A 55857-nucleotide genomic window follows, 5' to 3' on the forward strand; every position below is an offset into this window, starting at 1 on the left:
TGGCGAAATCGCGCCGCCTCGGCGAATGACGGCGGCCCGGTTGTCTCTGCGCGTTTCGTGGTCGCGACTTACGTCGCTCCTACAGGAAGAGATTCGCAGCGACGCGCTGCTGCGGCAGCTCCTGGGTAGGAGCGGCGCAAGCCGCGACCGCGAACCATCCGTCGCCGCGCACCGGCATGACCCGCCCGCCTCTGCCCCGGCCCCCATGACTTCTCTACCGCGCGCCGTGCCGCGCCGCGCACTAGACTGCAACCCTCCCCGCCACCGCCAGGACTGCCGCATGTCTTCCGTGACCTCGCCCAAACAGATCGCCGCGTCGCTGACCGAGTTCTGGTCGCCGCGCGTGGTCGCCGAAGTCGACGACGCCTATATCAAGGTCGCCCGCGTGCAGGGGCAGTTGGCCTGGCACAGCCACGCCGATGAGGACGAACTGTTCCTGGTGCTCAAGGGCCGGCTGGTGATCGAGCTGGAGGACCGCAAGGTCGAACTCGGCGAGGGCGAGATGTTCGTCGTGCCCAAAGGCGTGCGCCACAACCCGATCGCCGACGAGGAATGCCATCTGATGTTGATCGAGCGCAAGACCACCCTGCACACCGGCGACGTGGTCACCGACAAGACCCGTTCGCTCGACGAGCAACTGCGTCCGCTATGAGCGTCATCGGTCCGGCATGATCCCTCGTCCACCGGGCGCACAAAAGAAAAGAGCGCGTCCCGTGGAACGCGCTCTTTGGTGCGGAGATGGCCTGTCCTCTGCATGGCGCTATCCGGCGCCCTCCCCCCGAACCGACCTCTTGTCTTTCCGAAGTCCTTATCGGCGTGCGGCCATAATCCGAAGTCCACGCTACGGTTGCCAGAGAGCGCGACCGGAAATTACGCTACTTTCGGTAGCGCCCGCGATTGCTTAGCGGCCTAAGTCGCTGTAATAAATAGACCTGCCGACACGGCACGACAGCACAAACGCACGGGCTGGGGCGTCTATCGTTCACCCGGTGACTATTGGTAGCTGAACCCGCGATCCCGGCCGCAAACCCGACAGGAACTGTCACATGACGCCGCAACAGCGCATCCGTCTCGCCCGCCGGCACGCCGGGCTCTCGCAAGCCGCCCTCGGCGCCGCGGTCGGGGTGCAACGCAGCGCGGTCGGCCACTGGGAATCGGCGCAGAGCAAATTCCCGAGCGTCGCCCACCTGCGCGAGCTGGCCCTGGTGACCGGGGTGCAGTTCGAATGGCTGGCGACCGGGCGCGGCAAGATGAGCCTGTCGCTGGACACGGCGATGGATTCGGTCGCCGCCGCCGAGGCCTTGTTGATCGACGACCCGCTGGAACTGCGGTTGATCCAGGCGTTTCGCGAGGCGCCCACGCGCGCCAAGGCGCCTTTGGTCGAGGTGGTCGAGCAAATGGCCGAGCTGCGCACCGGCCGCCCGGCGCGTTCGGTCGCCGGCGGCGGCAAGCGCAGCGCAACTTGAGAAACCCGTCGCAGGTACGGGCGCGAACCGTGACGCAACACAGCAGGCGATGTCACAAACCACGACTAGACTCGACCGGATGCGCCCGGGGAGGGCGCATCGACCGCGGCGTTCCGCATGCGCGCGTCGTCAATACATAAGGAGCCGTTCGATGCCGATGTCCGTTCGTGGCCGATCCACCGCCCTGCACCGCCCTCACCCCGCACGCCCCGCCCTGCCGCGCCGCGCCGCGTGCCTGGCCCTGACGATCTGCGCCCTGTTGCCCTCGCTGGCCTCGGCCGCCGTCTTCATCAACGAATTCCACTACGACGATGCGACCTCCGCCGGCGACGTCGGCGAGCGCATCGAGATCGTCGCGACCGCCGGCGAAACGCTGAGCAACTACCGCGTCTATCTGTACAACGGCAGCTCGCCCTCGTCGGCGGTGACCTACGACAACGACCTCGTGCCGGCCGGCAATGTCGTCACCTGCGGCGGCAGCGTGCGCATCGCGACCCTGAGCTACCCGACCAACGGCCTGCAGAACGGCTCCAACGACGGCTTCGCGCTGGTCGACGGCAGCGGCAACGTAGTCCAGTTCCTGAGCTACGAAGGCCAGATCACCGCCAGCGGCGGCCCCGCCTCGGGCCGCACCAGCACCAACCTGCCGGTGTCGGAATCCGGCTCGACCGCGGCCGGCACCTCGCTGCAGTTGTCGGGCAGCGGCAGCGCGTATTCGCAGTTCGCCTGGCAGAACTCGGCGACCCAGACCTTCGGCGCCTGCAACAACGGCCAGAGCTTCACCACCTCGACGCCGAACACGCCGCCGAGCGTGACCTCGACCACGCCGAGCAACGGCGCGAGCGGTTTCCCCGCCGCCGGCGACCTGGTCGCCAACTTCAGCGAAGCGGTGACTCTGGCCAGCGGCGCGCTGACCCTGCAGTGCGCGACCTCGGGCGCGGTCGCCCTGACCTACCCGTCCAGCGGCACCGCGATCACCGCCTCCACCGGCACCGCGCTGCACGCCGGCGAAAGCTGCACCTTCACCGTCGTCGCCAGCCAGGTCAGCGACGCCGGCGGCGCGCACCCGGCCGCCAACACGGTGGCCAACTTCACCGTCGCCAGCGGCGGCGGTGGCGGCACCGGCTACTACGCCCACGTCAACACCAGCAGCGCCAGCCAGTTGCGTTGCTCGCTGCACCAAACCATCAAGGGCCACACGGTCTATCCGTACAGCGGCGGCACCACCAACACCTGGACGATCCTGGAGATCGCCGACGAAGATCCCAACAACGCCGGCCGCATCCTCGACGCCTACAAGAACCGCAGCTTCGTCAAGGTCACCGATCGCGCGGGCAGCGGCACCGGGGTGAAGTACAACCGCGAACACACCTGGCCGAACTCGCTCGGCTTCGGCTCGGCCACCGGCAACCTCGGCCTGCCGTACGCGCCCTACACCGACACCCACATGCTGTACCTGACCGATGCCGGCTACAACGCCGACCGCGGCAACAAGCCCTTCGCCGACTGCTCGCTGTCGAGCGGCTGCGGCGAGCGCGTCACCGAGGTCAATAACGGCAGCGGCGGCGGCAGCGGCGTCTACCCGGGCAACTCCAACTGGTACAAGACGCCCGACGGCAACGCCGGTTCGTTCCAGGTCTGGGGCAAGCGCAAGGGCGACATCGCGCGCGCCGTGCTGTACATGGCGATCCGTTACGAAGGCGGCACCGACCCGAACAACGGCCAGAGCGAACCGGACCTGGAACTGACCGACGACCGCAGCAAGATCGTCATCACTTCGTCCTCGCCGGCCTACATGGGCTTGCTGACCACGTTGCTGTCGTGGCATCAGGCCGATCCGCCGGATGCCGCCGAGCTGGCGCGCAACGAAGTGATCTTCAGCTTCCAGGGCAACCGCAACCCCTTCATCGATCACCCGGAGTGGGCGACGGCTTCGTTGTTCAACTCGGCCAAGCCGGCGAGCTGCCAGCTGATTCCCTGATCGCCAGGGAACGCGCAACGACGAACGCCCGCGGATGCGGGCGTTCGTTTTTTACGCTGGAACCGCGACGCTTGCGCAACCATCTGCCGTCGTCCCCGCGCAGGCGGCAGTGAATGGCCGCGCTTGCGGGCCACTGGCTCGTGCATCCATCAACGCCGGGCCTGGAGCGCCTGGCCGAGTGCCGGAGCCCCCCGAACGTTCCGGCATGAAAGCCCGGTGGATCTCCGCCTGCGCGGAGACGACGAGCAAAAGCATCTCAATCGAACACCACCACCGGCTTGCCGAGCTCGCGCGCGCCGGCCATCGAGGCGATCGCCGCGACGCCGTCGTCGAAACCGTAGCGCGTACCGACCACCGGCTCGATGCGATGGCGTTCGAGCTCGGCGAGAAAGGCCTCGAAGTCGCGCCGGCTGCCGACGCTGATGCCGTGAATGTTGAGCTGGCGCGCCATGATCGGCCCGATCAGGTTCCCCTCGACCTGCATGCCGTGCAGGAAACCGATCACCGCGATGTGGGCGTTGTCGGCGGCGGCCTGCAGCAGGTCGAGGAATTGCGGGCCGCCGACCACGTCGACGATGCCGTCGACGCCGCGGCCGTCGGTGAGTTCGCGCACCGCCGCGGCCAGGCCGGGGCGCTGCCGGTAATCGATCACCGCGCGCGCACCGAGCGCACGCAAGCGTTCGGCCTTGCCGGCATCGCCGGTGGTCGCGATCACCTCGAGGCCGCGCGCGACCGCGAGCTGCAGGGCCATCAAGGACACGCTGCCGGTGCCTTGCACGAGCACGCTGGCGCCGGGCCGCAGGTCCATGCGTTGCAACGCGCTCCAGGCGGTGAGGCCGGACACCGGCAGGGTCGAGGCCGCCGCATCGCCGAGGAACGCCGGCGCGGGCAGGATCGCGCTGGCCGGCAGCACGAGCTGGCGCGCCAGCCAGCCATCGAGCGGGCCGCCGAGCTTGCTGAGGTGGTTGGCCGACCGGAACGGCCCGTCGATCCAGGCGGTGGTGTAGTGGCCGAGCACGCGGTCGCCGGGCGCGTAGCCCTCGACCCCGTCGCCGACCGCCTCGATCCGGCCGACGCCGTCGGACAGCGGCACGAACGGCCGCGGCAGTTCCGGCTGATAGCGGCCGGTGGCGAGGGCGTAGTCGCGGTAGTTGACCGAGGCCGCGGCGACCCGGATCCGCACCTGGCCGCGGCCGGGCTGGGGCTCGGGCAGGTCGACGCGACGCAGGCTGTCGAGGCTGTGGCCCTGGAGTAGATAGGCATCCATGGTGGTGCTCCGCTGGCGGTCCGGAGACCGGCTGGGTGGGGAATGCTCAGACTATTGTTGAGCCGTTCGCTGATATAGGATCAAGATGGCAACTCATCATTGAGGATGACTCAACAATGATCGGCGGGCTGTATTCCGAACTCGAGGCCTTCGAGGCCATCCTCCAGCACGGCAGCTTCACCGCCGCGGCGAAGCAGTTGCAGGTCACCCCGGGCGCGATCACCCGCCGCCTCAACACCCTGGAGGCGCGGCTCGGCGCCAAGTTGCTCAACCGTTCGACCCGGCGGCTGAGCCTGACCGAGTCCGGCCGCCACTACTACGCCGAGGTCGCGCCGGCGCTGGCGCAGATCCTCGCCGCCGGCGAGCGCGTGCACGACCTGTCGGCGCAACCGCGCGGCGAACTGCGGGTGTCGTTACCGATGAATTTCGGCCGGCTGTACGTGATGCCGCACCTCGAGGCCTTCCTGCAGCGCTGGCCCGGCATCGACCTGGACCTGCAGTTCGACGACCGCTTCGTCGACCTGATCGGCGCCGGCTTCGACGCCGCGATCCGGATCGGCGCGCTCAGCGATTCGCGCCTGGTCGCGCGCCGCATCGCGCAGACGCGACGGATCCTGGTGGCCTCGCCCGGCTACCTCGCACGGCGCGGCGCACCGCGTACGCCCGCCGAGCTGATCGAGCACGACTGCCTGCACTACACCTTGTTCCGCGACACCCCGACCTGGGAATTCCACCGCGACCGCGAACCGCTGCGGGTGCCGGTGCAGGGCCGTTTGAAAGCGAACTACGGCGTGCCGCTGGTCGATGCCGCCGTGCACGGCCGCGGCATCCTGCAGACCGCCACCTTCGCCGTCGCCGGGGAGCTCGCCAGCGGACGCCTGGTCGAAGTGATGCCGGACTGGAGCCTGCTGCCGATCGGCATCTACGCGGTGTACCCGAGCCGCGACTACCGCCCACGCAAGGTCGAGGCCTTCATCGACTTCCTCGAAGCGACCATCGGCGAACCGGCGGTGTGGGATCGGGTGATCGCCGGGCAAGGCTGAGAGCGATGCAGTCCTCGCTTCGACGCAGAGCCAATCCGGCCCGTTGAGGTTCCGCCTCGACACCGGGCCACGCCGGGCGCTCGCCCCCTTCGCCCAACGGGGCGATGGTTCATCGTCGCTTGCACTTGCCGACCCAGGCCGCAGCAAGAGCGGCAGGAACCGGTACTCGCCCGCTCCCTCTCCACAGCCATAAAGCCCCCACTGCAACGGCGGCGACCGGACTTGCTCTCAGCTCCGCCAAAGGAACCAACCGCCTCCGCCCCACTCCAAGCCCGGTCCCTCATTCCGCTTTCGCGCCGTTTGCTGAAAGCTTGCCCGTCGCTCCCACCGCCCGCCGATGACTCCGCCGCCTCCTGCCGCTACCGTCCCCCGCTCCTGGCGCCGCGCGCTGTCGATGCTCGCCAGCCTGGCGATCCTCGCGCTGGCCCTGCATGCGCTCGCCGGGGAGTTCAGCGGGCAGGGCTACCGTTCGATCCGGCACGCCTTCGCCCAGTTGGAGGACCGCCGCATCGTCCTGGCCTTCCTGCTCGGCCTCGCCAGCTATGCCTGCCTGGTCGGGTTCGACGCGATCGGCCTGCGCGGCAACGCGAGCAAGGTCAAACCGCTGCGTCTGGTCGTCACCGCTTTCCTCGCCAACGCGGTCGGGCACTCGCTCGGTTTCGCCGCGCTGACCGGCGGCGCGGTGCGTCTGCGCGGCTACGGCGCGGCCGGGCTGTCGCTGGCCGACATCGGCCAGGTCGTGTTGATGAGCACGCTCGGCTTCGTGTTCGGCGCCTGGGTGTTGCTGGCCTGCGCCTTGTTGTTCGAACCGGCGCCGACGGCCTTGCTGCTGCCGCTCGGCGAAACGACGATCCGCGCGATCGGCGCGGCGATCGCGCTCGGCTTCGTCGGCCTGTGGTTCGCGGTCGGGCGCGACGGCCGCACCCTGCGCTGGCGCGGCCACGCGCTGTGGCTGCCGGATCGCCGCACCGTGCTCGCGGTGACCGCCCTGAGCGTGGTCGAACTGGCCCTGGCCGGCAGCGCGTTGTACGTCCTGCTGGCGCCGATCGCCGGCACCGACTTCATCGGCTTCGTCGGCCTGTACCTGGTCGCGACGGTCGCCGGATTGTTGTCGAGCGTGCCCGCCGGCATCGGCGTGTTCGAGTGGAGCCTGCTCAAGCTGCTGCCGGGCGTGGCGCCGGCGACTCTCCTCGCCGCGGCGCTGGCTTATCGCATCACCTACTACGCCCTGCCCCTGGCCCTGGCGACGCTGATCGGCATGGTCGGCGCCGTGCGCGGGCCGGTCGCGGCGCGCGCCGGCGCTCTGCGCACCGCCTGGCTCGCGATCCGGCCGTGGCTGCCGCAGGTGATCGCGCTCGCCGCGTTCGTGCTCGGCGCCGCCCTGATCCTCGACGGCACCTTGCCGAAACCGCGCCATCGCCTGGTCGGTGCGCCGCTGCCCTTGATCGAGACCTCGCAATTGCTCGCCAGCCTCGGCGGGGTCGGCCTGTTGCTGATCGGCCAGGGCCTGCAGCGCCGCAGCCATGCCGCGTGGGCGCTGGCGCTGGCGGTGTGCGTCGTGCTGCCCTTGCCGGCCTGGCTGCGCGGCGGCCACCTCAGCCTGGCCTTGGCGCCGCCGCTGGTGGCGGTCGCGCTGTGGGCGGCGCGGCGCGAGTTCTATCGCGAAGGCGCGCTGCTCGACGAAGCCTGGTCGTGGCGTTGGCTGCGCAATCTCGGCCTGGTGTTGATCGCCGCGGTCTGGCTGTTGTTCTTCGCCTACAGCCACGTCGAGTACCGCAACGAGCTGTGGTGGGAATTCCTGGTGTCGAGCAACGCGCCGCGCGCCTTGCGGGCGATGCTGCTGGTCAGCGTCACCGTCATCGCCTTCGGCCTGGCGCGCCTGCTGCACGCGGCGCGCGCGCCGTTGCCGGCGGCGGGCGAAGCCGAACTCGCGGCGATCCGGCCGATCCTCGCCGTGGCCGACGACAGCCAGGCGCATCTGGCCCTGACCGGCGACAAGGCGCTGCTGCTCGATCCGCAACAGCGCGGCTTCGCGATGATGCAACGCTACGGCGGCTCGTTGATCGCGATGGGCGACCCGGTCGGCCCGCCCGAGGTGGCGCGTGCGCTGATCTGGCGTTTCCGCGAGGAGGCCGACCGGCTCGGCATGCGGCCGGTGTTCTACCAGGTCGGCGAACAGCATTGGCAGACCTATCTCGACCTCGGCCTGAGCCTGGTCAAGCTCGGCGAGGAAGCGCTGGTGCCGCTGGCCGATTTCAGCCTGCAGGGGCCGGCTCGCGCCGAATTGCGCCAGGCCTGGAACCGCGGCAAGCGCGCCGGGCTGAGTTTCCGCATCGCCCCGGCCGAGGACGTCGCGGCCCTGCTGCCCTTGCTCGCGGAGATTTCCGAGGACTGGCTGGAGCACAAATCCGGCGAGGAGAAAGGCTTCTCGCTCGGCCATTTCGATGCCGAGTATCTGCAGCGCCTGCCGGTCGCCCTGGTGGAGCTGGACGGCCGCATCGTCGCCTTCGCCAATCTGTGGAACGCCACCAACGGCCGCGAGTTGTCGGTCGACCTGATGCGCCACAGCGAGGCCGCGCCGAAGGGCACGATGGATTTCCTGTTCGCCGAGTTGTTGGGCTGGGGGCGCGATCATGGCTACGAACGCTTTTCGCTCGGCATGGCGCCTTTGTCCGGGCTGCCGCAGCATCGGCTGGCCGGGCGCTGGAACCGCTTCGCCAACCTGGTCGCGCGCCACGGCGAGCGTTTCTATGGCTTCGTCGGCCTGCGCCGCTTCAAGGCCAAGTACGACCCGGTCTGGCGCACCCGTTACCTCGCCGCGCCCGGTGGCATGCACCTGCCGGCGGCCTTGATCGACGTGACCCGTTTGATCTCGCTCGACCCGCGCCGCCACGACGAGAGCGAGCATCGCATCGCGCGCTTCCCGACCCGCGCGCCCGAGGCTCAGGAACCCGGCGCGATACCGGCCGCCGACAACACCCGCGCGGCGACACCGTCGTAGTCGCCGTCGAGGTGGTGATCGCCCGGCAGTTTCCCGACCCGCGCGGCGGCGGCCGGCAATCTCGGACACAGCGCGTCATCGTCGTCGGCGCCGTACAGACACAGCGTGCGCGCCGCCGGCATGCGCGCGATCTCCGGCGCGATCGGCAGGCCGCGGCCGCTGCTGCCGATCCAGTTGCTCAGATGGAACTCGTACTCGGCTTTTTCGCCGACCGAAATCAGGGTGGTCAGCGCGACCGCCTCGCGGGTCGGCGACGGCAAGCGGTTGTACGCCGCCGGCAACACGTCGGCCCCTTGCGAGAAACCGATCAACAGCACCCGCGGTCGCCGCCAGTGCGCGCGGTAGTAGCCGACGATGCGGTCGAGGTCGGCGGCGAAGCCCTGCGGCGTGCGCGGGCTCCAGAAGTAGCGCAGCGAATCGACGCCGACCACCGGCACCCCGGCTTTCGCCAGGCGTTCGGCCAGGCTCTGGTCGAAGCCGGCCCAGCCGCCGTCGCCGGAGACGAAGATCGCGAAGCTGTCGCGATGGACGCTGCCGCTCGCGGCGATCTCGGTCAGCGGCAAGCCCTTCAGATCGGCCGGCGGCGGCGGCGCGCTGACATGGCCTTGCGCACCGAGGCTGATCAAGGCCGCGCGCAGGCCCGGCGTGGCATCGCCGCGGGCATCGCGGGCGAAACGACGCGCCTGCGGAATCGCGGCGACGAACGCATCGCTCGCGGCTTCCGGGCACTGCGCGCCGCGGTCGTCCCGGCGCGCGGCGGCGACCAGCCAGGGCACGGACAGCGCCGAGGGCTGCAGCTGCGCCGAGCGGCCGTTGCGCGCCGGCGCCAGCTTCAAGGCCTGGGACGGGCACACGGCGCGCGCCAGGGCCAGGCGCGGGCAGAAATCGACCGCGACCGCGCCAGCGAACACGGCCGCGTCGCCCTGGGCGGCGATCGCATAGGCCAGGGCGGCGCCCTCGCCGTCGCCGAGCAACAGCGGCAGGCGGTAGGTCGGCAGACGGTAATAGGCCTGGACGAAGCGCGAGAAATTTTCGACGTCGCCGGAGGAGAACGCGCAGGCGCCGCCGTCCCGGCGCAGGTCGCGTTCGAGCGCGGCGACCTCGACCGTCGCGACCATCGCACCGTCGGCGACCAGGGCGGCGATGCGCGCCTTGCGTTGCGCGGCGTCGAGGCCGTCGGCGAACCACAGCACGAAGCGGCGCGCCTCGCCGGCCGGCAAGCGCACCGGGATGTTCTGGAAGCGGCCGTGGGACACGCTGCGCGCAAGCCCGGGCTCGGGCGCGGCTGCCGGTGGCGCGGCCACCGCAGCGCAGTACGGCGCTGCGATCAGCAGCAGGAACAAGGCCCATCGGGCACGGATCGTTAAGGGCACGCGCTGCACCTCCTGGGATGCCTGGGCTTATACCATCGGGGTTGGATGGGGTTAGGTGCGTCCGCCGCAAGAGCAAATCCCTGCCCCTCTTCAATGGGAAGTGCGCCTGCAGGCGCCGACGGCGCTGGCCGAGGCGGCTCGGCGAGGTCTTCGGCTGTGCCTGGAGACGATTCAGACAGCAGCGCTTTCTGTGACGGAGCCCGAGGTACCGTGCCGTCCGGTCCGGTCCGGTCCGGCCCGGCCCCGATCCGGCCCGAACCAGCAGGTCCGGGTTAGGCCGCTCCCCGCGGCGGCCTTACACTTGGCCGGATGCCCCTCACCGACTCCATTCCGCTACCGAGGCTGGTGCTCAGCACCTGCCCCGACGAGACCACCGCCGACGCCATCGCGCTGGCCCTGGTCGAGGAACGGCTCGCCGCCTGCGTGAGCCGTTGGCCGGGGGTGCGCTCGACTTATCGCTGGCAAGGCCGCATCGAACATGCGACCGAGGTCCAGTTGCTGATCAAGACCACCCCCGCCCTGGCCTCCGCGGTGCTCCAGCGGATCGCCGAGCTGCATCCATATGAACTGCCGGAGGCGTTGGTGGTCGAAGTCGGCGACGGCCTCGACCCGTACCTGCGCTGGGTGGCCGAACAGACCCGAGACCGATGACCGACGACCTGCTTTCCGGCCGGCGCCCGCGCGCCGGCGCCGCCCTCGCCTACACCATCGCCTGCCTGGCCGCGCTGTTCGCCGCGCCGGCGCTCGCGGTCGACGAAAAAGACCTGCTGCCGGTCGACGAGGCCTTCGTGCTCGCGGCCGAGGCCGGCGGCGCCGACCGCATCGCGGTGTCGTGGAAGGTCGCGCCGGGCTATTACCTGTACAAGCACCGCATCTCGGTCAAGAGCGACGCCGGCTTCGCCGCGCAGGCGCTGCAGTTGCCGAAGGGCAAGGCTTACAAGGACGAGTTCTTCGGCGACGTCGAGACCTACCGCGACCGCGTCGTCGCCACCCTGCCCGGCCAGGCCAAGGCCGGCAGCACCCGGCTTACCGTCAAATACCAGGGCTGCGCCGACGCAGGCATCTGCTATCCGCCGCAGACCCGCACCGTCAACGTCGCGCTGGCCGCGCCCGCCGCGGCGGTGGATCCGGCTCCCGCGGCCGCGCCGCTGGTGTCGTTCGGCCCGCGCGGCGGCGCCAATCCCTTGCTCGGCAGCAGCCCGCTCGGTGCGCCTACGGCCGCGAACGCCGGCACCGATGCCTTGCCGTTGCCGCCCGAGCAGGCCTTCGGTTTCGAGGCCATCGTCAGCGACGGCGACACCCTGTTGCTGCGCTTCACCCCGGCGCGCGGCTATTACCTGTACCGCGACAAGACCTCGCTGAAGACCGACCGGGCCGCGATCGCCGCCGGCAAGCCGCGGTGGCCGCGCGGCACCGCGCACCGCGACGAGCACTTCGGCGACGTCACCGTGTTCTTCGACCAGATCGACGTGCCGCTGCCGCTGCTGCGCCAGCAGGCCGACGCCGCCACGCTGACTCTCACCGCGAACTTCCAGGGCTGCCAGACCGACGGCATCTGCTATCCGCCGATGACTCGCAAAGTCACCCTCGAGCTGCCTCGCGGAACCCTGGCGAGCGCGCTCGTCGAACCGAGCGCAAGCACCGCGGCGGCCGCCGACACTGTCGCGCCCGGCGCAGCGCCGGCCAGCGCCGCCGCATCGGCGCAAGCGAACGCCACGGGCATCGCCGCGGCCGCCGCCACCCCCGCTTCCGGCCTGGCCGCCACCGACCCGACGCCCGCGACCGGCGCGGCCAGCCTCGCCCCCGGCGACGATGCGCCTGCGCCCGCAACGAATCCCTCGGACGCGACCGCGCCGCAGGCCGAAGACAGCCTGCTCGCCGCCTCGCTCAAGGGCGCGAACCGCTACTGGGCGCTGCTGACCTTCTTCGGCTTCGGCCTGCTGCTCGCGTTCACGCCCTGCGTGTTGCCGATGGTGCCGATCCTGTCGGGCCTGATCGTCGGCCAGGGTCCGGGCTTGAGCGCGCGCCGCGCGTTCTCGCTGTCGTTGGTCTACGTGTTGGCGAGCGCGGTGGTGTTCACCCTCGCCGGCATCGTCGCCGGCCTGGCCGGCGCCAATCTGCAGATCGCCTTCCAGACGCCGTGGGTGATCGTGCTGTTCGCGCTGCTGTTCGTGGTGCTGTCGCTGTCGAGCTTCGGCCTGTACGAACTGCAGCTGCCGCATGCGCTGCGCAGCCGCCTCAGCGAAGCCAGCAATCGCCAGCGCAGCGGCTCCTGGCTCGGCGTCGCGAGCATGGGCGCCTTGTCGGCGCTGATCGTCGGCCCCTGCGTCGCGCCGCCACTCGCCGCCGCCGTGCTCTACATCGGCCAGACCCGCGACCCGGTGTTCGGCGGCGCGGCCTTGTTCGCGCTCGCCATGGGCATGGGCGCGCCGCTGATCGCGTTCGGCGTCGCCGCCGGCAAGGGCCTGCCGACCACCGGCCCGTGGATGGTCGCGGTGCAGCGCGCCTTCGGCCTGATCTTCATCGGCATGGCGGTGTGGATGCTGTCGCGCATCCTGCCCGGCCCGGTCACCCTGGCGCTGTGGGGCGCGCTGTCGCTCGGCGCGGCGGTGATGGCCGCGTTGTCGGTCGGCGGCAAGACGGTCGGCCAGGGCCCGCGTACTTTCGCCTGGCTGGCGACGCTGCTGCTCGGCCTGGCCGGCGCCTCCCAGGTGGTCGGCGCCCTCGCCGGCAGCGACGACCCGCTGCAGCCGCTCGCCGGCCTGCGCGGCGATCATGCCGCGCAAAGCACCGAGCTGCCGTTCCGCAAGATCAAGTCCGGCGCCGACCTCGACCGCGAGATCGCCGCTGCGCAGGCCGCCGGCCAGCCGCTGATGCTCGATTTCTATGCCGACTGGTGCGTGGCCTGCAAGGAGATGGAGAAGTACACCTTCCCCGAGCCGCAGGTGCACGAGGCGCTGAAGGGCTTCGTCCTGCTCAAGGTCGACGTGACCGCGAACGACGAGATCGACCAGGCGCTGATGAAGCGGCTGCAGATCATCGGCCCGCCGGCGACCCTGTACTTCGTCGCCGGCGCCGAACGCCGCGAGCTGCGCCTGTTCGGCTTCGAAAAAGCGCCGGCCTTCGCCGACCGCGCGCAACGCGCGCGCGCCGCGAACCGCTGAGGCCGCGGCGATGGCGATCTCCCCGACGGTCAAACTCGTGGCCCTGGCGCTCGGCGCGGGCGCGCTCGGCCTGCTCGCCGGGCAACTGCTCGGCGGGGACGGCTGGCTGATGCGCACCGACCTCGGCCAGCGCGTCCTGCAGGAACGCATGACCCGCAGCGCGCCCAAGCCGCCGGCCGACCTCGCGGTGGCGAGCCTGGGCCAGGCGATGCCGGCGCTGACCCTGCCCGGCCTCGACGGCCGGCCCTCGCAGCTGCCGCAGGCCTATGCCGGGCGACCGATCCTGATCAATCTGTGGGCCAGCTGGTGCGGGCCCTGCATCAAGGAAATGCCCGAACTGAACCGCTACGCCAAGGCCCAGGGCGGTCACGGCACGCAGGTGGTCGGCATCGCCCTCGACAACGCCGAGGACGTCGCCGCGTTCCTGCAGCGGGTGCCGGTGGATTACCCGATCCTGCTCGACGCGCCGGGCCCGCGCGACGCCGGGGTCCGCCTCGGCAACCTCAAGGGCGTGCTGCCGTATACGGTGCTGATCGGCGCCGACGGCAAGCTGGTCAAGCAACGCATCGGCCCGTTCGAGGACGGCGAGATCGAGGGCTGGGTCGACTGAGCCCGGTCCGGCTCGAAGAGGCGGCGGTAACGCCACGCCACCCGGCGGCGGCAACCTCGACGAAAACCCGCCGATCGTCGGCCAGCCGCCCCGCCGCGCGTGGCCGGCGACTGCCGATTCCGCTTACCGGTTACCGGCTTGGCCGCGCGGGATCGTGCTCGAATGGGCGGCGCGGACCCCTGCGGATCTCTCGGTCCTTTGGCGAAATCGCCGCCCTGCCGGCAAATGCGCCGAACCGGTCACGAAAACACGGCGACGCCGGCCAACGTGCCGGCATTCTAGAGTCGCCACTCAAACAACCGCTTAAATCGCGGCAACTTCGCCGATTTGGCGGGCAACTTCTGGACAGCAGCCCGGGCTTCACGCAAACTGCCGCCCTTTGAAGGCAACCGTCCGGTCCCGATGGCCAAGCTCCTGGTCCTGCACGGCCCCAACCTCAATCTGCTCGGCACGCGCGAGCCGGAGGTCTACGGCCGCACCACCCTGGCCGAGATCGACGCCGGGCTGCGCGACCGCGCCCAGGCCGCCGGACACGTGCTGGACAGCCTGCAGTCGAACGCCGAGCACGTCCTGGTCGACCGCGTCCAGGCGGCGCGGACCGACGGCACGGCGACGATCCTGATCAATCCGGCCGCCTTCACCCATACCAGCGTCGCCCTGCGCGACGCCCTGGCCGCGGTGGCGATCCCGTTCATCGAGATCCACCTGTCCAACCCGCACACCCGCGAGCCGTTCCGCCGCCACAGCTATTTCAGCGACCACGCCGTCGGCGTGGTCTGCGGCTTCGGCGCAGACAGCTACCGCTATGCGCTCGACGCCGCCATCAAGCGACTGGCGACCTGACACCCACCCAGCCCGGGCCGCGTTCGCGCGGGCCGCAACGACGATCCAACCAGAGGCCCGCTCCATGGACCTGCGCAAAATCAAGAAACTGATCGACCTGCTCGAGGAATCCAACCTCGCCGAGATCGAGATCAAGGAAGGCGAAGAATCCGTCCGCCTGGCCCGCACCCCGAAGGGCGGCTATGCCTACGCGCCGCCGCAGATGCAGGCCGCGCCCTACGCCGAGCAGCGCCCGGCCCCGGCCATGCCGATGCACTCGCCGACCGAAGCGGCCACCGGCGGCAGCGCCAAGCCCGGCAGCGACCTGCCCGACGGCCACGTCGTGCGCGCACCGATGGTCGGCACCTTCTACGCCTCGCCGGCGCCGGACAAGCCGTCCTTCGTCGCCGTCGGCCAGGCGGTCAAGGCCGGCGACACCCTCGGCATCATCGAGGCGATGAAGATGTTCAACCCGATCGAAGCCGACGTTTCCGGCACCGTGCTCAAGGTGATGGCCGAGAGCGGCCAGCCGATCGAGTTCGATCAGCCTTTGTTCGTCATTGGTTGACATGCGCGGGACTCGGGATTCGGGACACGGGACTCGGCCGCATCGCTGCGTCGGCGCCGCTTTCGCGGTCGATGCCGAAGCGATGGCGCCGGGCCCCCTTCGCGATCCGGCTTTGCGAGTCCCCAGTCCCGAGTCCCGAGTTCCGGAATCTCTATGCTCGATAAAGTAGTCATCGCCAACCGCGGCGAAATCGCGCTGCGCATCCTGCGCGCCTGCCACGCGCTGGGCATCCGCACGGTCGCGGTGCATTCCACCGTCGATCGCAATCTCAAGCACGTCGCCATGGCCGACGAGTCGGTCTGCATCGGGCCGGCGCCGTCGTCGGAGAGCTATCTCAACATGGCCTCGATCATCGCCGCGGCCGAAGTCACCGACGCCCAGGCGATCCACCCGGGCTACGGCTTTCTCAGCGAGAACGCCGACTTCGCCGAGCGCGTCGAGCAGTCCGGCTTCATCTTCATCGGCCCGCGCGCCGAGACCATCCGCCTGATGGGCGACAAGGTCGAGGCGATCCGCGCGATGAAGGAGGCCGGCGTGCCCTGCGTGCCCGGCAGCGGCGGACCGCTCGGCGACGACAACGCCGCCAACATCAAGATCGCGCGCGAGATCGGCTACCCGATCATCGTCAAGGCCGCCGGCGGCGGCGGCGGTCGCGGCATGCGCGTGGTGCATACCGAGGCCCACCTCAACGCCGCGATCCAGACCACCAAGTCCGAGGCCAAGGCCGCGTTCGGCAACGACATGGTCTACATGGAGAAGTTCCTCGAGAACCCGCGCCATGTCGAGATCCAGGTGCTCGCCGACGGTCAGGGCAACGCGATCCACCTGGGCGAGCGCGACTGTTCGATGCAGCGCCGCCATCAGAAGGTGGTCGAGGAAGCGCCGGCGCCGGGCATCACCGCCGAACAGCGCGCCGAAATCGGCAAGGTCTGCGTCGAAGCCTGCATCCGCATCGGTTACCGCGGTGCCGGTACGTTCGAGTTCCTGTACGAGAACGGCCGCTTCTACTTCATCGAAATGAACACCCGTATCCAGGTGGAGCACCCGGTCACCGAACTGGTCACCGGCATCGACCTGGTGCGCGAACAGTTGATGATCGCGGCCGGCCGCAAGCTGTCGATCAAGCAAAGCGACATCGTCCTGGAAGGCCACGCGATCGAGTGCCGGATCAACGCCGAAGACCCGGAAACCTTCATGCCCTGTCCGGGCCTGATCCAGCATTTCCATGCGCCCGGCGGCCCCGGCGTGCGCGTCGACAGCCACATCTACGAAGGCTATCGCGTGCCGCCGAACTACGACTCGATGATCGGCAAGCTGATCGTGCACGGGCCCGACCGCGACACCGCGATCGCGCGCATGCGCGTGGCGCTCAGCGAGATGGTCGTGGACGGCATCAAGACCAATATCCCGCTGCAGCAGCGGATCCTGTCGGATGCCGGCTTCCAGCAGGGCGGGATGAACATCCACTACCTGGAAAAGCGGCTCAAGGAACAGAAGGAAAAGACGATATCGATCGTCTGAGCCGGCGCCCGCGGCGAGCGCGCCGCTTCGAAAACTTCCGCGCAAAAAAACGGCCCGCGTCATCGACGCGGGCCGTTTGATTTTTTCGCGGCTCGCCGGCGCGGTCGCGCCGCAGCAGCGGCCTGAGCCGCGAGGCCGCCGTCGGCGGTCGCGGCTCAGGCCGCCCCTACGGCCAGCGCTCCTTCGCCGGTGCGCCGTCCGGCCTCACCGCAGTACCGGTTCGACCCAGGAGGTCATCGCCTGCACGTCGGCTTCGGTCAGCTCGGCCGACGAGGACGCCGGCAACAGCGCCGGGCCCTTGCCCGAGGCGCCCGAACTGCCCGACGACTTCTTGCCCGCCCCTTGCACCTGGGTGCCCGGGATCGGCTGGATGCCGCCGGTCGTCGATGGACTGACCACCATCACGTACTCGCTCGAACCGTCCGGCCAGACCACCTTGAAGGTGCTGCCGGGCGGCAGGGTCGAGAAGGGCGCGCCGCTCTGGGCGCGGTAAACGGCCGCGATCTGGGCCGCACTCAGCGAACGCAATTCGGTCTTCGAATCCGTCGAGGTCGCCGCCACCTGTCCCAGGTCGCGATAGTCCTCGCCGAACACGTCGATCATCACGCCGGCTGCGCCGACCGAATACGCGCTGAGCAGCAATGCCCAGAAACCGATCTTGGCCGTATTTATGAAGTGCTCGCGTTTCATTGCACCGTCCTCTGTTCGCCGACCAGCGAATCGACCATTTCTTCAACCACATCCGCCCCCTGACGCGGGATCGCCGCGTCGTATACGAAACTCGCAAAATCCTGTTTGGCGTCTTGCGAGCAAATTCCGCCATTGGCGCAGTACGACGTCATCAACGAACCCTTGGGACTGCAATCCTGCCCGAGCTCGCATGCCGCCAACTGCCAAGCCAGTTCCGCGAATTGAGTGCCGGCCACGCGCATATCGCCCCAGCGGCGGCCGTTGGCGGCGATGCCCATGCCGGGCGACAACGCCGAATAGGCTTCCGGGTCCTTGGAGCGCTGCACCCGATCGACCAGGTTGAGCCGGTATTCCTCGGTCTTCTCCAGCGGCTTGCCGGCGGCCAGCAGCGAGGCCTCGGCCGCGAGGCTGCCCGCCTGGGCGGCCTCGACCCGCTTGAGGAAGATCATCTGGTAGCTCAGGTTGTCGCTCGGCGCGAAACGCGCGCAGCGCGAGCTGACCCGGTTGCGCGCCTCGGTCATCGTCGCGGCGCCGCGCAGCTTCATGCTCTCGATCGTGCGCGTGTCGTTGCCGTAGTCGGCCGGCGCGCTGGCGTAGTTCGAGCAGTAATCGTAGACCCGGCTCAGCAGCCAGATCGCTTCGGGCTCGCCGGCATCGGCGCGCAAGCGGATCGACTGCGCATACGAATACAGGTCCGGCGCCTGCTCGAACTGCACCCTCAGCGGCGATGGCGCGACCGCGCCGCGGGGCGGGGTTTTCTTTTCCGCCACCGGCACCGAATCGTCTCGCGAGGCGTCGGCCTGGCCGCGCGCCGCCGGCTGCGGCCCAGCGTTGAACCGCACCGGCACGCTTTCGACCGATACCGCCTGTTCGCCGCTGTTGCGCCGGCCGGCATAGACGAAGGCCGCGGCCAGCAAGGCCACGCCCATGATCGCGATCAGCGAACGCCCGGACACGCGCGCACCGCCCGGCTTCCCGCCAGGGCCTGGCTTGTAACCGGAAGGGTAGGCATCGGACATCAAGACCGTTTCTCTGAGCCTCTACGCTGCTTGCACGAACCGGACGAAGCGCGGATGCCGGGCGGGACGCAGCGCCCGCGGGCGCTGCCCGGTCCGCCGGCCGGCCGGTGAGGGCCGGGACGGGCATTGGACCGGCATGAACCGTGTTTCGTCGAGATGCCGATAGTAAGTCAAGCGCCGCAGCGATGCCCGCACCACCCTGAACCGTGATGGATCTCCAACTTCAGCGAGACGGCGTATCAGCCGTCTGAGGCGGGCCCGGGAGGGGCCGCGGCGGCCTGCGCCGCGCAAGTCACTTCGCTGCCGACGACCGCCGGCCAATAGGGCTTGCCCTCGTCCACGCCGTGCTCGCCGGCGGTGGTGACAGCGAGGCGGTGGCCAGCGTCGGCGGCGTATTCGAAGTTGCAATAGCCCTGGCCGGTGCCGGCGCAGTCGACGACCTCGGGATAACCGGCCTCGATCAGGCCGGCCAGAAAACGCTCGGCGCCCTCTTCGCGCTCGGGCTGCACGCCGCGCCAGCCGGCGGCGAGCAACTTCGCCCGCGCCTGCGGCAGAGCCAGGCCCTCGATCCGCGGCACCGTCGCCGCGCCGGCGCAGTAAGCGTCCGACTCCGTCAAGGCGGCGAGTTCCAGGCCGGCGGCGGTCGCGAGCACCCGCGCACGCGCGATCCGCCATTCGCCGACCCGCAGTTCGCTACCTGCCTGGCCGGCCGCATCCGCACGATGCTCGAACACGCCCTGGACACCACTATCGAAACGGGCATTGTCGGAGCCGGCCTCGTCGGCCTGGAGGTCGCGTAATTGCGCCACCGCCCGGCCTTCGCGGAAGAACAGCACCCGCGCGGCCGGGAACATGCAGCCGAAGCCGGCCACGCGGGTCGCGCGCGGCGCCACCCCGACCACGCGGTAATCCTTCCAGGCCAGGTCGGCGAGAAGGGTCCAGCCGGCCGCGACCGAGGCCCGCCCCTCGCTCGACTTCGCGTCCTCGGCGCAGTCCGGCGCGCTGCCGTCGTCGGTCTGCGCCGGGCTCGGCGCGACATGGCGCGGCAGCTCGGTCACCGCCTCCAGGCGCAGTTGCTCGACTTGGCCTTGGGCGCCGAGTGGGGCGGCATCCACCTGGGTGGCGCCGACCCGGGCCGCGTTCGCGCGGGCGGCATCGACCTGGCCAGCAGCGGTTTGGCTGGCCCCCGCCGGAGGGGCACCGACCTGGGAGGTGTCGTCGCCGGCCGCGCAGGCGCCTAGGGCGAGCGATCCGAGCAGGATCCAGGCCCGCGACGACCTGCGCGGGGCGGTGGCGGTAGGTGGCGTGGCCTGCGGTTCCATGGCGTCGAACTCCCGAGAAGAGGCCGCACGCTATCTGATCGCCTCAAAACGGGTCAATAATGACCGCCGTTTTCGCCCTTCGCGGTAACCGATGCCCTTTCTCGAACTGACCCTGCGCTGCAGCGAAGCCGAACAACCGCGCTACGAAGCCGCGCTCGACGATGTCGGCTCGCTGGCGGTGACGATGCTCGACGCCGATGCCGACACCGGCAACGAACACGCGATCCTCGAGCCCGGCGTCGGCGAAACCCCGTTGTGGCAGTCGATCGTGCTCAGCGCATTGTTTCCGCACGATGCCGACGCGTTGGTGATCCTGGCCGCGCTGGAGTCCTTCGACCCGGGCCTGGAATGGGCTCAGGTGCGGTTCCGCCAGGTCGAGGACCAGGATTGGGAACGCGCCTGGATGGATCAGTACGAGCCGCTGCAGTTCGGCCGCCGCACCTGGATCGTGCCGTGGAATCACGAACTGCCGGCGGGCGCCGATGCGGCCGACGCGGCGGTGGTGCGCCTCGACCCGGGCCTGGCGTTCGGCTCCGGCACTCACCCGACCACCTCGCTGTGCCTGCAATGGCTCGACGCGCTGGCCGACGAAGGCGCGCTCGCCGATGCCACCGTGCTCGACTTCGGTTGCGGCTCGGGCATTCTCGCCCTCGCCGCGCTCAAGCTCGGCGCCGCACATGCAGTCGGCGTCGACAACGATCCGCAGGCGGTCATCGCCACCCACGACAACGCCGAACGCAACGACGTGGCCGCACGCATCGAAGTGCATTTGCCGCAGGACGAACCGGCCGCGACCTATCCGGTGGTGGTCGCCAACATCCTCGCCTCGGCGCTGGTCGCCCTGGCCGACACCCTCGCCGCGCGCGTCGCGCCGGGCGGACGCATCGCGTTGTCGGGCATCCTCGCCGGCCAGGAAGACGACGTGCTCGCGCGTTACGCCGCCGACTTCGAGGAGCTGCGCGCCGACCGTCTCGAAGACTGGATGCGCGTCACAGGCGTACGCCGGCGCTGAGCGCGACGGCATGATTGAATACTGAAATGTTCGCTGCCTGCCCTCATTGCGGATACCTCGTCGCCTTGATCGTCGCCAAGGACGGTCCGACCCGGGCCTGCCCGCGTTGCGGCGGCGACCTGGCGGCCGAGCCGGCGCCTGCGGAGTCGAGCGCAGTTGAGCCGGTCTCCACAGACGCGTCGCTGGGAGCGGCCTCGGCAGGAGCGGCCTCGATAGAAGCGGCCTCGATAGAAGCCGCCGTACCCGCATCGGACGCAGCGGCCTCGGCAGGAGCGCCGGCGAACGAGGCGGCGAACGCGCCGGCCGCGGCCGATACCTCCGACCCTGCGACGACGCAGGCCGGGGCCACCGCGGCACCGGTCGAGGCCGACGACAGCCGCCACGACCAGGCGGGGCCTCTTGCCGCCTCGTCCGAGCCGGCGGCGCCCGACGCGCAAGACGCCGCCGACAACGCGCCACTCGTGACCGCCCCGGGCGCCGCGCTGGCGCCGCTCAGCGCCGTCGCCGATGCGGCGGTGCCCAAGCGCGCGGTGCGCAAGCGGGCCGGCAAATCGGAAACCGCGGTGGCCAATGCGCGCCTCGCGCCGAGCTTCGTGCGCAGCCGGGCCCGAGCTGCGGCGCCGGCCGCGCGCCGGCACTGGAGCGGTCCCGTCGCGGCGATCGCGCTGGGGCTGCTGTTGGCCGTGCAACTGCTGCTTGCACAGCGCGACGAACTCGCCGCCGATGCGCGCTGGCGCCCGGTGGTCGGCGCCTTGTGCGGCGCGCTGCCGTGCGCGATCCCGGCGTGGCGCGAGCCCGCCGCGCTGACCATGCTCAACCGCAACGTGCTGCCGGTCGCAGACCGCGCCGGCGTGTTGCGGGTATCGGCCAGTTTCCGCAACGATGCGCGCTGGGCGCAGCCCTGGCCGACCCTGGTGCTGAGCCTGGAAGACGTCGATGGCCGCCGCGTCGGCCAACGCGCGTTCTCTCCAGAGGACTACCGCAAGGGGTACAGGGAAGGCGAGCTGATCGCACCGGGGCAGAGCGCCGCGGTGCAATTCGAGGTGCTCGAACCGGCGCCGCGCGTAGTCGCGTTCACGTTCGATTTCCGTTGAAATATCGCACCGTCGCGTTGTCTACCGCGACTCCCGCGCGCTAGACTCCCCCTCCCGTCGGCGATGCGCTGCAAGCGTATCGGGTCGCCCCCGGCGGAAGTCACTTGCCACGGGGATGCACTTGAACGCTCTCAACGACCGCAACGAAGCCGCCCGCTCCGGACCTCGCGTTCCGCTGCGCGACCACGTCGCGACTTCGATCCGTCGTTACCTGGGCGACTTGAACGGCAGCGGCACCGAGAACCTCTACGAGATCGCCCTGCGCGAGCTCGAAATCCCCTTGTTCGCCGAAGTCCTGCAGCATTGCGACGGCAACCAGAGCCGCGCCGCGGCCATGCTCGGCATTCATCGGGCGACCCTGCGCAAGAAGCTGCGCGAGTACGGGCTGGAGTAAGCGTCCGCTGCGTTGCGTTCGCCTTACGCGCGCAAATTCAATGCCGCAACCCCTGCAGGAACGGCGTAAGCCGCGACAGCGAAGGTGACGGATACCACGTCGTTTCGAGGACCCGTTTTTTGGGGTGTTTTCGGTTGTCCGGGCTTCGGTGATGCGCGTGCGGGCCGATGAATCCGCACCGGGGCAGGAGCGGCGCGAGCCGCGACAGGCGAAGGGGACCGATACCACGCGGGCGTGGGGCTACGACTCTACGAGTTGTTTCCGATTGTCCGGATTTCGAGGATTGCGCTTGCGTACACCGCTGCGGTTGGCCGGGCGTGTGACCGGACCAGCGCGCATGCGCGCTGATCGGTCCGGTCACACCCACCAATACCTGATCAGATGAAAGAAGACCGGGGCGGCGAAGCAGACCGAATCGAGGCGGTCGAGGACGCCGCCGTGGCCTTCGATCATGTGGCCCCAATCCTTGATGCCGCGATCGCGCTTGATCGCCGACATCACCAGCCCGCCGTAGAAGCCCATCAGGTTGATGACCAGGGCCAGCGCCGCCGCCTGCCAAGGGGTGAACGGGGTGATCCACCACAGCGCCGCGCCGAGCGCGGTCGCCGAGGCGACGCCGCCGACGAAGCCTTCGACGGTTTTCGACGGCGACAGCTTCGGCGCGATCAGGCGCTTGCCGCACAGCTTGCCCCAGACGTACTGCAGCACGTCCGAGGACTGCACCACGATCACCAGGAACGCGATCAGCAACAGGTTGCGCCCCTCGTAACCGGGGATGCGCAGGTTGATCAGCGCCGGCACGTGCGAGATGCAGAACACGCAGATCATCAGGCCCCACTGCACTTTCGCCGTGCGCTCCAGATACCGCGTGGTATCGCCGCCCACCGTCGCCAGGATCGGCAACAGCAGGAAGGCATAGACTGGAATCAGCAAGGTGTACAGGCCGTACCAGTCGGTGTAGACCAACCAGTACTGCAGCGGCAAGGCGAGATAGAACGCAGCCACCAAGGCGTAGTAATCGCTGCGCCGGGTCGGAGTCAGGGTGATGAATTCGCGCAGGGCGAACAGCGACACCAGCGCGAACAAGACGATCATGCCGACCCGGCCGACCACGAACGCCAGCCCGACCACCAGCGCCATCACCCACCAGGCGCGGATGCGCGCGACCAGGTTGGCGATCACCGCGCTGGGCCGTTCGCGGGTGCGCCAGCGCAGATATTCGGCGATCGCGGTCGCGACCAGCAACACCGCAGCCACGCCGATGAACAACAGCAATGAATGCGGCAGGCCGCGCAGCAACTCGATCATGCGCACGCTCCCTGGCTGCCGTGATCGTGGGCATGGGCGTGGCCCGACAAGGCCAGCAAAGCGTTGCGCGCACGCTCGAGGAACTGTTGTTTGTCCTCGTCCGGCCCGAGCCGCAAGGTCTCGCCGAAGGTCGCGGTGCACAGCAGCGGCAACGGCAGCAACTTGCCCTTCGGCATCACCCGCGCCAGGTTGTCGATCCACACCGGCACGAATTCGAGCTCGGGCCGCCGGTGCGCCAAGTGATACAGGCCGCTCTTGAACGGCAACAGCGGCTCGTCGCTCTGGTTGCGCGTGCCCTCCGGAAACAGGATCAGCGAGCAGCCCTCGTCGACCGCCTCGCACAAACTCTCGATCGCATCGCGCTTGCGCTGCGCCGGGTCGCGCTCGATCAGCACGCCGTTGAAGACTTCGCGGATCAGATAACGGCGCAGCGCGTCGCGCTGCCAGTAATCGGCGCCCGCCACCGGCCGCACTTCGCGCCGCAGGGCCGGCGGCAACGCCGACCAGATCATCACGAAGTCGCCGTGGCTGACGTGGTTGCCGTAATAGACCCGGCGATCGGACGACGGCGCGCAACGCCACAACGCGCGCGCGCCGGTCAGCAGCCGGATCGCGCCGCTGAAGCCGCTGGCCAGCCAACGCGAAATCATCGCGCCTCCAGCTCGCGCACGATCGCGCGCAGGCGCTGGGCGATGGTCCAGGCGGCGCCGAGGATCACCGCGGCGAGGGCCGCCAGCAACATCCAGGCGACCACCGCGGCATACCCCAGGGCCAGGCCGATCGCCGCGAGTACGGCGGCGACGGCGGTGGCGATCATGCGGGTGCGCCGCGGCATCGGGCCCTCGTCGTGTTCGCGCAGACCGCAGGCCATGCCCAGCACGCGCACGTAGGCGGTGCCGGACGCGAGCAGCGACGCCGCCCAGCCGAGGTCGGACGCCCACGCCATCCACGGCGTCAGGCCGTAGCCGACGCCGAGGAACACCAGCGCGTCGGCGAGCCGGTCCGGCGCGTCGCTGTAGACCTCGCCGGCCTTGCCGACCATGCCGCCGCGGCGCGCCAGCAAACCGTCGAGCCGGTTGCACAGCAGACGGCCGACCAGGCATAGCGCCGCGAACAACAGCAGAACCGCGCCGTAATGCGGCGGGTCGCGCAAGGCGAAGAAGAACGACAGCCCGGCCAGCGCCGACAGGCCGATCGCGAACAGGGAAATGCCGTTGGGCGTGGCACCGTGCGCGCGCAGGCGCGCGGCCAGGGCCAGCCGCCAGTCGCGCGGTGTGGCACCGGGCCGGTTGGAGCCGGCCTGGTTGGAGCCGGCCTGGTTGGGGCCGGCCTGGTTAGAACCGGTCTGGTTGGAACCGGTTGGCTCAGTGCCGGGTTGTTCGGAACCGGGTCGTGTCGTCATCGCTGTGCTCCGTTCAATCGCCACCTCCACCACAACCGCCGCAACCGCCACCGCCACCGCCGCCGTCTCCGCCGTCGCCGCCGCTGGAACCGCTGCCAGAGGCGCTGGAATTCGACACCGGCGTGCGCAGCGTGTGGTAGTCCGCCAGCGGCGTATCGATCAGCGCCATGGTCCCGGCCAGCGCGACGCGCTCGGCCAGATCGTCCGAGCGGCGGGTCTTGATGGTCGCGTCCTGCAGCGCGCGATCGCCGGCGCGGGTACGGCGCTGCGCGGTGCACAACTGCACCAGCACCATCAAGCCGGCCAAGGCGGTCAACACCACCAGGAACCCGATCGGCCGCCCGCGGGCTTCGCCGATCGATATCTTGGTCACGCCGAGGACGACGACCGCGTACATCGGCAGCGCCGCGGCCAGGCGGCCGCGCCAACGCTGCTTCTCGCTGAGCCACCAGCCCTTGCTTCGCATCGGTTGGGCTAGCCGCGCGTAATGCGCCCGCAGCGCCGGCATCGCCTCGCCGAGCTGCTGGGTGCGCTGCACGATCTTGGCCAGGCCTAGCAATCGCGACGGCAGGCCGGCCGCGCCGGCGCTCGCGCGCAGCCACACCGGCGAACGCGACGAGGCGGCGCTCTCCGCCGCGCCCGGATAGTCCAGCCTGATCGCATCGCGGGTGAGCAGTTCGACCACCGCCACATCGGCGGCGCGCTCGGCGCCGCCGGCCAGGAAGCCGAGTTCGATCGGATCGGCCGGCGCCTCCGCGCTCGGGACGTCGCGGCCGCGCAACGCGCGCTGCACCGCGTTACCGGCGCTGTAGGTCCAGCCGATCAGCGCGAAATACAGCGCCAGGAACCAGCCGCCGCGCCACTCCAGCGGATCGAACGTGCCGTTGCCGCCGGCGCCGAGCACGAAGATCGCGGCCAACAGCCCGCTCCAGCCCCACAACCACGGGCCGAGCCCCTTCGGCTCGAACAACCACGGCGAATTGACCCGGGTCAACGGCAGCCACACCGACTCGTCCGCGCTAAGCCGCGCCGGCTGCGCCTCTGCCGCCCAGAACCGCGGCGGCGGATCGCCGAAATAGCGACGGTAGCTGTCGATGGTGTCGAAGTACTGGCGGCGATGGCGCTCGTCTTCGGCCAGCCCGCCGAGCGAGGGCGAATGATGCAGGGCCTGTTCGAGCGCCTCGGGACAGAACCTCAGCCAGTAGTCGCGGGTGTCGGTCATGTGGGTATGCCAGACCCGGTCGACGATCTCGCTCGGGGTGACCGCATGGCCGGCGCCGACGGCGAGAAAACAGAATCGCCGGTATTCCTCGATCGCCTCCTGCGCGGTTTCGCGGTTCGACTGGCAGGCATGCGCCACGCGCTCGACGAAGGCCTCGTGTCGCTCGCCGCCGAAGCGGTAATCGCTCAGGCGCTGCCACAAGGCTTGGCGTTGCGGCGTCCAGATATCGTGCCCGTCCAAGGAAACTCCGTTCATGTCCACATTCGCTGACAAGCCCAGGCCAGGGCCGCCGCCTGCAGCACCAGGCTGAGCGCCTGGCGCACCATCAGAGCACGCGCACCGCGCCAGCGCGCCGGCCAGTCGCGGCCGTCGCGACCGGGCTCGAGCAAGCCCAGCGCGACCAGGCTCGCATCGAGCCGCCGCGCCGCACGCGCACTATCCTCGTCCTCGGACGCGGCCTGGAACAGGCGCGCGTCGAAGTCCACCCGCAGCGCGTAATAGCACTGCAGCACGCCGGCGCCGAGGCTCAGCGCCAGCGGCCACGCCCGCACGGAAACGTTCGGCAGCATCGCCGCGAGCAGCGCCGCGGCCAGCAACAGCAGCGACAGCGCGCGCAGCTGCCGGCCCTGCGCCAGCAGCGCGGCCATCGCGCGCAGGTCGAACGAGGTGGCGACCGGCGCGGTCATGCCGCCTGCTCCCGCGGCGGCACCGCACCGGCGACGGTTGCGCTGCCGAGCGCGGCCTCCAGCGCGCGCCGATGCGCCGCGCCGAGCACGATCGCCGGGCGCGCCTCGCGCAGGGTCGCGATAGCCGCCTCGACATCGGCGGCGCGGCCGCTGAGCAGCAACCAGGCCGCGACCGCCGCGGCGCTGCGCGAATAGCCCAGCGCGCAGCAGACCAGGACCTCCCCGCGCCGACGCAGGCGCTCGATGTCCTGTGCCGCCTGCCGCAGCTGCGCCGGCGTCGGCGCGACCAGATCCAGCATCGGCCGCACCGCATCGCCCTCGCGCCATGCCGGCAGCGACAGCTCGGCGCTGCAGTCGACGACCGCGGCGAACCGATCGCGTGCGCCCGCGCCCGGCAGGCGGCCGAGCCAGACGCCGTCGGCGACCGCCACCGGTTGCGGCGCGCGCCGCGTCCACCATCGCGAATTGAGCCAGGCGGCCAGCAGGTAAGGTGCATACAGCCAACGCGCGGCCGGGCTCAGGCGGCCGTCGGCGCGCTTCTGGAACCCGTTGGCGCCGAACAGCGCGTAATTGGCGGCCACCATCGCCAGCGACCAGGCCGGCCACAGCAGCCACCAGGCCGCCCCGCCGAGCGGCCAAGCCGCGAGCCCGCACGCCGCCGCGCCGGCGCAGTAGACCGCGGCCAACCGCCAACGCTGCCGATCGCGCGCGAGCGCCGCGCCGCGCCACGGGGCGGCGACGCCTTCCGGCCACAGCCATACGCACAGCCAGCCGGCAAGCAGCCCGGTCGGAATATCGATGAAGTGATGCTGGAAGGTGGTCAGCACCGACACGCCGATCAAAGCGAACCACAGGTGCAACAGCCAGCGCCACCCGCCGCGCAGGTGCCGGGCGAACCTCGCCCACAGCACGATCAGCAGCACGATATGCAAGGAGGGCGCCTGGTTGAAAGGTTTGTCGAAGCCGAGCAACACGTCGAACAGCCAGCCGAACACGCCGTCGCTGTCGGGGCGCTCGAAGGTGTAGCGCAATGGCCACAGCAGGAAGCAAGCGACCGCGATCGCTTGCGCGGTCAACAGCCGCAGCGCCTGGATATCCAGCTCGCGGCGGTCGCGGCAGACGAACAGCGAGATGCCGTAGAACAGGTCGATCGACCAATACGGCACGATGGTCCAGGCCCAGAACGGAATCGCCTGCTCCCAGGCGAAGACGATATGCGGCACCGCACTGCGCGAGGCCGCCACCGAATTGGCATAGCCGTAGCTGAGAAAGAACAGCGGCCCCAGCAACGCCAGCCACAGCACAGCCCGTCCCCAAGGACGCGGCGCTGGCGCCGCGGTCACGCCTCGACCCGCTGCGCCAGCGATACGGTGAAGATGCCCCAGGCGTCGATGCGCTGGTCGATCTTGCGAAAGCCCGCCGCGGCGACCAGGTCGTCCATCTCCTGTTGGCTGCGGCGCCGCATCACCCAGGCTTCGCCGCCGCGGTGGCTGGTGAGGGCGCGAGCGATGAATTCGAGCTGCGGATGCCAGGGCTGGCCGGTGTAGACCAGATAGCCGCCGGCGGGCACCGCCGCGGCCAGGCCGTCGAGCGAACGCCGCACCTGCTCGTTGTCGGGGAACAACTCGTACAGCCCCGACACCACCGCCAGGGTCGGGCGCGGGTCCAGCGCCGCCAGGGCGTTGCGATCGAAGGCATCGCCCTGGTCGAAGCGCGCGATCGCGCCGGCGCCGAGCTCATCGATCAGGGCGCGGCCCTGGTCGACGTTGAGTTCGCTGTAATCGCGCAGGCGGATCGAATCGGCGCGTTCGCTGCCTCCGGCCAGCGCTTCCAGCGCATAGCGGCCGTGACCGGCGGCGATATCCACCGCATCGACCGGCAAGCCGGCCGCGCGCAGGCGGCGCATGGCGATGCGCAGCAACTCGTGCAGGTGAGTGCGGCGCACGCGGATGCCGCGCCAGCCGATCGCCTGCAGATAGTTGCGGTCGATCAGGCGGCCGAGCGGCCCGCTGCCGCGTGCCTGGTTGCGATAGACGTAGTCCAGGCTGCTGCCCGAGTCGAAACCGGTGTCGATGCCGAGCTTGATGCCTTCGGAGAACCGGCCGCCGAAACGCAGGCCGGCGCGCACGAAACGCCAGCGCAGGTCGGCCAGCGACCAGCGCTGCGGCGGCCAGGACAGTCGCTCCGACTCGTCGAAACTCGGCCCGTGGCGATGCGCCTCGAGCAGGTCGGCGCGGCGCAGCGGCTCGGCGAAACGCGCCTGCACGAAGCTGCGGATGCGGTTGACCGCCGCCGCCCGGCCTTTTTCGCCGAGGGTGTCGTGATAGAAATCCGCGAACAGATGGCGCTGCTTGATGCTGGAACCCAGACGCTCGTAGAAACGGTCCTGGGGGCCGCGATGCACCACGAAGTCCGCGCCCGACACCAGCAGCTGGGTCGGTACCGTGATCGCCTGGGCGTCGGCGACGATGCGGTCGGCGGCCTCGTACAGGCCCAGCAACACCCGCACCGAAATCGGCCGCGCGATCAGCGGGTCGTTGCGATAGCTGGCGATGCGTTCGGGGTCGTGGCTCAGCCATTGCGGCTGGACGTAGCTGTTGACGAAGAAATTGCCGCGCAGCTTCTGCATCAGCTTCAGGCCCGGCCGCGCCAAGGGCAGGTACAGCTTGACCTTGAAGGCCGGCGAGGCCAGCACCAGCGCGCGCAGCCGCGGCGCGTAGTCGTGGACCCAGGTCGCCGCGACCACCGCGCCGACGCTCTGCGCGACCAGCGCGATCTGCTCGACGGCGATGCCGTGGGCTTCGGCGATGTGGGCGATGAAGCGATCGAGATCGCGCACCAGGGCCTCGAAGCCCGGCGCGTCGCCGCGCTCGCCCGGCGAGCGGCCGTTGCCGCGCGCATCCCAGGCGAAGAAATCGCAGTCGTTGAGATTCAACTCGCCGACCAGATGCGCGACCCGGCCGGAATGTTCGTGGCCGCGGTGCAGCAGCACGATCGCTCGGCGCGGTTGTCCGGGCGGGGCTTCGGTCGCCGGCCAGTGGCGATAGAACAGCGAGGTATCGTCGAAACTCGAGTACTGGCGTTCCTGATGTTCCCTCATGCTTGTTCTCCTTGTCGTTGCCCGACCTGGTCCGGCGCGGCTTGGTCCGGCGCGGCCTCGTGCCGCAACCCGGCGCGCACCCGGCGCACCACGGTCCATACGCACATCAGACCCATCAGGGCGAGCGCGAGTTCCGTAATCGTCGCGCCCACCCAGCCGCCGGCAAGCAGAACGCCGAGCAAGCCGATGCCGAAGGCGCGGTCGCTCTTGCCCATCGGCCCGTCGTAGCGGCGCGGCGCGCCGACCATCCGGCCGAGCACGCCGGCGTATTCGGTCAACGCGGCCAGCAGCACGAACCCGAACAACGGCGCCGCGGCGAGGCCGGGCACCGCCAACAGCGACAGATACAACGCGCTGTCGGACACCACATCGCACAGTTCGTTGAGGTAGGCGCCCAGGCGCGTTTGCTGGCCGAACTCGCGCGCGAGCATGCCGTCGACGGCGTTCATCGCCATGCGCAGGAACATCCACAGCGGCAGCAGCGCGAACAGCCACGGGCGTGCGTCGGCGCCCCAGGCGACCGCCGCCGCGACCGCGAGCGAGACCACGCCCGCCGCGACGGTGACCTGGTTCGCGCTGACCCCCAGCGCATGCAGGCGCCGCACCAGCGGCCGCAGCAGCGCCTGGAAGCGCCCCTTCAAAGCGTAGATCGATGCCATTCCCTGTGCGTTCCGTACTGCCCGGCATGGGCCGTCGCGCATCAGCTTAGCCGTTGGCCGGGGCGATGGCAGCGTCGGTTTGGAGCCGAAGAGCACTTCCCCCGCCTGCCTCTCCAAGAAGGATCGGCTACGGCGGAGCGCCACTGCGCCCGCAACCTCGCCCTTACCCGCATGAACGGCCGGCTTCCGGCCCTGCGCGGCTATAATTCCCGCGCCTTCCGCTGCCCTGCCTCCCGAATGACCTCCGATCGCCTGTCCGGCACGCCGGTTAAAATCCGCCGCGCCCTGCTGTCCGTGTCCGACAAGACCGGCCTCCTCGAACTCGCCCGGGCCCTGGCCGCACGCGGGGTCGAGCTGCTTTCCACCGGCGGCACCGCCAAGGCCATCCGCGACGCCGGCCTGGCCGTGCGCGACGTGTCCGAGGTCACCGGCTTCCCGGAGATGATGGACGGCCGGGTCAAGACCCTGCATCCGCTGGTCCACGGCGGCCTGCTCGGCCGCGCCGGCACCGACGATGCGGTGATGGCCGAACACGGCATCGCCGCGATCGACCTGCTGGTGCTCAACCTGTATCCGTTCGAGAAAGTCGCGGCCGATCCGGCCAGCAGTTTCGACGACATCATCGAGAACATCGACATCGGCGGCCCGGCGATGCTGCGTTCGGCGGCGAAGAACTTCGCCCGCGTCGCGGTGGCGACCGACCCGGCGCAATACGCCGGACTCCTCGCCGAGCTCGAGGCCGGCGACGGCGCGCTCAGCGCCAGGACCCGTTTCTCGTTGTCGGTCGCCGCATTCAACCGCGTCGCCCAGTACGACGCCGCGATCAGCAACCACCTCTCGGCGATCGGCGAAGACGGCAGCGCGCAGACCTTCCCGGCCCAGCACAACGCCAATTTCGTCAAGGTCATGAACCTGCGCTACGGCGAAAACCCGCACCAGCAGGGCGCGTTCTACCGCGACCTGCAGCCGGCGCCCGGCACCCTGGCCACCTTCACCCAACTGCAGGGCAAGGAACTGAGCTTCAACAATCTCGCCGACGCCGATGCGGCCTGGGAATGCGTGCGCCAGTTCGAGCGCCCGGCCTGCGTCATCGTCAAGCACGCCAACCCCTGCGGCGTGGCCGAAGGCGTGGCCTGCGGCGATGCCTACGAACTGGCCTATGCCACCGACCCGACCTCGGCCTTCGGCGGCATCATCGCCTTCAACACCCGGCTCGATGCGGCGACCGCCAAGGTGATCCTCGACCGCCAGTTCGTCGAGGTGCTGATCGCGCCCGACTACGAAGACGGCGTGCTCGACTACGCCAAGAAGAAGGCAAACGTGCGCGTGCTGCGCATCCCGCACGGCGAGGGCCGCAACCGGCACGATCTCAAGCGCATCGGCTCGGGCCTGCTGGTCCAGAGCAGCGACCTGCGCGAAGTCGGCCGCGACGAGCTCAAAGTGGTCAGCCGGCTCGCACCCACCGACGCGCAACTGAGCGATCTGCTGTTCGCCTGGCGCATCGCCAAGTTCGTCAAGTCCAACGCCATCGTGTACGCGCGCGACCACCGCAGCATCGGCATCGGCGCCGGCCAGATGAGCCGCGTCGTCAGCGCCAAGATCGCCGCGCTCAAGGCCGAGGAAGCCGGCTTGACCGTGCCGGGCTCGGTGATGGCCTCCGACGCCTTCTTCCCGTTCCGCGACGGCATCGACGCCGCCGCCGCGGCCGGGATCAAGGCGGTGATCCAGCCCGGCGGCTCGATGCGCGACAACGAAGTCATCGCCGCCGCCGACGAGCACGGCCTGGCGATGGTCTTCACCGGCGTGCGCCACTTCCGCCATTGATCGAACGGCGCGGACGCGCTGCATCCGCGCCGATTCCGAACTCCCGACTTCCCGCGGCCGCCCACCGGCCGCGCCCTCTCCGCCATGAACCGACCGCCGTCGCGACACACGCTGGGCCGTTCTATCGCACGCAAGCTGCTCGTGCTGGCGCTGCTGTGCGTGGTCCTCGCCGGCTGGGCCGGCTGGCAGCACTCGCGCCGCCAGGCGGTCGCCAGCGAAGTCCTCGGCGACTTCCGCGCCGACGGGCGCGCCGTCACCCTGCTGCTGGTCGAGCCGGACGTGTCGTTGAACCTCGACGCCGGCCTGCGCCGCGACTCCACCGCGCGGCTCGCGCGCGCGCTCGAACGGCGCCTGAGCGATCTGGGTTACCGCACCCTCGCCCTGTCCGCGCGCAGCGACGAGGAACGCTTCGGCCAGACCGCGCAAGCCAGCGTCCGCAACGCCGCGATGCAACACCAGGCCCGCACTACCCAGGCGATCCGCGAGGCCGGCGCGCCCGTGCTGCGGGTGTCGCTCGAGGGCATGAAGCGCGACGGCCGCGAAATCGCCGAACAGGCCTACCGGCTCGAACTGCTCGACCCGCGGACCCTGCAGCCCGCCTGGCGCGCGACCCTGACCTGGCGCGAGGGCCGCTACCAATCGCTGGCCCTGCTCTGGCACCTGCGCCAGAACCGGCTGCCGCCGCCGCTGTGGGACAGCCTGGCCGACCTGGCCATGGCGCAGATGCGCGAGGACGGGGTGATTCGCGCCGAGGCGCTGATCCAGTAATGCCTGCCGCGCTTCGGCTCGCACTCCGACCGCGGCGAGCGCCAGCTTGGGGGTAGGAGCGGCGCAATCCGCGACCGCTCGAAGCCCGGCCCCTCCGGCGCAACACGCTTCTCCGAAGCGACACCTCTCCTGCTGAACCGCCTCTCCGGCCGGAGGTCGCGGCTTGCGCCGCTCCTGACCGGCGCCTCGCTGCGCCAGGCTTGCCGTGCAGCGGTCGCCCCGCCCCCTGCCTGCGCGTAAAATCCGCGGCTGTTGTCCTTACCCCCGCTGGAGCACGCATGAAGATCCTCGTTATCGGTTCCGGCGGGCGCGAACACGCGCTGGCCTGGAAGCTGGCCCAGTCGCCGCGCATCGACGAGGTGCTGGTGGCGCCTGGCAATGCCGGCACCGCGCACGAGGAGAAATGCCGCAACGTCGCGGTCGCCGCCACCGACATCGACGGCCTGCTCAAGCTCGCCGCCGAGGAAGACGTGGCGCTGACCGTGGTCGGCCCCGAAGCCCCGCTGGTCGCCGGCGTGGTCGACCGATTCCGCGCCGACGGACGCCGCATCTTCGGGCCGACCGCCGCCGCGGCCCAGCTCGAAGGCAGCAAGGCCTTCGCCAAGGATTTCCTGGCCCGCCACGGCATCCCCACCGCGTACTACGCCGTGCACACCGAAGTCGACGCCGCGCTGGCGTATCTGCGCGAGAAGGGCGCGCCGATCGTGGTCAAGGCCGACGGCCTCGCCGCCGGCAAGGGCGTGATCGTCGCGATGACCCTGGAAGAGGCCGAAGCCGCGGTGATCGACATGCTGTCGGGCAATGCCTTCGGCGCGGCCGGCGCGCGCGTGGTGATCGAGGAATTCCTCGATGGCGAAGAAGCCAGCTTCATCTCGATGGTCGACGGCAGGCACGCGCTGCCGATGGCGACCTCGCAGGACCACAAGCGCGTCGGCGACGGCGACACCGGCCCCAACACCGGCGGCATGGGCGCCTACTCGCCGGCGCCGGTCGTCACCCCGGAAGTGCACGAGCGGGTGATGCGCGAGGTGGTGATGCCGACCGTCGACGGCATGATCGCCGACGGCGTGCCGTTCACCGGCTTCCTCTACGCCGGCCTGATGATCGACCAGGCCGGCGCGCCCAAGGTCATCGAGTTCAACGTCCGCTTCGGCGACCCGGAGACCCAGCCGGTGATGCTGCGCCTGGATTCGGACCTGCTCGACCTGGTCGAGGCCGCGCTCGACGGCCGCCTCGACACCGTGCAGGCGCAGTGGAGCCCGCGGCCCTCGCTCGGCGTGGTCATGGCCGCGGCGAACTACCCGGAAACGCCGCGCGCCGGCGACGTCATCCACGGCCTGACCGCGCCGCAGCCGCCGCACGCCAAGGTGTTCCAGGCCGGCACCAAACTCGGCCCCGACGGCGAAGTGCTGACCGCCGGCGGCCGCGTGCTGTGCGTCTGCGCCCTCGGCGACGACGTCGCCGAGGCCCAGCGCGAGGCCTACGCCGCCCTCGCCAAGATCCGCTGGGACGGCGAGTTCCATCGCAACGACATCGGCTGGCGCGCGATCGAACGCGAACAGGCGGCGAAGGGCTGAGGCCTAAGTTTCCTCCATCGCTGCGCATAAATCGAAACGGCCGGAAGAGCTCCTCTACCGGCCGTTTCTCTGCCCCTGGCGGTTCGGTCGCGACTCACGTCGCTCCTACGCGAGCCAGCAGCCCAGGGTAGGAGCGGCGCAAGCCGCGACCACGGAACGCGCAGAAACGACAACGCCGCCGTCATCGATCGAAACCGCGAACCATCGCGTGCAAACCGGCGCAAACCGCCACATGACCGCTCCAAGAAACAGCGTGGCTTCACCCGATCAAGCCACGTCGCTACGTCGCACTCGGCGCTCCAAACCAAACGCCTAGCGCTTCCGCCATCCCCGCATCGCCGCCGTCGCCGACCCAGGCCACATACCCGTCCGGCCGGATCAACACCGCCGCCGGCGCCGGCACCGCACCCAACGCCGGCAACTCCCAGGCGCCGTCGTAACCAGCCTCGACCACGCGCACCCGGTCCGCCCAGGCCCCGATATCGACGCTGCCGCCCGCGGCGAAATCCAGCAGCAGCGGCCGCGCGTCATGCAGCAGGGCATACGCCCGCACCGCCTCGCCGGCCACGACCAGATCCAGATCCGGCATGCGCCGCCCGAGCAGCGGATGCCCGTCGCCGAGCTCGTAGCGAATCCCCAGTCCCGACAACATCGCCGCAAAGCGCCGGCGCGGCTCGTCCATGCCGAGCAACTCCGCGACGGTCTCGCGCAAGGCCGTCGTACGCTCGTCGCCGCGCCGCAACGCGATCGACGCCATCGTCGTACGCAGCACTCGCGCCGCGACCGCATGGCGCTCGGCGTGATAGCTGTCGAGCAGGCGGTCCGGCGACAGCCCCTTGACCACCTGCGCCAGTTTCCAGCCCAGATTCACCGCATCCTGCACGCCGAGCTGCAGACCTTGCCCGCCATCGGGCGCATGCACATGCGCGGCGTCGCCGGCCAACAACACGCGCCGCTCGCGATACGTCGCGGCCTGCCGCGTCGCATCGGTGAAACGCGAGATCCAGGTCGGGCTGTGCACACCGTAGTCGGTGCCGCACACCGCGATCAGCGCAGCGCGCAGATCCTCCAGGGTCGGTTCGCCGCCGGCGCCGACCTGCGCCTCGGTCAGCATCACCCGCACCGGCCCGGAGTCGGCGTAGACGACTTTGCCGTCGCGGATCTCGTACTCGGCGCGGCCGAAGGAATGGATACCGAAGCCACTGCGATGCACGCCCAACGGCGGCGTCTGCGCCATCTCGACCTCGGCGATCAGATGGCTGGTCGTGGCGTCCCAGCCGGGAAAATCGATGCCGGCCGCCTTGCGCACCCGGCTGCGCCCGCCGTCGCAGCCGACCAGATACTGCGCCTGCAAACGGCTGTCGTCCGACAAGACGATCTCCACGCCGGCCTCGTCCTGCGCCAGGCCCACGACCTCGCATCCGCGCAGGACCTTCACGCCGAGTTCGTCGACCCAGCCGGCGAGAATCCGTTCGATGCGGTTCTGCCATAGCCCAAGCCCGTACGGATGGCGGGTCGGAAACCCGCCCAAGTCCAAGGTCACCCCGGCGAAGCCGGCGACCTGCGCCACCTGTCCCTCGGCCAGAAACCGATCGACGATCCCGCGCTGATCCAGCACTTCCAGAGTGCGCGCATGCAGCCCGCCCGCACGCGACCCGGCCAGTTCCTGGCTCGCACGCCGCTCGACGATCGCCACATCGACCCCGGCCAGGGCCAGTTCGCCAGCCAGCATCAACCCGGTCGGCCCGCCGCCGGCGACGATCACCTCATGGCGGCCCGCCGCGCGCCCGTCGCGCTGCCCGTCGGCGGTTTCCGCACGACTGCGAACCGCCGCCGCATCGTCCGCACGCCCGTGTTCGCCGTGCTCCCGCACCGCCCATTTCGATGCCCACATGCTCATAGCCCGTCTCCCGGTTGCGTAGCCTCGCTACGGCGGGCGATTGAGCACCACGCCCCGGGGCTTGCCGCAAGCCCCGGGTGGGATAAGATATTGGCAGGGACGAAGCGCCCTCAATTTCCAGATCGGCTCCGCCCCTTTGCAGCGATGGCGTGAGCCGCGACTGACGACACGCATCAAGCATCGGTCTCGCCGTCATCGACCGACGCCAGCGATCAAGGGCAGAAGCGGCGCAAGCCGCGATCAAGGCACGCGCAGAAAGTACGCATCCGCGGCCAAACATCGAAGCCGCGCAGCCTCAGGCCCGATTCGCGCGGTCCGCCTCAAAGGCGAGCCAAACCTCTACGCCACCCCTTCCTCCGGCGCCGGCTGCAAGGCCACCATCACCTCCTCCAACTCCGCGATTTCCTTCTCCAGCGCGTCGTAGAGCTCACCCTGCCGCGTCATCAGTTCCTCGATGTTTTCCGCCTGCTTGAGCTTCTTCAACTCGCCGTCGAACAGCAGCCACTGCGCCGTCAGCTGCTCGACGTAATTTTTCGCGTAGTGGCGCATCTCCTTGAGCTGGTTCAACGCCGCATTGACCTGGTCCAACGGAGTCTTGGTATCCGCAGTCATACCCGGTTTCCTCTTCAACTAAGGTGCCGCCCCCAGGGTAATGAGGCCTTGCGGGCTCGACGTGAAATTCCTCGCAACGGCCTGCACCCGTTCCGGCCGCTGACGTTCACCCGGCGCCGACATTTCCGAACCCGCGCCACCATGAATCGCGGCGCTGCAGCCATTACGCGAATCGGATACTCGTGGGACCGTTTCGAAACGGATGGACGATGCGAGACATCGAAGCCGCAGTCGCGCGCGAGTTGTCCGAGGAACTCCCGTACGTCCCCATTGCGATCGGCATGGATCCGTCCGATTGCGCCTGGGCCGGAGCGATCTGTCTTTCGCTGGCCGGGCATCCGGATTCCGACGTCAGGGGCAATGCCATTCTCGGGCTCGGCCATCTTGCCCGCACCTGCGGCCGTCTCGACCTGGCCCGCGTCGTGCCCGCAATCGCCGATGCATTGCACGACGAAAGCGCGCACGTCCGCGGCCAAACCGAGTGCCGCGGACGACGCGTGGCATTACCTCGCACTCCGGGTGCCTGGCCACCTCGCCCGACCGATCCGGCGCACGGCCGGAACCGAAACATCGACATCGCCGGTCGCTTCGACCACGACACGCTAACCCGCGTCCACTTACACTGCCGGCCCATTCGCTACGCCAAGGACACGCATCCATGTCGCCGACGGTCGCAGAAGGCGCCTACATCGCCATGAGGCTGGGCGAAGCCCTGGCGATCCTGGTCGGGGCCTGGCTGTTGACCACGCTGCTGCGGCACTTGGTGCGGCGGATCTGCCTCCGCTACGACATCGCGCCGGCGTTCGGGCTGGGCCTGCGGCGGGTACTCAGCACCTTGATCTACATCGGCGCGCTGCTGCTGTTCCTCAACCGGCTCGGCATTTCCGGTTCGGTGGTGTGGACGACGCTGACCGGCTTCGTCGCGGTCGGCGCGGTGGCGTTCTTCGCCGCCTGGAGCGTGCTGTCGAACATCTTCTGCGCGTTCCTGATCCTGACCACGCGGCCGTTCCGGCTGTACGACTACATCGAGCTGCTGGAGAACGGCGACAAGCCGGGGCTGCGCGGGCGGGTGATCGACATCAATTTCATCTACACCACCTTGCAGGAGATCCATGCCGGCGGCGAGGACTCGGTGCTGCAGGTGCCCAACAGCCAGTTCTTCCAGCGCACCACGCGCCGCTGGCGGCAGGAACCGGCCTGGAGCCGGGTCGCGCGCGAGGAAACCGGCAGTGCGGCCGATTGGCAGGTCGCGGCCGGGCGCTGAGCGACCGCAAAAGCAAACCCTCCTGCCCCCTCTGCAACGGGCGGCGAGACAGGCTCGAGAAGGCGGCAACCGCGGGTTCGAGGCGACCGGCAAGCGGGTGACCGGCAAGCGGTCGTGGGAGCGACCGCCGCAACCCGGCAGGACCACAGGGTCGGGGCGTCGCGGCCGGGCCGTGGCTTCGCGGTCTAGTTTTCCGCTACTCCGCCCATCGCGCTACACGGCACCGGGACGGGTTTGTTAGGCTCGCCCGGCGAATCCTTCGCGCGAGCCGCACATCGACGTGCGGGTTTGATCGGACAAGCAGGACGGCATGGCGCACAACCAGTTCGCGTTGCTCACCCAACGGCGTTTCCTGCCGTTCTTCCTGACCCAGGCCCTGGGCGCGTTCAACGACAACGTGTATCGGCAGGCGATCATCGGCCTGCTGTTCTACCTCGGCGTCAGTCCCGAGCAGCGCACGCTCTACACCAATCTCGCGCCGGCGCTGTTCATCCTGCCCTACTTCCTGTTCTCGGCGACCGCCGGGCAGATCGCCGAGCGGCTCGAAAAACACAAGCTGATCCGCATCACCACGACCATGGAGATCGCGATCATGTCGCTGGCCGCGGTCGGGTTCCTGACCCAGAACCTGCCGGTGCTGCTGGTCGCGCTGTTCTGCACCGGCCTGCAGTCGACCCTGTTCGGCCCGGTCAAGTATTCGATCCTGCCCTCGGTGCTCAAGCCCGAGGAACTCACCGGCGGCAACGGCTTGGTCGAGATGGGCACCTCGATCTCGATCCTGGTCGGGATGATCTTCGGCGGCCTGATCTTCAAGCTCGCCGGCAGCCACGGCCCGGTGGTCGCGGCCAGCGCGATCGTCGTCCTGGCGATCACCGGCAACATCGTCAGCCGCCTGATCCCGCGCGCCGACGCCGGCGAGCCGGGGCTCAAGATCAATTGGAACCCGATCCCCGAATCGGTCAAGGTCCTGCGCATGACCCGGCGCCAGCCGGCGGTGCGCAATTCGGTGCTCGGCGTGTCCTGGTTCTGGTTCGTCGGCACGGTGCTGACCTCGCAGCTGCCGACCTATGCGGTGGACAACCTCGGCGGCGCCGAGACGCTGTACATCTTCGCCCTGGCGCTGTTCTCGGTCGGCACCGGCGTGGGTTCGATGCTGTGCGAACGGCTGTCGGCGCGCACGGTCGAAATCGGCCTGGTGCCGCTCGGCGCGTTCGGCATGAGCGCCTTCATGGTCGACCTGTTTTTCGCCCGCAGCGGCGCGGCGACGGCCAGCGGCCTGGAGATCGCCGGGTTCCTCGCCCAGCCGGACAGTTGGCGGATCGTCATGGACCTGGTCGGCATCGGCGTGTTCGCCGGTTTCTTCGTCGTGCCGCTGTTCGCGCTGATCCAGAACCGCACGCCGAAGAACGAGCTGTCGCGCGTGATCGCCGGCATGAACATCCAGAACGCCGCCTTCATCGTGCTGGCCGCAGTGCTGGGCGTGGTGGTGCAGAAGTTCTTCCACTGGACCATCCCGCAGATCTTCCTGGCCCTGGCGATCGCCAATGCGCTGGTCGCGATCTACATCTTCACCATCGTGCCCGAGTTCCTGATGCGCTTTCTGAGCTGGGTGTTCGTGCGCACCCTGTACCGGTTGCGGGTATCGGGCACCGAGCGCATCCCCGACGAAGGCGCCGCGCTGGTGGTGTGCAACCACGTCAGTTACATGGACGCGCTGATCCTCAGCGCGAGCATCCCGCGCCCGGTGCGCTTCGTCATGTACTACAAAATCTTCAACATTCCGGTGATGAGCTGGATTTTCCGCACCGCCAAGGCGATCCCGATCGCCGGCGCGAAGGAAAACCCGGAGGTGATGCGGCGCGCGTTCGAGGAAATCGAGGCCGCGCTCGACGACGGCCAGTTGGTCGGCATCTTCCCCGAGGGCGCCCTGACCAAGGACGGCGAGATCGCCAAGTTCAAGTCCGGCGTCGAACATATCCTGGACCAGCGTCCGGTGCCGGTGATCCCGATGGCGCTGCGCGGCATGTGGTCGAGCATGTGGAGCCGGCGCAACGCGCGCGCCGAGGGAGGCCGCCTGGCGCGGATGCGTTTGCCGCGGCGCTTCCGCGCCCATGTCGAAGTGGTCGCCGACGCGCCGGTGCAGGCGGAAACCGTCACCTCCGAGTCGCTGGAAGCGCAGGTGCGCGCGCTGCGCGGCGACCGCGCCTAGCCGCGCCTGCGGCGCGCGGGCCTGATCGGGAGTGCGGGCCGGGGAGTGCCGGGCCGCGGACGCGCTGCTAGGATGCCCCGACCGCCGCGTCGCGGCATCCATCGTTCGAGAGGGGGATCTCATGAATCAGCCGACCGCCGGAGCACCGGTTTCGCCGTACCCGAATTACCTCGCCTGGTCGATCACGGTCACCGTGTTGACCTTCTGCCTGTGCTGCATCGTCGGCTCGATTCCCGGCATCGTCGCGATCGTCTACGGCAGCCAGGTCAACAGCAAGTACGCCGCCGGCGACGAAGCCGGTGCGCGCCGCGCTTCGGAAAACGCGAAGATCTGGACCTGGGTCGGCACCGGCCTGGCCGTGCTCGGCCTGATCTGGATGATCGTGTCGTTCTTCATCAACGGCGCCTCGTTCCTGTACGGCGACGCGTTGCAGGAATTCCAGCGCATGCAGACGCGCTGATCGGTCGAACCCGACGCAGTGGATACGATGAAAGCCGGATCGCGCCACCTCGCGCTCGCCGCGACCGCCGCAGCCGCCACGGCCGCGGCGGCCGCCGGCGTGTGGGTGCTGCGGCGTTTCGACCCCAGCGCCGCCGGCAGCCCGTTGCCGGGCTGCCTGTTCTACGAGTTCACCGGCCTGTACTGTCCCGGTTGCGGCATGACCCGGGCCCTGCACGCGCTGGTGCACGGCGACCTCGCCCAGATGCTGGCGATGAATCCGCTGCTGCCGTTGCTGATGATCGCGGTGCCCTTGCTGGCGCTGCAGGGCTTGGGATATCGCTTGCCGTTGCCGAAGGCGGTCGTCGCCACTCTGACCAGCGCGAAAGTCTGGATCGGCCTGCTGCTGGGTTTCTGGTTGCTGCGCAACCTGCCGTGGTGGCCGTTCGCCTGGCTCGCGCCGGGCTGATCGCGCGCCGCCGCGCGGCGCGCCTCAAAAGCGATAGGTCGCGCTGACCAGGTAATAGCGCCCGACCGGGTCGTCGTCGACGATGCTGTAGCCGCCCGGGCTTTCGTCGTAGTTGACCGGCCGGTGGTCGCTCAGATTGCTGACGTTGAGGCTCAGCAGCCAGTGCTCGAAGCCGCCGTAAGCGATGTTCAGATCGGTCACGGTCGCGCTGGGCGTGCGGCATTTGCCGCTGACCCGCCAAGTCTCGTAGCAGCTCTTGGTGGGGTCGCCGAAGTCGACCTTGGCCGGGCCCATGTAGCGCAAATTGAGGGTGGTGACCCAGTTGCGATAGCTCCACTGCACGCTGCCGAGCGCGCTGCGGTTCGGCGTGGTGTAGCCGGCGTAGTCGAGCGCATCGACCGTCGGATGCGAGCGGCGGATCAGGTGGTCGAGGTAATGGCCGTTGAGGCGCAGCGCGAACTTGCCCAGGCGCACGGTCTCGAAGCGGTAGTCGGCATCGAACTCCCAACCGCGCACGTCGGTGCTGCCGACGTTGTCGAGGTACAGGTTCACGCCGGTCAGATAACCGTCGGAATCGCGCACCAGAGCCTCGGGGTGCAGCTCCGGCCTTTGCAGCGAATTGATCACCAGGATCTCGTTGTTGCGGCGGATGCGGTAGTGGTTGAGAGTCAGGCTGAAGGCGTCGGTCGGCGACCAGATCACGCCGACGGTCCGGCTGTGCGAGGTTTCCGGCTTGAGCCTGGAATTGACGGTCGCCCGCTTGTCGACCAGGCAATCGGTCTCGCTGACCTGGATCAGGCAGGGGTCGGTGACCGGATTCCACGGCACGATCGCGGTATCGCCGAAGGTCATCGGCCGGCGCATCTCGAACAGGGTCGGCGCGCGATAGCCTTCGCCGACCGAGCCGCGCAGGGTCAGGCTCTGCAACGGCGACCATTTGAACCCGGCCTTCGGCGAGACCCGGCTGCCGTGGCCGCCGTTGTGGTCGACCCGCCAGGCCGTGTCGATCGACAGGCTTTCGTGCAGCGGCAGGTTCATCTCGGCGTACAGCGCGGAGTCGTAGCGGTGCGAATTGCGCGTCTCCATCTTCTGCGCCAGGGCCACCTCGCCGCGCATGAACGCCCCGCCGGGGCGGCTGCGCAGACGTTCGCGGCGCGCCTCGGCACCGACCGCGACGGTGGCGTCGCCGGCGGGCATCGCGAACAGCGGGCCGTCGAAATTGGCCACCACGCTGTCGAGGATGACTTCGCCGCCGAGGGTGTTCTGCGGCGAGATCTCCTCGATCACTTCCTCGGTGTTGGCGTTCTTGGTGAAGCTGAATTTTTCCGCCTCGACCGCCTCTTCGAGCTTGGGCTCGTCGATCAGGCCGTCGATGCGGTTGAGCACCTTGTTGCGGCGCTGGGCCAGGCTGAGGTCCCACTCCCAGCGCCCGCGATAGCCGCGCAAACCCAGGGTCGAATCGCGGGTGGTGGTGGTGGTGCGGTTGCGCACCGGCCCGACTTCGGAGAAGGCGTAGGCCAGCGGCAGGACCGGCATCGGCGCGAACGCATCCGGGCTGTCCTCGGGCAGGCTCACCAGGCCGTAGAACGGCGCGTTCTGCATCTCCAGCACCACCCGGGTCGCGCGCACGTCGGCGTAGAGCTCGCTGTGGCTGCCCACCGGCTGGCGGTAATGGCCGTAGAACGCGGTGCTGGTGATGCCCGGCTGCAGGCTGACGTAGCGCGCGCGGTCGAGGCTGCAGGCCTGGCCCTCGCTGCCGGTGTCGAGGTCGTCGCAGCCCTTGATCGGCACGTAGTAATTGCCGAAGTAGTAACCGAACGGAATGCGCGCGTCCCGCAGCCCGGCCTGTTCCTGGTCGACCGTGCTCCAGGCGCGCTGGCTGCCGACCAGCGGGTTGCGGGTGAAGTGGTCGGCGCTCAGGAACACGTTGCCGCCGCGGCGGGTCGGCAGGCCGAGGTTGACCGACAAGCGCTGCTGCTCGGCGTCGCCGCGCTCGGACACGCCGAAGTTGGCGGTGACTTCGCCGCCGCTGTAGTCCTTCTTGAGGATGATGTTGACCACGCCGGCCATGGCGTCGGCGCCGTAGATCGCCGACGCGCCGCCGTGCAGGATCTCGATGCGGTCGATCATGCTCAGCGGGATGCCGTTGAGATCGCTGAGCGCGCCCATGTCGGTGGAGACCAGGCCGTAGTTCGCGATGCGCCGGCCGTCGACCAGGAACAGGGTCGCGCGCGGGCCGAGCGAGTACAGGCTCGAGGACGCCGCCGCGGCCGAGGGCACCTGCGAGGCGCCGCCGGCGGTGGCGACGTCGCGCGGGTGGTGGCCGGTCATGCCCGGCATCAGCCGCAGCAGGTCGAACAGGGTCTGGTGCCCGCTCGAGCGGATCTGCTCGCGGGTGATGATGGTCAGCGGGGTCGAGGTCTGGAAGGCCGAGCGCGGGATGCGCGTGCCGGTGACGTGGACGGTATCGAGCTGGGTCGGCGAACTGGGCCCGGAAGCCTCCCGCCGCACGGTCGCACGAGGGGCCGCGACCGGTCGCGGCCTCGGCACCGCCTGCAGCAAGTAGGTATTGGCGTTTACGGCCACCGCGGTGAGGCCGGTGCCCTGCAGCAAGCGTGCCAGTGCGTCGCGCGCCGAGACATGCGCATTCAGGCCGCTGCTGCGGCGGTTCGCGACCAGCGACGGGGAATAGAGGATCTGCACGCGGCTTTGGGCCGCGAAGGCATTGAGTGCATCATCCAGGGCGCCTGCCTGGATGCGGTAGCCATCTGCCGTGAAATCGCCTTTGGGCGCCTGGTGGGCCCCAACTTCAGGCGCGAATGTCAGCGCGACGGAAACGATGAACGCATAGGAAATCTTGACCATCCACCAACCGCATCGATCAGGCCAGAGCGGAACTCGGCGCCCCCCGTTGACGGCGCTGTCCAACCATAGCATCGACGCGGCCCACCGGGGCCGGTCAGCCGGACTTGCGGCGCAGGACGATGTCGCCCTCGTCGTTCCGCTCGCCCTTGAGCGACCAGCCGCGTTCCAGGACTTCCAGCAAGGAGGCCTGGTCGCCGATGTGGAACACGCCGCTGACCGGGATCTCGCCCAGGCCGGGCTCGCCGAGGCGCAGCTTGGTGGCCGAGTACCGGTTCATTTCCAGCAGCAGGGCGTCCAGGCGGCGGTTCTTGAACACCAGGTTGCCGGCCGGCCAGGCCTGCGCGGCTTTGACGTCCAGCGGTTCGGCGGCGCCGAGGCGGCCGCTGTCGTCGTAGCTGAGCTGCTGGCCCGGTTGCAAAGTGCTGGAGGCCTGGGCGACGCCGCCGGAGACGATCACCGAACCTTCGAGCAGGCCGACGCTGACCGCCGCGTCGGTCTTGTGCACCTGGAAGGTGGTGCCGATGTCGCGGATCTCGCCGCGGCCGGCCTTGACCAGGAACGGACGCGCCGGATCGGCGGCGACCTCGAAGCGGACGCGGCCGCGGTCGAGCACCACTTCGCGGCCGCGCTCGCTGAAGCGCGCGACGATCGCCGAGTCGGTGTCGAGCAAGACCCGGGTGCCGTCGGCCAGCCGCAGCGAACGCTGCTCGCCGACCGCGGTGGCATGGCGTTCGTCGGCGACCGGCGCCGGCGCGGTGCGCAGCCAAGTCACCCCGACCACGGTCGCGACCAGCAGCGAGGCGGCCAGCGCGGTCGGCGCCCACCAGCGCGAGCGCGCCGCTTCGCGGCCGGTGGCGCGCCAGGCGATGCGCGCGGCCGCCTGCAACATCTCGTCGCCGGCCAGGGCCGCGGCGAGTTGGTGGGTCCGCTCGGCGCGCACGTAGTCGTCGACGTGCCGCGGCGACTCGTCGAGCCAACGATCGAACTCGGCGCGTTCCTGCGCCGTGCACTCGGGCGAGGCGAGCCGCGCCACCCACGCTTCGGCGCGGCCTTCGCCGGAAAGCGCCGTGTTCGGATCCGTCGATGTGGCAGTTGATGTCTTCATGGTGCTTGTAAGTTCTCGAAGCCGCTGTCCTTCATGCGTGCGCGCAACAGCGCGAGCGCCCGGCCGATATTCTTCTCCACTGCCTTTACAGAAATACCGCAATGGCGAGCGATCTGTGTGTAACTCATGCCGTTGATGCGGTTGAGCAGATAGATCTGCCGACTGCGCATCGGCAGTTGCATGATCGCCGCACGCACCAGCGCCAGTTCCTGCTCGGTCGCCACGCGTTGATCGTGGGTGGGTTCCTGCGAAGGCAGCGCGTGATAGTCCTCGTCGAGACTGACGTGCTCGGGCGCGTGCCGGGTCTTCTGCCGGCGCCCGCGGTCGTTGAGCGCGTTGATCGCGATGCGGTACATCAGGATCTTCAGCGCTTCGGCCGGCTGGTCGCGATAGCGCAGCATCCGCATCATCGTTTCCTGGGCGATGTCCTGCGCATCCTCGTGCGTCGCCGCGGATTTGCGCAGGAACGCGATCAACGGCTCGCGATGATCGCGCAGGAACACGATGAAATGATCGTCGTCCTGACGCGTCGGAGCGGGCTGGTTCGCCGCTGGAGAATCCTGACCCACGTCCACCTTCGTCCACGCTCCAGGAAATTGCTTCGATACTAGCCCAGGCGTGCCGGCCGGGTGAACGAAGCCCTGGCCGTCGTGCGCCGCGATGCCTGGCGCGAAACCGGCATGGATGATGGACGTGAAGCGATTCACCAGATCGAGTCCTCCGCAAACGTGAGGGCGCGCAGGCGCGATGCGAGGCCGCTCGCTTACAGGGTTCAGATCGTGACCACCGGACTCCTGTTGTCGCGTAACGGGTATTGCATCGCTCTGTCGCCGTAACCGTGCTGTCTGTCGCAGCCGCGCTGCCTGCGCGGCGGGTCGTCAGTGGCTCCGCGGCGCGCGGGTCCGTCCGCCCCCCCGAGGCTGGACCGGCGTTCGACCCGCCGGCCCGGCCGGGGGGAACGCGCTGTTCGCGCGGCTCGCAGGATTTCCTGGAAACCTGTCCGTTCAAACGCAGGCCGAGCGGCGCCTCCCTACCCCGTCCATGCGCAGGCGTGGGGTTTTGGCTAGACGGTCTCAAACGGCAAACCGGCGGCGCTCGCCTCAGGCGACGAAACCGGCGATCACGAACAGCGCGAGGATCGCCAGCCAGACCAGCAGACTGCGCCAGACCAGGCTCATCGCGTCGCGCAGTTCGGGCGCCTCGGACGCGGCCAGGGCGACGGCGGTGGTGGAGGCCACCCCGGACTCGCCGACGTAGTCGGCGGCTTCCTCGGCCAGCTCGCACTTCACGCTGGCGCGGGCGACCGCGCCGAGGAAACGGTTGTCGAGGCTGAAGCGCGCACCGCCGGACTCGCGCCAGGCGCCGAGCACGGTGTCGAAGTTGCCGACCAGGGCCAGAGCCAGGGTCATCAACTGGGCCACCGGCCAATCCAGCAGCGCCAGCAGGGTGCGCGCGCCGCCGAGTGTCTCGCCGGGGAGTTGGCGCGAGGCCTCGCCCTCGGCCGCCAGCGCCACCAGGCGATAGCCGAGCGCGCCGACCGGGCCGAGCAGGAGGAACCAGAACAACACGCCGAACCAACGCCGCAGGGCGTTGCGGAACACCGCTTCGACCAGCGAGCCGCCGTCCAGCGCGGGCGTGCCGCCCTCGGGCCAGAACCGCGCCGCGGCTTCGCGCCGGCTGGCGAGGTCGCGCGCCGAGGCCAGGGCTTCGACGTCCTGGTCGAGGTCGCGCGGGCCCCAGGCATAGAACAGCGCGATGATGCCGAACAGCAATCCGCCGAGCCCGATCAGGGGCTCGGCGAGAGCCAGTTGGAACAGGGCCACCGCGAGCAGCGGCGGCACCAGGGCCAGCGCCAGCCCCCAGCGCCCGCGCCAGAAGCTGTCTTCCGGCAGGCGGCTGTCGATCCAGCGCAGCCAGTCGCTGTACCAGCCGTAGTGACGCACCGACGCGGCCAGCGACTGAGCGAGATGGCCGAGCACGAGCGCGACGACGGCGGCGATCAGCGTGACTGACATTGCGGCAACGCTCCTGGCATGGCGAAAAATCCCGGTCCGATACGACCGGATTCTAGCGCGACCGCGCGACGCCGCGACCGCGGCAGGCGGCGACGCATCGGTTCCGTACCGGCGCGCATGTCGCGAGCGCACCGGCAACGCGCTCGGCAGCGCGGTCCTCGCCCGGATCAGCGCCCGGCGTCGGCCTCGGCGGCCAGCCGCCATTGGTCGATCAGCCAGCGCGAGATCGAAATGCTCGGCGACAACAGCGGGCCGTCGTCCTCGAGCGCGGCATCGCGCTCGCCCGGCGTCGCGGCGGCATCGCGTTCGCCGCGCGCGGAGGCGGCGCGAATCTCGTCGAGAGTGAACCAGCGCGCTTCTTCGAGTTCGTCGCCGACCTGCGGTTCGTCGGCCTCGGCGAGCGCGGCGAAGCCAAGCATTAGCGCACCCGGGAACGGCCACGGCTGCGAACCCAGGTAACGGCAGCTGCGCACGCGCACGCCGGTTTCTTCCAGCACCTCGCGGGCGACGGTCTGCTCCAGCGACTCGCCGGGCTCGACGAAGCCGGCGATCACCGAATAACGTCGCGCCGGCCAACCGGTCTGGCGGCCGAGCAGCAGACGCGCGCCGTCGCTGACCGCGACGATGACCGCCGGGTCGGTGCGCGGATAGTGTTCGCTGCCGCATTGGCCGCAACGGCCGAGCCAGCCGGCGCGCGAGAAGGCGACCTCGCCGCCGCACACGCCGCAATGGCGATGGCGGCTGCGCCAATGCTGCAGGGCGCGGGCCTGGGCGAAGGCGCTGGCCTCGAGCCAAGGCCAATGCGCGGCGGCGCGGCGCAAGTCGACCCGCCGCGGCGCATCGAAGGCGACCAGCTCGGCCTCGATCGCGAACCAGGCCTGCCCGTCCTCGCTCAGCCCGAGAAAAATCGCCGCGCCGACCCCGCCGGGGCCGTCGGTGAGTTCCGGGCCGAGCGGCGCGCACAGACTGCCGTCCTCGTTGGCGAGGGCGTTGCCGGCGCTGTCGAGCACGATCACCCGCGCCTGCGGCCACAGGGCGGTCAAGGCATCGCCCTGGTCGCGCAGATGGTCGGCGCGATCGAGCGCGGCGCGCCAGGCCGAATCGGCCTCGACGAAGGCGAACGGCGTCATCCAGCGCTCCGCTCAGGGACTGGCTGTTTCGGCAAAGGCTGATTCAAGACAAGCGCCCCGAAAGAATAAGGCCAAGAGCTTCGAAGAGAGCGTTCCGGCAACGCCCGCGCGCGCAACGCCGCAGGCTGCGCCGCTCAGACGCCGAACGACGAACCGCAGCCGCAAGTGGTCTTGGCGTTCGGGTTGCGGATCACGAACTGCGAACCGTGCAGGCTCTCGGTGTAATCGACCTCGGCGCCCATCAGGTATTGCAGGCTGAGCGGATCGACCAGCAGAGTCACGCCGTCGGTCTGTACGGCGAGGTCGTCCTCGCCCTGCTGCTCGTCGAACTCGAAGCCGTACTGGAAGCCCGAGCAGCCGCCGCCCTGGATGTAAACGCGCAGCTTGAGGGCGTCGTTGCCTTCCTCGGCGATCAGTTCGCGAACCTTGTTCGCGGCCGAGGAGGAGAACTGCAGAGGCCGCTCCAGCGATTGATAGCCCGGTGCGGCGGAAAGAAGGGTGGTTTCCATGGGGAAAGGATGAGGGCCGCGCGGCGCGCATTCAAGCGCACCGGGCGAACACTGCGGATCAGCCGCCGGCACCGGTGTCGCGGGTGGCGTCGGCCCAGCTGAAGGATTGTTCGATCACCGCGCCCTTCTGCGGGGTCAGGCGCACGGTCACCCGCACCGGGGTCAGGCCGGGCGGCAGGAATACGTCGCCCTCGACCTGCTCGAAGTACTTGAACGAGTACGGCGTTCCGGGCGCGTCGGGCTGCTGGCGCAGGTCGGCCCAGAGCAGTTTCTCGAGCTTGCCGGCGCGGGTGCCCTCTAGCGCGAGGGTGACCCGGCCGGCGCTGACCGCGCCGCGATTGAGGTTCTGGGTCAGGGTGGTGGTGAAGTGCCAAGCCGACGGCGCGCCTTGCTGGGGCTGCATCTTCAGCGCATGCACGGTCAGGCCGCGGCGCTGGCCGGTGGCGCCGACCAGGCGCTCGTAAAAGGCGACGTCGGCGCGCAGGCCGGCGATTTCCTCGTCGCGCTCGGCCAGGGCGCTCTGCAGATCGCGATTGGCCTGGCGGCTGATGCCGTCGGAGCGGCCGAGCGTGGTGACGCGCTGGCGCAGGCTCTCGAGTTCGGCCTGCATCTGCCGCGGCGTCATCGCCGCGGCCCCGGCGGGCGGCGGCGGGGGTTCGTCGGAGGCGGTGAGCGCACGCCACAGGCCCCACCCGCCGAAGGCCAGGGCCACGGCGAGGGCCAGCCCGGCCAGCAGCCGGCCGCGGTGCACGGGGGACGGTGCGGCAGCGGGTGGCGCGACGCCGGACGCGGAGGATTCGACCGGACCCTGAGCCGAAGCGGGGTCCGGACCCGGCGGAGCGCCCGGAGCAGGCGCTGAGCCAGGCGCCGAGGCAGGCACCGGATCGGCGGAAGACGGAACGGGCTTGGAGGGTTCGTCGCTCATCCGTCCCGTCTTGGGGGTTGGGGCGGCGCCCCTCAATCCATCAGGGCATCCGCGGTAATCAAGGCTTCAGGCGCCGGCAGCGCGGCGGTGTGCGCGTCGACATGAATCAAACGGCCGGTGAGCATCGAACCGGCCGTCATCTCGACCACCTTGTAGTGGACGTTGCCTTGGACCCGCGCCTTGGCGGCGAGTTCCACCCGCTCGCTGGCGTAGACATCGCCGGTAAGCTCGCCGTTGAGCACCACGATCGGCGCCCGCACCTCGCCCTCGATGCTGCCGTTCTCGGCCAGGGTCAGGCTGGCCGGCTGGCCTTCCTGGGCCACCAGCTTGCCGATCACCCGGCCTTCGATGTACAGCCCGCCGCTGAAATGCAGGTCCCCTCGGATCACCACCTGCGGCCCGATCATGGTGTCGACCTGGCCTTCGCGGATCTGGGTCGGTTTGTTGGTCTTGAACATCGCTTAAGTTTCCCCGGTTACGGTAACGCCGCTCTTCCAGGCGAACTGCTGCTCGATCGACGCATTCTCCCCGCGCAGCGAGACGCGCACGCGTTGCGGGGTGAATCCGGCCGGCAACATGACGCTGCCACCGAGTTGCTGGAAGTAACGGAATGAATAGTCCTGGATCGGTGCCTTGGGCTTCTGGTGCAACTCGTCCCAACCGACCGATGCGAGCTTGCCCCCTCGCACCCCCTCGACCTGGAACTGCAGGCCGCCGTTGCTGACCGCGCCCCGGTTGAGGTTCTGGGTCAGCACGATTTGGTAACGCCAGGTGCCGCCGGTCTCGGGCTGGAACTCAACCGAGTGCACATTGAGCCCCTTGGCCGGCGCGGTCGCGCCGACCAAGCGCTCGTAGAAGGCGATGTCGGCGCGCAGATTGGAGATCTCGGCGTCGCGCTGCGCCAGCGAGCCCTGCACCTGCTTGTTGGCGGCGCGGCTGATCTGGTCGGAGCGTTGCAGGGTGGCCTCGCGCTGGGCCAGCCGGTCGAGCTGGTTCTGGCGGTCGCGCAGCTCGCGCTTGGCGATGTCCAGCTCGGCGACCAGCTTGGGCAGCCGCGGCGCGGCCAGCGACTGCGACCAGAACCAGGCCGCCACCAGCGACAGCGCCCACGCCACGCCCACGGCGCTCCAGATATAAGGACGCTTGTCGGGCTGCTGCTGGACGATGACGAAACGGGGCGGCGGTACTTTGGCCATGCTCGACGACGACGGCTCACACCGCCGGCTTTACCTATACTCAACCTTAAATCTTAACGGGAATGCCACGATGTCCGATGCGCACCTGTTCGCAGTTGGCGTAGTTCTCGCCTGGCTGTCGGGGGTCCGGGTCTATCTGACCGTGTTCGGCGTCGGCCTGGCCGGCTGGCTCGGCTGGCTGGACCTGCCGCAAGCCCTGCAGGCGACCCAATCGCCGTGGGTACTCGGAGTCTGCGGCCTGCTCGCCGCCGGCGAGTTCTTCGCCGACAAGATCCCCGGCGTCGATTCGGGCTGGGACCTGCTGCATACCCTGTTGCGGGTGCCGGTCGGCGCCTTCCTGGCCGCGGCGACGATGTCGCCCGACGGCGAACTCGGCGCGGGCGCGCTCGCCGCCGGCGCCGGCGTCGCCCTGACCAGCCACCTGCTCAAGTCCGGTTCGCGCGCCCTGCTCAACACCTCGCCCGAGCCGGTCAGCAACTGGACCGCCTCGGTCACCGAAGACGCCGCCGTGCTCGGCGGCCTCGCCCTGGTGTTCGCCTACCCCTGGGTCACCCTGGCCATCGTGGTGCTGATCAGCCTGCTGGTCGGGACGGCGCTGTGGTGGATCTGGCGGAAGCTCTTCCGGCGTAAGCCTAGAGAGCTAGGAACGAGTTGAAAGAAGTGAGGAGTGAGGAGCCAGGGCAAGTGCGCCAACGCGGCTCCTCCATGATCGCCCATAGAAAAAGCCGCCGGCGCGAGCCGGCGGCTTGGTTTTTCTGGCTGGCGGCGCGCGTTGCGCGGCTGGCTGGATACCTGCTTGGACGGTGAAGCGGCAGCGAACGCCTTTACTAGTTCCTCGTACCTCTTCACTCGTCGCTTAGACGCGGGAACGAGTAACTGACAACGCGATGACCCGCCGGAGCAAGGAACGCTCGTACTCGTTCCTCTCAACTCGTTACTAAGCGTCCTCGATCTTGGTCAGCAGATAGTTCTGCTCGCCGAGGCGCTCGATCAGGGCGAGCTGGGTCTCGATCCAGTCGACGTGTTCTTCCTCCGAATCGAGAATGTCGGCGAACAGCTTGCGGCTGACGTAGTCGCTGACCGTCTCGCAGTACTTGATCGCTTCGCGCAGCAGTGGGATCGCTTCGAGTTCGAGAGCGAGGTCGCAGGCCAGCAGTTCGCGCGGGTTTTCGCCGATGCGCAGCTTGCCCAGCGCCTGGAAGTTCGGCAGGCCGTCGAGGAACAGAATGCGGTCCGACAACTTGTCGGCATGCTTCATCTCGTCGATCGACTCGTGGTACTCGTGTTCGGCCAGTTCTTTCAGGCCCCAGTTCTTCAGCATCTTGGCGTGCAGGAAGTACTGGTTGATCGCGGTCAGCTCGTTATAGAGCGCCTTGTTGAGATATTCGATGACCTTGGGATCGCCTTTCATGGCCGTGCTCCGACGTTGCAATGGGCGGCACTGTAGCCCTTTCGCGAACGCCATGACGGAACGCGAATCGTGCGCAACGGGAGTCGAGAATCACTGTCATTGAGCGGCGCCGGCGGGCGCTCGCGGCGAGAGTCCGCATCGCGGGACGCGACAGGAACGGACAGGTCCAGGCCGGCGCCGGGCGGCGCGGCGACAGCGGATCGGGGGTGTGGAAGAAGACCGGAGACTGGTCCGGATCCGGGCCCTGAAGGCCGGAGGCGATGCGGCTCAGGCGGCTTGCTGCAGCACGTCCAGCGGCAGGTCGCGCACGTTGCGGGCCTGTTCGAGCAGCGAGGTGGCCAGCTCCAGGCAACTGCCGCAATTGGCGCCGGCGCCGGTGCGCATGGTCAGCTCGGGCACGCTGCGGCAACCGGCTTCGGCGGCCTGGCGAATGTCGCGGTCGGTGACTCCGTTGCAGATGCAGACGTACACGGGCGTGGGCTGTCGGTCATGCAGCCAAATGGCTGCAGGGCCATTCCGCCATGGATGCGAATGATTGTCAATTAACAGCAACCAACCAGCCGCCGAGGCACCGTCCGGAACCGGGCGGGCGAGCCTGGGGCCGGCTTGGGGCCGGCTTCGGGCGGCCCGTTCGCCAAGTGAGTCCACAGGCCACGGGCGGGGCGGCCGGCTCGGCCGCTACGCCCGGTCCGGCGAGCTCAGCTGCCCGATTCCGAGCCGCTGCCCCGGGCCGGGTTGCCGGGCCCGCCGCAGGTCCGCGAACGCGGATGTTGGCAGCCCGACAGATAGGCCTCGTGCGCACGGGCGTCCGGGCCGGGCGCGGGCACCGCCTGCTGGCCGGCGACCAGGCGCGCGAACGGGGCCAGGTGGCGCAGCGCACTGGCATAAACGCCGCGCTTGAACACCACGACGTGCTCGACCGGGTACCAGAAATCGACCCAGCGCCAGTGATCGAACTCGGGCTTGTCGGTCAGGTCCAGGCGCAGGTCCGACTCCTCGCCGGTCAGGCGCAGCAGGAACCAGACCTGTTTCTGACCGATGCAGACCAGGCGGTCGTTGCGGCGGATCGCCCGGCGCGGCAGGCGATAGCGCAGCCAGCCCGGGGTGGCGCCGAGCACTTCGACATGCTGCGGGAGCAGACCGGTTTCTTCGCGCAACTCGCGATACATCGCCTCGAGCGGCGTCTCGTCGGTGTTCATCCCGCCCTGCGGGAATTGCCAGCCATCGCGATGCACGCGGCGAGCCCAGAACAAGCGGCCGTCCGGGTGCATCAACACGATGCCGACATTAGGCCTGTAGCCGTCCGGATCGATCACGATGCGGACTCCAAATTCACTGTGTCCGACTCTGCCACGGGGTGGCCGGGACGACAAGTCGGGCAAACAAGTCGCTCGCGATGCGCTCGGACGATTGACAAGAGCCCGTCCGGCATGAAGAATTCGCGGTTCCCCGTGGCTATGTAGCTCAGCCGGTTAGAGCACAGCACTCATAATGCTGGGGTCGGTGGTTCGAGTCCACCCATAGCCACCATAGAATCGCCGCGCAGCAAGACCCGGGCCCGCCAGCGCAGCGGGCTTTTTCGTATCCGTCGCCAGGATGCGCGCCGGCCAGGATTCCAGATCGCCTCGCTCCAGATCACGCGCCACGCCGTGCCCTTCGCGCGACGCGCCACCGCCCGACCCGGTACCGCACTATGACCGCTGTGAACATCTTCAAGGTCTTCACCCTCGAAGCCGCCCACCGCCTGCCGAACGTGCCGGAAGGCCACAAATGCGCGCGTTTGCACGGGCATTCGTTCCGGATCGAGGTGCACCTGAGCGGCGAACTCGGCGAGCACAGCGGCTGGGTGATGGACTACGCCGACGTCAAGAAGGCGTTCCAGCCGACCTACGACCGGCTCGACCACCACTACCTCAACGACATCCCCGGCCTGGAAAACCCGACCAGCGAACGTCTCGCGGTGTGGATCTGGGACCAGCTCAAGCCGGTGTTGCCGCTGTTGAGCGAAATCGTGGTCCACGAGACCTGCACCGCGGGCTGCCGCTACCGCGGCTGAGCCCCCGGGGGCGGTCCCGCCCTACGCCGTCTGCCCTCGCGCCGGCGCCTTGTCAGGCGCCGGCAACGCCGTGGTCATGGCCTCGATTTAGGCTTTTGCCTGAACGGCTGCTTGGGCGCTAACTACCTGAACAGGAAGGCTTTCTGAACGGTTTAAGACCGCTCATCGGCTCGATGTTGCATCGCAACAAAAGCTCGCCTATGCTGCACCGCACAATCCAGTCGTTCTCCGTCTGGACCTTATCAGGAGCTCAGCCATGTACCAGCAATTCAACGAACAGTTCGCCGCCGCTACGCGCCAGTTCGCGGACACGGCCGCTCAGGTCAACCGTCTGGCCCTCGACAATGCCGAGGCCGTGTTCGGCCTGCAGGTCGCCGCCATCGAAGACCGCGTTAACGCCACCTTCGCTTTCTTCGGTGAAGCCGCCGAAGCCCGCGATCTGGAAGCCTTCAAGACCCTGTGGCCGAAGGGCGCGCAGATCGCTCGCGAAAATGTCGAGCGCGTCGTCAGCACCGGCCAGGAAGCGTTCGGCCGCACGCTGAAGACCAACGAAGCGATCGCCGAGCTGGCCAAGTCGCAGATCGAAACCGCTGCCAAGGCCACCCAGGCCAACGTCGAGAAGGCCGCCACGGCCGCGGCGAAGGCGACGGCTCCGGCGGCCGCCGCGACCAAGTAAGCGCACCCTCTCTCTCTCCGGCCGTCACGGCGGATACGAAAAACCCGGCAGCTTCGGCTGCCGGGTTTTTTGTTGGCTGCGCTTTTGTTGGGCTAGCTCGTGTTAGCCGCGATCCGGCGGCCGCGCGGAAGCGCCGGCGCGAGACCGGCTGGCGGCGCTAGAAGCGCGGCTGCAAGCGCCCGGC

General features: G+C 69.4%; 52 protein-coding genes, 1 tRNA gene and 1 pseudogene (1 of these 54 only partly in view). 26 read left to right on the plus strand and 28 right to left on the minus strand.

Annotation, left to right across the window (positions count from 1 at the left end; translation table 11 throughout):
- Positions 1–280: 280 nt before the first annotated feature.
- The 3 genes from AC6CH2_RS15180 to AC6CH2_RS15190 all read left to right on the plus strand — a co-directional run bounded on the left by AC6CH2_RS15180 (position 281) and on the right by AC6CH2_RS15190 (position 3447).
- Positions 281–652: a cupin domain-containing protein gene (locus AC6CH2_RS15180; protein WP_435396111.1), complete on the plus strand. Its 372-nt coding sequence runs from the start codon at positions 281–283 to the stop codon at positions 650–652.
- A gap of 394 nt (positions 653–1046) precedes the next feature.
- Positions 1047–1466 (plus strand): helix-turn-helix domain-containing protein, encoded by a 420-nt coding sequence (locus AC6CH2_RS15185; protein ID WP_435396110.1) that lies wholly within the window; start codon positions 1047–1049, stop codon positions 1464–1466.
- Between the two features lie 157 nt (positions 1467–1623).
- On the plus strand, positions 1624–3447 hold the full coding sequence (locus AC6CH2_RS15190) for an endonuclease (RefSeq protein WP_498270175.1): 1824 nt from the start codon (positions 1624–1626) through the stop codon (positions 3445–3447).
- Positions 3448–3703: 256 nt separating this feature from the next.
- Here AC6CH2_RS15190 and AC6CH2_RS15195 read toward each other — a convergent pair whose 3' ends face one another.
- Positions 3704–4714: a zinc-dependent alcohol dehydrogenase family protein gene (locus tag AC6CH2_RS15195; protein WP_498269941.1), complete on the minus strand. Its 1011-nt coding sequence runs from the start codon at positions 4712–4714 to the stop codon at positions 3704–3706.
- Positions 4715–4830: 116 nt separating this feature from the next.
- Here AC6CH2_RS15195 and AC6CH2_RS15200 point away from each other — a divergent pair, with 116 nt between their 5' ends.
- The gene (locus AC6CH2_RS15200; RefSeq protein ID WP_498269942.1) at positions 4831–5757 is read left to right on the plus strand and encodes a LysR family transcriptional regulator; all 927 of its coding nucleotides are present in this window, start codon (positions 4831–4833) and stop codon (positions 5755–5757) included.
- A gap of 337 nt (positions 5758–6094) precedes the next feature.
- Positions 6095–8653 (plus strand): annotated as a pseudogene (gene mprF, locus AC6CH2_RS15205) (bifunctional lysylphosphatidylglycerol flippase/synthetase MprF); the annotation flags it as partial.
- A 47-nt stretch (positions 8654–8700) separates the two neighbouring features.
- Here the strand turns inward: mprF and AC6CH2_RS15210 are convergent.
- Complete coding sequence (locus tag AC6CH2_RS15210; RefSeq protein WP_498269943.1) at positions 8701–10131, minus strand: virulence factor family protein; 1431 nt, start codon at positions 10129–10131, stop codon at positions 8701–8703.
- Between the two features lie 309 nt (positions 10132–10440).
- Between AC6CH2_RS15210 and cutA the strand changes: the two genes are divergently transcribed.
- From cutA to accC, 6 genes are all read left to right on the plus strand, one after another.
- The gene (gene cutA, locus AC6CH2_RS15215) at positions 10441–10782 is read left to right on the plus strand and encodes a divalent-cation tolerance protein CutA (RefSeq protein WP_498269944.1); all 342 of its coding nucleotides are present in this window, start codon (positions 10441–10443) and stop codon (positions 10780–10782) included.
- Positions 10779–13295 (plus strand): protein-disulfide reductase DsbD, encoded by a 2517-nt coding sequence (locus tag AC6CH2_RS15220; protein ID WP_498269945.1) that lies wholly within the window; start codon positions 10779–10781, stop codon positions 13293–13295. Before cutA ends, AC6CH2_RS15220 begins: the two co-directional genes overlap by 4 nt.
- A 10-nt stretch (positions 13296–13305) precedes the next feature.
- The gene (locus AC6CH2_RS15225) at positions 13306–13905 is read left to right on the plus strand and encodes a TlpA family protein disulfide reductase (RefSeq protein WP_498269946.1); all 600 of its coding nucleotides are present in this window, start codon (positions 13306–13308) and stop codon (positions 13903–13905) included.
- Positions 13906–14307: 402 nt separating this feature from the next.
- A complete protein-coding gene (gene aroQ, locus AC6CH2_RS15230) occupies positions 14308–14748 on the plus strand; it encodes a type II 3-dehydroquinate dehydratase (protein WP_498269947.1) in 441 nt (146 codons plus the stop codon).
- Between the two features lie 64 nt (positions 14749–14812).
- The gene (gene accB / locus AC6CH2_RS15235) at positions 14813–15295 is read left to right on the plus strand and encodes an acetyl-CoA carboxylase biotin carboxyl carrier protein (RefSeq protein WP_031370285.1); all 483 of its coding nucleotides are present in this window, start codon (positions 14813–14815) and stop codon (positions 15293–15295) included.
- Between the two features lie 153 nt (positions 15296–15448).
- Positions 15449–16816 carry an acetyl-CoA carboxylase biotin carboxylase subunit gene (accC, locus tag AC6CH2_RS15240; protein ID WP_435396103.1) on the plus strand — a complete coding sequence of 456 codons (1368 nt, stop codon included), beginning with the start codon at positions 15449–15451 and terminating at the stop codon, positions 16814–16816.
- A gap of 204 nt (positions 16817–17020) precedes the next feature.
- Here the strand turns inward: accC and AC6CH2_RS15245 are convergent, their stop codons facing one another.
- The 3 genes from AC6CH2_RS15245 to AC6CH2_RS15255 all read right to left on the minus strand — a co-directional run bounded on the left by AC6CH2_RS15245 (position 17021) and on the right by AC6CH2_RS15255 (position 19847).
- Positions 17021–17506, minus strand: a complete 486-nt coding sequence (locus tag AC6CH2_RS15245; RefSeq protein ID WP_498269948.1) for a hypothetical protein — start codon at positions 17504–17506, stop codon at positions 17021–17023.
- Positions 17503–18462: a hypothetical protein gene (locus tag AC6CH2_RS15250; protein WP_498269949.1), complete on the minus strand. Its 960-nt coding sequence runs from the start codon at positions 18460–18462 to the stop codon at positions 17503–17505. Before AC6CH2_RS15250 ends, AC6CH2_RS15245 begins: the two co-directional genes overlap by 4 nt.
- 302 nt (positions 18463–18764) lie before the next feature.
- The gene (locus AC6CH2_RS15255) at positions 18765–19847 is read right to left on the minus strand and encodes a hypothetical protein (protein ID WP_498269950.1); all 1083 of its coding nucleotides are present in this window, start codon (positions 19845–19847) and stop codon (positions 18765–18767) included.
- Between the two features lie 91 nt (positions 19848–19938).
- Here AC6CH2_RS15255 and prmA point away from each other — a divergent pair, with 91 nt between their 5' ends.
- From prmA to fis, 3 genes are all read left to right on the plus strand, one after another.
- Positions 19939–20859 (plus strand): 50S ribosomal protein L11 methyltransferase, encoded by a 921-nt coding sequence (gene prmA, locus AC6CH2_RS15260; protein ID WP_498269951.1) that lies wholly within the window; start codon positions 19939–19941, stop codon positions 20857–20859.
- A 26-nt stretch (positions 20860–20885) separates the two neighbouring features.
- Positions 20886–21953, plus strand: coding sequence for a DUF3426 domain-containing protein (locus tag AC6CH2_RS15265; RefSeq protein WP_498269952.1), 1068 nt, complete (start codon positions 20886–20888; stop codon positions 21951–21953).
- Between the two features lie 121 nt (positions 21954–22074).
- A complete protein-coding gene (fis, locus tag AC6CH2_RS15270; RefSeq protein WP_031370276.1) occupies positions 22075–22347 on the plus strand; it encodes a DNA-binding transcriptional regulator Fis in 273 nt (90 codons plus the stop codon).
- Between the two features lie 357 nt (positions 22348–22704).
- On the opposite strand, the gene AC6CH2_RS15275 is transcribed toward fis, so the two are convergent.
- Genes AC6CH2_RS15275 through AC6CH2_RS15310 form a run of 8 tightly spaced genes read right to left on the minus strand, consistent with a single transcriptional unit; the run spans position 22705 to position 30724 of the window.
- Positions 22705–23655 (minus strand): phosphatidate cytidylyltransferase, encoded by a 951-nt coding sequence (locus AC6CH2_RS15275; RefSeq protein ID WP_435396097.1) that lies wholly within the window; start codon positions 23653–23655, stop codon positions 22705–22707.
- Positions 23652–24305, minus strand: a complete 654-nt coding sequence (locus AC6CH2_RS15280; RefSeq protein ID WP_498269953.1) for a lysophospholipid acyltransferase family protein — start codon at positions 24303–24305, stop codon at positions 23652–23654. Before AC6CH2_RS15280 ends, AC6CH2_RS15275 begins: the two co-directional genes overlap by 4 nt.
- A complete protein-coding gene (locus AC6CH2_RS15285) occupies positions 24302–25057 on the minus strand; it encodes a CDP-alcohol phosphatidyltransferase family protein (protein ID WP_498269954.1) in 756 nt (251 codons plus the stop codon). Before AC6CH2_RS15285 ends, AC6CH2_RS15280 begins: the two co-directional genes overlap by 4 nt.
- Positions 25058–25070: 13 nt before the next feature.
- Complete coding sequence (locus AC6CH2_RS15290; RefSeq protein ID WP_498269955.1) at positions 25071–26534, minus strand: TIGR04222 domain-containing membrane protein; 1464 nt, start codon at positions 26532–26534, stop codon at positions 25071–25073.
- A complete protein-coding gene (locus AC6CH2_RS15295; protein ID WP_498269956.1) occupies positions 26531–26965 on the minus strand; it encodes a hypothetical protein in 435 nt (144 codons plus the stop codon). The genes AC6CH2_RS15290 and AC6CH2_RS15295 overlap by 4 nt, the downstream gene beginning before the upstream one ends.
- Positions 26962–28308 (minus strand): phosphatase PAP2/dual specificity phosphatase family protein, encoded by a 1347-nt coding sequence (locus tag AC6CH2_RS15300; RefSeq protein WP_498269957.1) that lies wholly within the window; start codon positions 28306–28308, stop codon positions 26962–26964. Before AC6CH2_RS15300 ends, AC6CH2_RS15295 begins: the two co-directional genes overlap by 4 nt.
- Complete coding sequence (locus tag AC6CH2_RS15305; RefSeq protein WP_498269958.1) at positions 28305–30065, minus strand: bifunctional alpha/beta hydrolase/class I SAM-dependent methyltransferase; 1761 nt, start codon at positions 30063–30065, stop codon at positions 28305–28307. The genes AC6CH2_RS15300 and AC6CH2_RS15305 overlap by 4 nt, the downstream gene beginning before the upstream one ends.
- Positions 30062–30724, minus strand: coding sequence for a CDP-alcohol phosphatidyltransferase family protein (locus AC6CH2_RS15310; RefSeq protein ID WP_498269959.1), 663 nt, complete (start codon positions 30722–30724; stop codon positions 30062–30064). The genes AC6CH2_RS15305 and AC6CH2_RS15310 overlap by 4 nt, the downstream gene beginning before the upstream one ends.
- 237 nt (positions 30725–30961) lie before the next feature.
- Between AC6CH2_RS15310 and purH the strand changes: the two genes are divergently transcribed.
- The 3 genes from purH (at position 30962) to purD (ending at position 34893) form a co-directional block, all read left to right on the plus strand.
- Positions 30962–32548: a bifunctional phosphoribosylaminoimidazolecarboxamide formyltransferase/IMP cyclohydrolase gene (purH, locus tag AC6CH2_RS15315; RefSeq protein WP_498269960.1), complete on the plus strand. Its 1587-nt coding sequence runs from the start codon at positions 30962–30964 to the stop codon at positions 32546–32548.
- Between the two features lie 84 nt (positions 32549–32632).
- Positions 32633–33316 carry a hypothetical protein gene (locus AC6CH2_RS15320; RefSeq protein ID WP_498269961.1) on the plus strand — a complete coding sequence of 228 codons (684 nt, stop codon included), beginning with the start codon at positions 32633–32635 and terminating at the stop codon, positions 33314–33316.
- Between the two features lie 278 nt (positions 33317–33594).
- On the plus strand, positions 33595–34893 hold the full coding sequence (purD, locus tag AC6CH2_RS15325) for a phosphoribosylamine--glycine ligase (protein ID WP_498269962.1): 1299 nt from the start codon (positions 33595–33597) through the stop codon (positions 34891–34893).
- A 280-nt stretch (positions 34894–35173) separates the two neighbouring features.
- On the opposite strand, the gene AC6CH2_RS15330 is transcribed toward purD, so the two are convergent.
- Both AC6CH2_RS15330 and AC6CH2_RS15335 read right to left on the minus strand, forming a co-directional pair.
- Complete coding sequence (locus AC6CH2_RS15330) at positions 35174–36793, minus strand: FAD-dependent monooxygenase (protein ID WP_498269963.1); 1620 nt, start codon at positions 36791–36793, stop codon at positions 35174–35176.
- Between the two features lie 339 nt (positions 36794–37132).
- Positions 37133–37405, minus strand: a complete 273-nt coding sequence (locus AC6CH2_RS15335; RefSeq protein WP_498269964.1) for a hypothetical protein — start codon at positions 37403–37405, stop codon at positions 37133–37135.
- Between the two features lie 209 nt (positions 37406–37614).
- Here AC6CH2_RS15335 and AC6CH2_RS15340 point away from each other — a divergent pair, with 209 nt between their 5' ends.
- The 5 genes from AC6CH2_RS15340 to AC6CH2_RS15360 all read left to right on the plus strand — a co-directional run bounded on the left by AC6CH2_RS15340 (position 37615) and on the right by AC6CH2_RS15360 (position 41785).
- The gene (locus tag AC6CH2_RS15340; protein WP_498269965.1) at positions 37615–38103 is read left to right on the plus strand and encodes a hypothetical protein; all 489 of its coding nucleotides are present in this window, start codon (positions 37615–37617) and stop codon (positions 38101–38103) included.
- Complete coding sequence (locus tag AC6CH2_RS15345) at positions 38064–38669, plus strand: mechanosensitive ion channel domain-containing protein (RefSeq protein WP_498269966.1); 606 nt, start codon at positions 38064–38066, stop codon at positions 38667–38669. Before AC6CH2_RS15340 ends, AC6CH2_RS15345 begins: the two co-directional genes overlap by 40 nt.
- Positions 38670–38979: 310 nt before the next feature.
- Positions 38980–40878 (plus strand): MFS transporter, encoded by a 1899-nt coding sequence (locus AC6CH2_RS15350; protein ID WP_498269967.1) that lies wholly within the window; start codon positions 38980–38982, stop codon positions 40876–40878.
- Positions 40879–40999: 121 nt separating this feature from the next.
- Entirely contained in the window at positions 41000–41338 is a 339-nt protein-coding gene (locus AC6CH2_RS15355) for a CD225/dispanin family protein (protein WP_498269968.1), read from the plus strand.
- A 27-nt stretch (positions 41339–41365) separates the two neighbouring features.
- Positions 41366–41785, plus strand: coding sequence for a DUF2752 domain-containing protein (locus AC6CH2_RS15360; RefSeq protein ID WP_498269969.1), 420 nt, complete (start codon positions 41366–41368; stop codon positions 41783–41785).
- Positions 41786–41809: 24 nt separating this feature from the next.
- On the opposite strand, the gene AC6CH2_RS15365 is transcribed toward AC6CH2_RS15360, so the two are convergent.
- From AC6CH2_RS15365 to AC6CH2_RS15405, 9 genes are all read right to left on the minus strand, one after another.
- On the minus strand, positions 41810–44650 hold the full coding sequence (locus AC6CH2_RS15365; protein ID WP_498269970.1) for a TonB-dependent receptor domain-containing protein: 2841 nt from the start codon (positions 44648–44650) through the stop codon (positions 41810–41812).
- Between the two features lie 94 nt (positions 44651–44744).
- Positions 44745–45755, minus strand: coding sequence for a FecR family protein (locus AC6CH2_RS15370; RefSeq protein ID WP_498269971.1), 1011 nt, complete (start codon positions 45753–45755; stop codon positions 44745–44747).
- Positions 45752–46462 (minus strand): RNA polymerase sigma factor, encoded by a 711-nt coding sequence (locus tag AC6CH2_RS15375; RefSeq protein WP_498269972.1) that lies wholly within the window; start codon positions 46460–46462, stop codon positions 45752–45754. The genes AC6CH2_RS15370 and AC6CH2_RS15375 overlap by 4 nt, the downstream gene beginning before the upstream one ends.
- Positions 46463–46855: 393 nt before the next feature.
- Entirely contained in the window at positions 46856–47770 is a 915-nt protein-coding gene (ampE, locus tag AC6CH2_RS15380) for a regulatory signaling modulator protein AmpE (RefSeq protein ID WP_498269973.1), read from the minus strand.
- A gap of 167 nt (positions 47771–47937) precedes the next feature.
- Positions 47938–48900: an NAD(+) diphosphatase gene (gene nudC, locus AC6CH2_RS15385; protein WP_498269974.1), complete on the minus strand. Its 963-nt coding sequence runs from the start codon at positions 48898–48900 to the stop codon at positions 47938–47940.
- A 134-nt stretch (positions 48901–49034) separates the two neighbouring features.
- Positions 49035–49409 carry an iron-sulfur cluster insertion protein ErpA gene (gene erpA, locus AC6CH2_RS15390; protein ID WP_031371162.1) on the minus strand — a complete coding sequence of 125 codons (375 nt, stop codon included), beginning with the start codon at positions 49407–49409 and terminating at the stop codon, positions 49035–49037.
- A gap of 58 nt (positions 49410–49467) precedes the next feature.
- Positions 49468–50160 carry a DUF6776 family protein gene (locus tag AC6CH2_RS15395; RefSeq protein ID WP_498269975.1) on the minus strand — a complete coding sequence of 231 codons (693 nt, stop codon included), beginning with the start codon at positions 50158–50160 and terminating at the stop codon, positions 49468–49470.
- Between the two features lie 206 nt (positions 50161–50366).
- Positions 50367–50792, minus strand: a complete 426-nt coding sequence (locus tag AC6CH2_RS15400) for a bactofilin family protein (RefSeq protein ID WP_498269976.1) — start codon at positions 50790–50792, stop codon at positions 50367–50369.
- Positions 50793–50795: 3 nt separating this feature from the next.
- Complete coding sequence (locus AC6CH2_RS15405) at positions 50796–51530, minus strand: DUF6776 family protein (protein ID WP_498269977.1); 735 nt, start codon at positions 51528–51530, stop codon at positions 50796–50798.
- A 70-nt stretch (positions 51531–51600) separates the two neighbouring features.
- On the opposite strand from AC6CH2_RS15405, the gene AC6CH2_RS15410 reads away from it, so the two are divergent.
- A complete protein-coding gene (locus tag AC6CH2_RS15410) occupies positions 51601–52185 on the plus strand; it encodes a DUF4126 domain-containing protein (protein WP_435396929.1) in 585 nt (194 codons plus the stop codon).
- Between the two features lie 282 nt (positions 52186–52467).
- Here the strand turns inward: AC6CH2_RS15410 and bfr are convergent, their stop codons facing one another.
- The 3 genes from bfr to AC6CH2_RS15425 form a co-directional block, all read right to left on the minus strand.
- Positions 52468–52941, minus strand: a complete 474-nt coding sequence (gene bfr, locus AC6CH2_RS15415) for a bacterioferritin (protein ID WP_435396930.1) — start codon at positions 52939–52941, stop codon at positions 52468–52470.
- 267 nt (positions 52942–53208) lie between these two features.
- Positions 53209–53412, minus strand: a complete 204-nt coding sequence (locus tag AC6CH2_RS15420) for a (2Fe-2S)-binding protein (protein WP_057971494.1) — start codon at positions 53410–53412, stop codon at positions 53209–53211.
- 227 nt (positions 53413–53639) lie between these two features.
- Positions 53640–54257, minus strand: coding sequence for an RNA pyrophosphohydrolase (locus tag AC6CH2_RS15425; RefSeq protein WP_435396931.1), 618 nt, complete (start codon positions 54255–54257; stop codon positions 53640–53642).
- Positions 54258–54394: 137 nt separating this feature from the next.
- On the opposite strand from AC6CH2_RS15425, the gene AC6CH2_RS15430 reads away from it, so the two are divergent.
- The 3 genes from AC6CH2_RS15430 to AC6CH2_RS15440 all read left to right on the plus strand — a co-directional run bounded on the left by AC6CH2_RS15430 (position 54395) and on the right by AC6CH2_RS15440 (position 55673).
- A tRNA-Met gene (locus AC6CH2_RS15430) sits at positions 54395–54471 on the plus strand.
- A gap of 172 nt (positions 54472–54643) precedes the next feature.
- Positions 54644–54997, plus strand: coding sequence for a 6-carboxytetrahydropterin synthase QueD (gene queD, locus AC6CH2_RS15435; protein WP_408953880.1), 354 nt, complete (start codon positions 54644–54646; stop codon positions 54995–54997).
- 256 nt (positions 54998–55253) lie between these two features.
- Entirely contained in the window at positions 55254–55673 is a 420-nt protein-coding gene (locus AC6CH2_RS15440) for a phasin family protein (RefSeq protein WP_498269978.1), read from the plus strand.
- 157 nt (positions 55674–55830) lie between these two features.
- On the opposite strand, the gene bioD is transcribed toward AC6CH2_RS15440, so the two are convergent.
- Positions 55831–55857 carry the 3' portion of a dethiobiotin synthase gene (gene bioD / locus AC6CH2_RS15445; RefSeq protein ID WP_498269979.1) on the minus strand. Its footprint extends 657 nt past the window's final position, so the window shows 27 of its 684 coding nt (coding positions 658–684); the start codon falls outside the window, past its right edge — the gene reads right to left on this strand; the stop codon is at positions 55831–55833.

The organism is Lysobacter sp. GQ73 (assembly GCF_059758755.1).

Bases quoted from the DNA above. Each gene is read 5' to 3' on its own strand.
- accB (WP_031370285.1), top strand. From the start codon at position 14,813: ATGGACCTGCGCAAAATCAAGAAACTGATCGACCTGCTCGAGGAATCC.
- nudC (WP_498269974.1), bottom strand. From the start codon at position 48,900: ATGACGCCGTTCGCCTTCGTCGAGGCCGATTCGGCCTGGCGCGCCGCG.
- aroQ (WP_498269947.1), top strand. From the start codon at position 14,308: ATGGCCAAGCTCCTGGTCCTGCACGGCCCCAACCTCAATCTGCTCGGC.
- AC6CH2_RS15245 (WP_498269948.1), bottom strand. From the start codon at position 17,506: ATGAAACGCGAGCACTTCATAAATACGGCCAAGATCGGTTTCTGGGCA.
- AC6CH2_RS15355 (WP_498269968.1), top strand. From the start codon at position 41,000: ATGAATCAGCCGACCGCCGGAGCACCGGTTTCGCCGTACCCGAATTAC.
- prmA (WP_498269951.1), top strand. From the start codon at position 19,939: ATGCCCTTTCTCGAACTGACCCTGCGCTGCAGCGAAGCCGAACAACCG.
- AC6CH2_RS15185 (WP_435396110.1), top strand. From the start codon at position 1,047: ATGACGCCGCAACAGCGCATCCGTCTCGCCCGCCGGCACGCCGGGCTC.
- AC6CH2_RS15255 (WP_498269950.1), bottom strand. From the start codon at position 19,847: ATGGAACCGCAGGCCACGCCACCTACCGCCACCGCCCCGCGCAGGTCG.
- AC6CH2_RS15340 (WP_498269965.1), top strand. From the start codon at position 37,615: ATGCGAGACATCGAAGCCGCAGTCGCGCGCGAGTTGTCCGAGGAACTC.
- AC6CH2_RS15180 (WP_435396111.1), top strand. From the start codon at position 281: ATGTCTTCCGTGACCTCGCCCAAACAGATCGCCGCGTCGCTGACCGAG.
- erpA (WP_031371162.1), bottom strand. From the start codon at position 49,409: ATGGAAACCACCCTTCTTTCCGCCGCACCGGGCTATCAATCGCTGGAG.
- ampE (WP_498269973.1), bottom strand. From the start codon at position 47,770: ATGTCAGTCACGCTGATCGCCGCCGTCGTCGCGCTCGTGCTCGGCCAT.
- AC6CH2_RS15410 (WP_435396929.1), top strand. From the start codon at position 51,601: ATGTCCGATGCGCACCTGTTCGCAGTTGGCGTAGTTCTCGCCTGGCTG.
- AC6CH2_RS15190 (WP_498270175.1), top strand. From the start codon at position 1,624: ATGTCCGTTCGTGGCCGATCCACCGCCCTGCACCGCCCTCACCCCGCA.
- AC6CH2_RS15305 (WP_498269958.1), bottom strand. From the start codon at position 30,065: ATGAGGGAACATCAGGAACGCCAGTACTCGAGTTTCGACGATACCTCG.
- bfr (WP_435396930.1), bottom strand. From the start codon at position 52,941: ATGAAAGGCGATCCCAAGGTCATCGAATATCTCAACAAGGCGCTCTAT.
- AC6CH2_RS15335 (WP_498269964.1), bottom strand. From the start codon at position 37,405: ATGACTGCGGATACCAAGACTCCGTTGGACCAGGTCAATGCGGCGTTG.
- AC6CH2_RS15330 (WP_498269963.1), bottom strand. From the start codon at position 36,793: ATGAGCATGTGGGCATCGAAATGGGCGGTGCGGGAGCACGGCGAACAC.
- AC6CH2_RS15405 (WP_498269977.1), bottom strand. From the start codon at position 51,530: ATGGCCAAAGTACCGCCGCCCCGTTTCGTCATCGTCCAGCAGCAGCCC.
- AC6CH2_RS15265 (WP_498269952.1), top strand. From the start codon at position 20,886: ATGTTCGCTGCCTGCCCTCATTGCGGATACCTCGTCGCCTTGATCGTC.
- accC (WP_435396103.1), top strand. From the start codon at position 15,449: ATGCTCGATAAAGTAGTCATCGCCAACCGCGGCGAAATCGCGCTGCGC.
- AC6CH2_RS15295 (WP_498269956.1), bottom strand. From the start codon at position 26,965: ATGACCGCGCCGGTCGCCACCTCGTTCGACCTGCGCGCGATGGCCGCG.
- purH (WP_498269960.1), top strand. From the start codon at position 30,962: ATGACCTCCGATCGCCTGTCCGGCACGCCGGTTAAAATCCGCCGCGCC.
- AC6CH2_RS15440 (WP_498269978.1), top strand. From the start codon at position 55,254: ATGTACCAGCAATTCAACGAACAGTTCGCCGCCGCTACGCGCCAGTTC.
- AC6CH2_RS15290 (WP_498269955.1), bottom strand. From the start codon at position 26,534: ATGAACGGAGTTTCCTTGGACGGGCACGATATCTGGACGCCGCAACGC.
- AC6CH2_RS15360 (WP_498269969.1), top strand. From the start codon at position 41,366: ATGAAAGCCGGATCGCGCCACCTCGCGCTCGCCGCGACCGCCGCAGCC.
- AC6CH2_RS15195 (WP_498269941.1), bottom strand. From the start codon at position 4,714: ATGGATGCCTATCTACTCCAGGGCCACAGCCTCGACAGCCTGCGTCGC.
- AC6CH2_RS15350 (WP_498269967.1), top strand. From the start codon at position 38,980: ATGGCGCACAACCAGTTCGCGTTGCTCACCCAACGGCGTTTCCTGCCG.
- AC6CH2_RS15275 (WP_435396097.1), bottom strand. From the start codon at position 23,655: ATGATCGAGTTGCTGCGCGGCCTGCCGCATTCATTGCTGTTGTTCATC.
- cutA (WP_498269944.1), top strand. From the start codon at position 10,441: ATGCCCCTCACCGACTCCATTCCGCTACCGAGGCTGGTGCTCAGCACC.
- AC6CH2_RS15285 (WP_498269954.1), bottom strand. From the start codon at position 25,057: ATGACGACACGACCCGGTTCCGAACAACCCGGCACTGAGCCAACCGGT.
- AC6CH2_RS15280 (WP_498269953.1), bottom strand. From the start codon at position 24,305: ATGATTTCGCGTTGGCTGGCCAGCGGCTTCAGCGGCGCGATCCGGCTG.
- AC6CH2_RS15345 (WP_498269966.1), top strand. From the start codon at position 38,064: ATGTCGCCGACGGTCGCAGAAGGCGCCTACATCGCCATGAGGCTGGGC.
- AC6CH2_RS15320 (WP_498269961.1), top strand. From the start codon at position 32,633: ATGAACCGACCGCCGTCGCGACACACGCTGGGCCGTTCTATCGCACGC.
- AC6CH2_RS15400 (WP_498269976.1), bottom strand. From the start codon at position 50,792: ATGTTCAAGACCAACAAACCGACCCAGATCCGCGAAGGCCAGGTCGAC.
- AC6CH2_RS15310 (WP_498269959.1), bottom strand. From the start codon at position 30,724: ATGGCATCGATCTACGCTTTGAAGGGGCGCTTCCAGGCGCTGCTGCGG.
- AC6CH2_RS15365 (WP_498269970.1), bottom strand. From the start codon at position 44,650: ATGGTCAAGATTTCCTATGCGTTCATCGTTTCCGTCGCGCTGACATTC.
- purD (WP_498269962.1), top strand. From the start codon at position 33,595: ATGAAGATCCTCGTTATCGGTTCCGGCGGGCGCGAACACGCGCTGGCC.
- AC6CH2_RS15225 (WP_498269946.1), top strand. From the start codon at position 13,306: ATGGCGATCTCCCCGACGGTCAAACTCGTGGCCCTGGCGCTCGGCGCG.
- AC6CH2_RS15220 (WP_498269945.1), top strand. From the start codon at position 10,779: ATGACCGACGACCTGCTTTCCGGCCGGCGCCCGCGCGCCGGCGCCGCC.
- AC6CH2_RS15370 (WP_498269971.1), bottom strand. From the start codon at position 45,755: ATGAAGACATCAACTGCCACATCGACGGATCCGAACACGGCGCTTTCC.
- AC6CH2_RS15200 (WP_498269942.1), top strand. From the start codon at position 4,831: ATGATCGGCGGGCTGTATTCCGAACTCGAGGCCTTCGAGGCCATCCTC.